A 57,671-nucleotide genomic window follows, 5' to 3' on the forward strand; every position below is an offset into this window, starting at 1 on the left:
TTCACTCGCCGCCTTGCTATTGCGGGTGACAATGGCACAGGGGATCTGTTGCCGTTCGATAAAACTAAGCAGTACAGCCATGCCAGCCAAAGCTTTAGCGCTCTGGGCATCCTGGTTTTCATGTTCAATAATGATCTGGTTAGCCTTGTCTTGCAGATCTTTACAGCCCAGTGACTCCACATGTTTTAATACATCGATATCATCAGGGCAGCCGATTTGTTGTCGAATAAGGCTGAAATCTAAGCTAGATTCTACAAGGGTACCGTCGAGATCAAAGATAATGCCTTGGATCATTTGCTGCATGCTCCTAATTTACTGAAATGAAATTGAGTGTAAAGAGATATCAAATTGGCCTTGCTGTTTGTCCGCAATTAAAATGCCGACTTTTTCAACCTTTGCCAAGTTTAATGCGGGACCATTGTGAACTGTTCGTCCTCTAAAGCCAATTCTAAAGTCATCGACCTTAAAAACATGCTCACTTATTTGATCTTTCTGGGTAGTAAATTCGGCAATATACGCTTCACCATATTGTAAGTCAGCCGTCTTAAAGCGCAGTTGATAACGCTTACCATCACCTTTAACAATTAACTTACACACGCTTGCCTGTTCAAGTTCCGTTAATAAGACGAACTCAACTGAAGCAAATCCGCCGTTATTGTCTAATGAGACTAAGCCGGAAAAATCAACGGACTGTTTCGACTTACTCACATGGCTAGATGATAACCCACCCATTACAGTGTCATTGTTAATGTTAATAGACTTAATATGATGGCTATCGGCAAATTGTAATTCCACCTTAGTTTTCCCTATGGCTAATTGACTTGCAAAACATCCTAGTACGAATATCAATATAGTTAATAACTTGAACATTGAATATGCCCCATTATAAAAAAACGGCTTATCCGGGTTAAAGATAAGCCGTAAAGGGTTTACGGAGATTAAATGGGTATAACAAATTACATTACGGTGAAGTCATCTAAAAGGATCACTCCAAATGGTGCACCGCCACCAATATTATCAACTGCGGCAACGCCATAAACACCAGAGGCATCTAATGTTACTTCTAATGGACCAATAGCAACATCTTTAGTATTAGCTACAGTGACACTAATAGTGTAAGTACCTGGAACAACACTGATGCTGCCTGATGATGCTTTAAATGGAACATCTTCTAGGGCTGGAGTCGCTTCACTAATGTCTGCCGATGCGGTCAGGTAAATATCGACCTCAGGTGCAGAATAGGCTGCGTGGGTTACTGTGAGTTTAGCTTCAGTTGCCACTCGACGTGTTGAGTCCATTAATACCAATGGTTCAATAGCGTTGTTGGTTAACGAGCCAATCGCTAAAGTGCTATAGCTCATGCCTAAGGCTAAATCTACAGCTGCATTATCTATTACCACTACAGCGTTATCAGCATCAGCGGCAACTGTTACTGTATGCGCGCCTTCGGGTACATTCAAGTAACCCGCTATCTCACCAAACGCTAACATATCAACAGCGGGTGTTGTTGCGCCATCTAAAAATACATCAACGGCAGGTGCATCCGCTACAGCATGTACGACACGCAGATCTGCACCACTGTTAACATCATTAAGTATTGCTTGGCCTTCAGTTAACGCAACATGCAATGCAACAGGAGATGAACCTGACCAGGTATTTGGGATCGCGCTGATAAAGTAATCTTGCATATCGCCTAAGGCAACTGTGCCTGAGTCATATGCGACATCTTTCATGCCAGCCGCTGTGATTCTAATTTGATAGTCACCTGCTGCTACTTCAAGCTGTGGGCTGGCGTCCATGTAATTAGCTGATAGGGTTGGCGATACATTGCTAATATCTGCATCAGGAGCTGTTACATAAACATCAACTAAACCTACAGAAGGTGTAGCATGAAGCACCTGTACCCGAGCATAACCAGTGGCAATATCGGCCATTGGGTTTTGAATTAGTTTTACTGCAAGGCTGCCATCAGCAACTTTGCCTAATGCAACTGCTGTGTATTCGATCATATCTGCTGCAACTAATTCTGCTTCTAATACTGTTGTTGTCGTGCCGTCAGCAAGAATTGCGTCAACATCAATGTTATAGGTAGCAGAGGTCACTTCAAGTAAACCACTGGACATAGCGTAGTCGACACCTGCAAGTAACTCAGCACCATTTGCAGTGACATTAACCTTAGGTGCGTCGCTACCGGCATGGATTACACGCACATGTGATGTGGCAACTGGCTCTGGTGGTGTGACTTCGACGACGTCGTTATCATCATCAGAACAAGCTGTTAGTCCAACAAGTGACACGCACAACGCAAAGGGATAAATCCGTTTCATTTTGTAATTCCTCATAGGGTTAGATGACGAATTTTCTATACGGGGTGATTTTTTTATTGGTTCACAAAAAAATAACAATTAAGGCGATTTAATTTGCTTTATTTATTTAAGTTTATGATTTTTAATTTAATATTATATATGTTTTTTTAAGTTATTGAGACATTCAGGGTTTACGCCTATGATGTTTGTCATTATGGAACTAAAGAACTCAACTAATTTGTTATCTTCCCCTGCTGCCTTAATTCAATATAGTGTCGCATCGATAAATCTATTTAACTTTATTGCGCCACCTAATGCCTACTATGATTTTGAAAATATTTACTCCACTGAGCAATGGCGTAAAAAATGCGCCTGGATCAGTGATTTTATTCAACAAAACCAACCAGACATTATTGGTTTTCAAGAGGTTTTTAGCCCCGATGCTTTAAAAGCTTTATGCCAGCAATTAGGCTATGACTACTTTGCAGTATTAGATGAGCCAGAAGTGCAAAGTGACTATGTTTATCGTCATCCGGTAGTGGCATTAGCATCACGTTATCCAATTACTGAGATGGCCAATGTTGAGGCTGATCAGGCAGCTTGTCAGGCATTAGGCCTGTCACAATTTAATTTTAGCCGCTTGCCATTGCGTGCCACGGTAGAGTTGCCGCAGTTTGGCCCCTGTGATTGTTATGTTATCCATTTAAAATCTAAGCGAAGTGGCTTTGATAAGGATGACCTAGCTGATAGCGGTGCTTCGGGCGCCGCCGATTTTATATCAAGACAAGTGTTAGGGCGTTGGGCGTCAAGTATTCAGCGTGGCAATGAAGCGACATTTCTGTGCCATCAGATGTTGATCCGCAAACATCAAAAACACACGCCTTTTGTGTTGATGGGGGATTTTAACGATAAATTACACAGTGATTTACTTGCCGCATTTCATCAAAATTTACGCGTGTATCGTAATGATATTGACGATAAAAAACTTGCCGGTTTGAGCGAGCAACAATTACTCGCTGAGCTGAATCAATTTCGAATTTACGACAGTTATGAATTATTTAAAGCGACGACTAAATCAAATGCTAGCTTAGCGTTAGATGAATTTGAATCAGTAAAAGATACTGATATTCAGCTGCCGATATCACGCCCAGCAACTCATTATTACGGCAGTGAAGGCTCAGTTTTAGATTATATTTTGGTGTCGAGTGAGTTTGATCCTAAACAATTGAAAAATTTAGCCCACATTGAGCAATACCAAACATTTGATCGTCATTTAGTGCGACCGGATTATGAACGCGACAGCGACAGTACAGATCATGCTCCTGTAATGATGACCTTTAGCTTACGTTAGTGGCTTAGTACAAAATGAAAATGGCCAGCAAAATTGCTGGCCATTTTCATTGATAAGCTTTGTTATTAACAAGATTGGGTTACTGAGGTTTGACTAATTGCTTAATATTGATGCAACGATACTCATTTTGACGGGTCTCTAATAAGGCGCGGCGGGTCAGTTTTGATAAGCCTGTTTCAGTATTAAGCACTTGATCTATCATAGTAATGTTATCAATTGAGCAGGCACGTGGAATTAACGCCTGAGTATAACTGCGCATAAATACCGGGCCTTTTTTATCTAACTCAATTAAATTCGCTAATCGCTGCTCTGCCGTAGCAGCACTGAGTAAATTTTGCTCGGCAGGATACAAGTTAAACATGGCTACCCGCAGTTTAGAAAACGGCATGGCTTGGCTATGTTCAATGGTATTTAGCCATTGGCGCTTAAGGTGTGCTTGTGGGCGAATAACCTCAGCAGCAAGGGCGGCCTTTTCACCTGAATCAGATGTGTCGGTCATTTTTTCACGTTGGAGTAATGCATAGGCGTTACCGTAATCAAAGCGATTAAGTTGTCTAATGATATCCCAACGTAAATCTTGATCTAACACCAATCCTTTTACTTTAGTGGTACCGGTTAACAGTTGCTGTAAGTGCTTTAACGGATCTGACTGGGTTGATAAGCTAACATATGCGGAGAACCAACGACGTTGGAAGTCACTATTTTTATGATGCTCCATTGTCATGCGTAAGCTCATCTGACTTAGTGCTCGGCTGACTTTATCCGCATACTGTTTATTGGCGGGAGCCATTAAATCGAGCATTTCTTTGGCGCGCAGTAAGTTACTGATCACTTGACCTAAAATGGTATAATCTTGCTCAAGTGGCGCATTAATTAATGCTACATTAATGAAATCATTTAACGGGGCCTGACCATCTAAAACACTGTCCCACATGCTTTGCCATAACATTGAACGCAATAGAGGATCGTGCACTTTATTGAGTGCTTGTTTGGCAGTATTCATCGAGCGTTGGTCTAAATCAACTTTTACAAAGCCCCAGTCATCTAGGTTTGGATAGACTAAATCAGGACAATATGCGCCTACTAATTCGCTGACGTTAGTGCGTGCACCTTTGTAGGTGACCACAGCGGTTTGATGTTCTTCAACGCCATGTTGGCGTTGATAAAATAAGCCAATTTTAACTTTTTGTTCGCGTAATGTTGGAAACTCATCGCTTACGGCGCGCTGAACCAGTTGGAAGTCGCTAATCATGCCGTTGGCACAGGTGTATTCAGCTTTAATACTGTTAACGCCTGCTTTGTATAACCATTCTTGAGTCCACTGACTTAGATCACGGTTACTGGCTTTAGCTAGGCTACCGATAAAGTCATCTAGTTGGGCATTTTGATAACTGAATTCGGTAAGGTACTGCTTAACCCCTTGGCGGAAGGTTTCTTTACCGAGTAAATGACTTAATTGATTTAACGTTGATGCGCCTTTTTGGTAGGTAATCGCATCGATATTATCAAAGGCATTTTGAGTTGTGGCTACAGGCACTTCAATCGGGTGGGTGGTAACTAGTGAATCTAACTCATAAGCGCGTTGCTTGCCTGATGCATAAAAGGTACGCCAGGCATGGGTGAATTCAGTCGCTTCAGCTGTGGCAAGTGTGCCCATAAAGGCTGCAAAACTTTCATTTAACCATAATCCGTTCCACCATTTCATGGTGACTAAATCACCAAACCATTGGTGTGCCATTTCATGCATGATAACGCCTGCGAGGCGCTCTTTTTGCGAGGCGGTCATTTTAGCGTTAAATAAGAATCTATCTTCTGAAAAGGTTATTGCTGCGGCATTTTCCATTGCGCCATATAAAAAGTCAGGCACTAGAACTTGATCGTATTTTTTGAATGGGTAAGGGATGCCAAAGTAGCGGTCAAAAAAGTACAACCCTTGTTTGGTATAGGTAAACCAGTCTTGTGGAGTGACTTGTTCTGTGACCGACTGACGGGAGAACAACCGCATTGGATACGGTCCACTGTTGTCTTGCCACATATGATATGGGCCAGCATGCAGTGAAAAGTTATAAGGGCTTAACTTAGGTGATGCGGGAAATACCCATACATTATCATTACCTTGTGCGCTAATGCTGCTTTCGCGCATTGCACTTATCACTTGCCAATCTTTAGGGGCATGAACGTTAAGCTGGAAACTGGCTTTTAAATCGGGTTGGTCAAATACGGCGAACATCTGCTGGGCTGCAGCCGGTTCAAAATGCGAGTACAAATAGACTTTGCCATCTACCGGGTCAACAAAGCGATGTAACCCCTCACCATTAGTGCTGTGTTCGCGAGTAAACTCAATGGCAATAGTATTTTGTCCTGATTGCAGCAGCGACGGGCTTAAAGTGATATAGCTGCCATTGTATTTAGGGTAGATTTTTGAACCATTAACTATCATAGAGATGATATTCGCTTGGTTTAAATCTAAGGTCAGGTTTTTTGCTGTGCCATTTAATTCGAAATTAACAGTGGATATGGCGCGAAATTGACTTTGTTCACTTAGGAAAAAGGTCAGCTGATAGTCAACATTGCTGATCACCCGAGCGCGTTCACTGGCTTGATACTCACTAATAAAAGGCGTGCCGTCCCGAAGACTGGCGGTTGTTGACGATGTATTCATACAGCCAGTTATTGCCGTGGCTGATACACAAATACCGAGTAGTTTTACTATAAAGGCGTGTCGCAATTTCACTTAATGGTTTTCCTAACGTTGCACAGCAAAAGTTGTTGCAGATATAAGAAAGCCGACATGAATGTCGGCTTTAATAATATATAAATTAAATTTTACATACCTAAGAAAGACTTAGACTTAGTTTTACGAATTTCTTTTTCATCAGACCATTCAATTAAACCTGTTTCCAAGTCCATTAAACGCATGGTCATTTTGTAGTACACATCTTTGGTGCTGCCATCTTGCTTAACTATGCTAGATAAGTTGCCATAAAGCATAAATTGCGCACCAATTTGGCGACCAAACTTAATCGCTGTAGTTGGGTCAACCATACCCGCATTGTTTTGATAATCGAGCTGTTTGCGAACGGCATCTACCTTGGTCATGTCAATAAAACGAAACTTACCAGATCGAAGTAACTTGTTACTGATGGTGTCGGTAACTGACTCAGTATCGATATGTTCAGAGGTTTTGTTTTTAATTTTGTCGACAAAAATAATTGGACGATTATTTTGAGTCATCACCACAACCGGTGGGAAGGTCATCATGCTATCAACCATTTTAGCCGCAATAGCTTGTAAATCAGTAGAGCCGAAGTTTTCGTTAACGGTTTCGACTTCTGTAGCGTCGCCATATTCCACTTTGGATTGACAAGCGGCTAGCCCCAACACTGCGGCAAGAACAAATATTAGTTTCATTGGTTTCATAATCAATTCCATAAGTTGGTGGTGCAATTACAGGATTATCGAATAAAAACGGGTACGATTACCAGTATCTATAACCCAAATTAATGTAGTTTTATCTGATTTAATCTCAATTTTAGTCTTTTGTGTATTATCTAGGCTAATTTCATATTCGCCTGGGTCAACATATTGCCGAGCAATTTGCGCGTGATTAGGCAGGGTTAACCAGCTTCTGCGATCAGCTTGTTCTGTAATAACATTAAAAATTTGCATTGCAATCACGCCAGCATCAATTTGGTCGTTACGGCGCTTACTTTCACTGCGTACGCTTTGTGCCATTTCAGCTTTAGCATAAACCCTTAGCGCCTGTCTCACCAATGCTGCGGGCAAGTCTTCTTTTAACGCATTAATTGCCAGCGCGTCGATATTGGCTATGGTTTCAGCTTTAAGGGCGCTGCCAAGCCCCTGAATAGAGACCGGCGCGCTATTATTCATCGCAGGTTGATATGTCGCCAGTGACACGGTTTGCCAGTTACCATCGATGGTAAAGGGGACTGTCAGACTTTGCTTTTCAGGCACAAAACCACGCTCAATTAAAAACACCACTTGGCCTTGTTTTGGGGTGGCTAAAACTGCATCGCCCCAACGGCGTGAAAAGTCGTCATATTGTGGCATCGAAAGTTGCTTAGCCAGCCTAACTAAATCCTGTTGTAAGTATTTATTATTAGGTGATATTTGAGCGGCTTTACGGTAATCAATATAGGCGTCGTTGGGCTCACCGAGTAATTCGTAAAGCAAACCTGTGGTGTAATAACTGTATGCATTTAAAAATGAGCTGGTTACTGTTCCGGCTGATTGGCCTAACTTGTTTACTTCAGCGTCTATTGTGCCGTTTGCCATCGCCTGGACTGATTTTTGTGACTTTTGGTAGCGAGCTTGCTCACTGCTTTGCAATTCATTACTGCGTCTTAATTCTACCATTGCGCCCTGTGAATCACCTGAAAACAGGTAGTTTAAGGCTTGGTACTGGTGCAGCATAATCCGCTCATAGCCAGGGCCGCGATAGGGAATAGCATTATCGTTTAATAATAAACTACTGGCTTTGGAGCCCATGTCAGTGACGCTGATTTTAGCTTTATCATCAAAGGCTTTATAAGCTTCCATCGCTTGTTGGTAATAGTGTTTACTTTGTTCAAAACTGCCATTGATTTGCGCTAAACGTCCAGATTCCTGTGCATATAGTAAGCCGTCATTAGAGTCGATTTCATTAGCAATATCATCAAGGTCAAGTGATGGGCTAGGGCTGTTGATTTGTTGTTTGTAAGGGATTATTTGTGATGGATAATTAATGAATATACTGTTGAACGCACAGCCTGATAGAGTCAAACACATCAAGATACTGATAATGGTTGAACGTGGTATCAAGAAAGCATTCAGTTTCATTCATTATCCTTACTGTTAAGTGACCCATTGAAAATTTTAAACGCTAACGTAGATTTAAATATACGCATTTTGCTTAGTTTGTTCGCTTATTAGGCTTCGCTCAAGTAAGGTAATGCCTTGAAGATGGTCAAATTCATGCTGAAAAATGCGCGCAATAAACCCAGTTAAATTTTGAGTCACCAAATTACCATTTAGTTGTTGATATTGCACTTTAATATCCGCATGACGCCAAATATTAATTCGCTGCCCTGGTATAGATAGACAACCTTCATCGGCAGATTCCATTAACTCAGAGGCGGCCAATATAGTCGGGTTAATTACCACAATAGGGGTCATAGTTGGCGCGGTGGGATAACGTTCATTAGGCCTGGAGGCCATAATAAACATCGCCACAGTGCTAAAAACCTGTGGTGCGGCAATGCCTACTCCGTTTGCAGCCGTCATGGTTGCCAGCATATTGGCGGCTAATAATTGAATAGACTGATCAAATAGGGTCACTTTTTCAGCTGTTAAGGTTAAAATATTTTCCCCCGTAACAGCTATTGGCAACAAAATAGCATCAGGCATAAACATCCTTTGCAGATAATATTCGTTAATGTGAGTCAGTATTAGATTTAGCGTTCCAGCTAATTAACCGCATTAGTAATGCGGCGGTGGTGTTTCATCTGCGTGACTGGCCATATTACTGGGTTCAATCGCATGTAATTTATTAACCATTAGCATAATTTGATGTTGCTGGCGCGACACAATATCATTTAACTTAATCACTTCTTGATTCAATTCTTCCAAAGTAATTTCTTGAAACGCCATCTTAGTTTCTAAATCATCAATTTTGGTTAACAACTGTTCCATTCAAACCTCGACAATAACATTTATAAATCCCAGGCTTCTAATAAACCTTGGCTGCTAACACTCATCACTTTGCCAGTACTGGGCTGGGTGACAGAGTATACTACAGCGCCTCTATTTTGGCTGTTTTTAGTCACCTCAACTTGCCATCTTTGCTGGCGTTCACCAGAGTTGACTTGCCATAAAAATATTTCTTTAGACGGAGTACCGGTTAGCAGCTGAGTATTTTGGTTAACAAAGCGTGCGCTAGACACATTCATTTGGCGACGTTCAATTAACAGTGCACTGATTTTTTTGCCTGAGTTTGATTGCCAAATTGCTGCATTGCCAGTGATATCACCGGCAAAGCTTAGGGTGCCATCACCACTGAGTAAAACTTTAGTAATTCTTGAATCTAATTGCCATTGCTGTAAAGGCTGGCCTGTTTGTGCTTGCCATAAAAGGATTTGTCCATCATTGCCACCACTTAAGGCAACTAATCCATCATCAGAAATAGACACGCTATTCACTTTTTCCTGATGCCCTAAAAACTGGATTAATCCCTGATTATCAGGTTGAAGCGACATGACAGAGCCATCAGCCAAACCGATTAACGCATGACCATTGTTAGCAATAGCGACACTTTGAGCGTAAGCAGGTAATGTCCACCAGCCGACAGAGTGGCCATTATCGATATTCCATATTGCTACAGAGTCACTGGATAAGGTGGCGGCGTAGGCATTGTTAGTTGAAATGGCAGTGTCAAATACATTGCTGCTATTACTTGCACCATGTACCCATTGATACTTGATTGCTTTATCAGCGAGAGACCAGAACTGTACGCCATTATTGGCGGTACTGATTAATGCATATTGACCATCTTGGGATAAGGTGGCGTGGTAACTCGCATCTGAAGTGAGTACCACGGTATTATCTGCCTTAGGTTGGCAAGCAATGAGTGAAATAGAGCAAAAAATCAGCAGTAAAACGCGTAACATGAACTTGCTCCTTAAAAATTTGTCCATAAGGACTCAACCCAATGGTATATCAGAAATAGTTAGTATAAAGTGGCTCACTAACATTAGCCTAATTGTCTCATTACAGACAATGATGTGCTTATTGTAACCACTTAAGGATGCTGAGGAAGCTTTAATGAAATCAATTTATAAATTATCGTTAGTTGCATTAGCCGTTGTTGGTCTAACTGCATGTAACCAGGAAGAAGCTGTAGCGAAAAAAGTTGAGCTTACAACTGAAGCTCAAAAAGAAGCTTACAGTGTAGGTGCATCTATCGGTAAGTACATGTCTGGCCATATCAAAGAACAAGAAGAGCTTGGCTTTGCTGTTGATCGTACTTTGATCATCCAAGGTTTCAGCGATGGTTTAGTTGATACTACGGACTTGACCGAAGAAGAAATGCAAACGGTTTTACAAGGTCTAGACAAAAAATTAAATGACAAGCGTTTAGAGCAAGCTGAAACCTTAGCGGCTAAAGCGATTGAAGAAGGCCAGAAGTTTCTAAGTGACAACAAAGCTAAAGAAGGCGTTGTAACGACAGAATCTGGATTACAGTATGAAGTATTAACTGCAGGTGAAGGCGATAAGCCTGCTGCTGAAGATACAGTAGAAGTGCATTATCGTGGCACATTAACCGACGGTACTGAGTTTGATAGCTCATACACTCGTGGCGAGCCTGCAAAATTCCCGCTTAACCGCGTAATTCCAGGTTGGACCGAAGGCGTTCAGTTAATGTCTGTTGGTGCAAAATACAAGTTTGTTATTCCAGCTGAATTAGCTTATGGCGATCGTGATACTGGTACTATTCCAGCTAACTCGACATTAGTGTTTGAAGTTGAATTAATTTCAATTGAAAAGGCACCTGCTGAAGCGGCTGCAAAATAACTTATTAGCTAATCGTTAATAATTAACATCAAAAATGGGCGCTAATTAGCGCCCATTTTTTATGTATTTTAAATAGGTATATTTACGCAGTATTTCATGATTGAGATAGCGTATTAAATCCATTTTAGGCGATAAAACAAGTACATTTGCATCGCGATTAAGGCTATTAATCCACCACAAAATGCGGCAAATGCCCAACTTGATTCTGCTCCTGGAATGCCGCCGATATTCACCCCGAGCAAACCGGTTAAAAACCCCAGTGGTAAAAAGATCGCAGAAATAAGTGATAAGAAATACAAACGTTGATTGAGCTGCTCGGCTTGTCGTGATTGAAGCTCCTCTTGAGTGAAGCTGGCACGATCGCGTATGGCATCTAAGTCTTCTATCACTCTTATCAGGTTATCCTGAGTTTCCCGCAAACGAATTTTATCTTGCTGGTCAAGTAGTAGGCTGTTTTCATGCAGGATTTTTCCTAATGCTTCACGTTGTGGTGCAAGGTATCTTCTTAACACTACGGTTTGGCGGCGTAACTCAGCAATATCTATGCGTAATGATTTATTGGTGTCTGTGACAACTCGCTCTTCTAATTCATCCATCAGTTCTTCAAGTTTGTTAATGTAACCCACTTGGCGCAGCGTAAGGTGATCGACAACTGATAAAATAAACCCGGCACTATCAACAGGCCCTTTGGCTAACTGAATACTGTCAGCCACTTCTGTAATTGATTGTAATTGGCGCTCACAAGTAGAAATAATCCGATGTTCTTCAATATAAATACGTATTGAAACCATGTCCTCAGGATCTGAGTTAGGGTTGAGGTTCACTCCACGTAATGTTAATAAAATACCATTAGCTGAATGAACTACCCTAGGGCGAGTGTCAGACGCCAGTAAGGTATCTCTTTCGGCTTTTTCTAAGTTTTGATTGTTCAACCAATGACGGGCATCGGTTGATTTATATTTTAAATGCACCCAAAGCAAACCATCTTCGGGCTTCCAACTGGCTAACTGCTCTTCTGATAGCGTTTGACCTGCATTTGGGCCAGTTAGCAGTAAACGATAAATAAATCCTTTGTGCATAAGGCATTTCCTTAACGAATTGTATTTGAAAATCAATTCTGATGAATTAGGGCTACTTTACGATATATACTGGCAGCGCCCAATAGGTATCGTACTGTCATTTACAGCAAAATATCATTTATGGTTTAAAATAGGTTATAGCAAATTGAGTTATGGCCAATAATTATTAAAAGCCTGAGCATAATTAAGAGTATAAAATGGAATTCGAATTTCGACGTAATCGTCTAGATGACACTGTATTTGCCAGCTTCAGCATGGATCATGAAGTGTTTGGTCGCTGGTTTGCCGAAGAGTTAGGCGCTGATGTGACACGTGCTCAGCAAGTGCTGACTCACATTGCCCAATTAATCGCTGGGGTTAACACCCAATGGCGGGACATTGGTAATGATTTAACCCTTGAGGCCGACATTGAGCAGGTCCGTATTTTTGTTAACGCGATTGATTTTGACGAAGAGCATAATCTTGAGGACGGTATGGCATTGTATAATGCTGAATCAGAGGGGTATTGTGGCCTAGAAGACTTTGAAAAAGCGCTTAAAAGCTGGTTGGTATTTATTCAAGAATAAATTTTTCAGATTTAATTGGTGTTTGCTGCAGATAGGTTACAAGGTGCAAATGTTATTTAAGCGCGCTTTTCAAGCGCGCCTTTTCAACGGATAAAGCATTAGATTGTACAAAAGCATCAGCCATCGCCTTTGTATTGATTTTAGTTATCGTGAATTAATCATAAATCAAAGTATTACAGTAGCTTATTGGTTTAGGTACCTTACCGCCATCTCTGTACGTGATTTAGCATTTGCTTTGCGCAATAAGTTTTTAACATGCACTTTTACAGTGCCTTCGCTGATATGTAAATCTTCTGAAATCACTCTATTACTTTTGCCTTCGGCCAATTCCTGTAAAATTTGCAGTTCTCGTGGGGTAAGGCTTTCAATCCATCCATTATCATCCGGTGCGGTCTTCAATTCGTATAGATAGGCCTCAACTTCAGCGCTGATCACGCGGTGGCCTGACATGGCCTTTTTAAGCTGCTCTAACAGTAACTCTGGCTCAGTGTCTTTTAATAAATATCCATCAGCACCAGCACGAAGTAGACGAATAACATCTTGTTTCGCATCTGACACCGTTAGAATTACAATGCGAGCGGTTACCCCTTCCTGACGCATGGCATTTAAGGTATCTAAACCCGACATGCCCTTCATGTTTAAGTCTAGCAATATAATGTCCGGCTCATTAGCGCTTAATGCAGTTAACGCATCTAAGCCGGTACCGACTTCACCGAATAGAGTAAAATCTCCATCAGAGGTAATGAGTTGGCAAATACCACGACGAAGTAAGGGGTGATCGTCTACAACGAGTACTGAATATGGCTTACCCATTTAAAGGCTCCTGCTGTGGTGGAAAACTAAGTGTTACTGTGGTGCCGCCAGTAGTGTTAGCACTAAAGGACAGTTGGCCATTTAATTTGCTGGCACGCTCATGCATTATACCAATGCCAAAGTGTTGATCACGCTCTTTTAAATGTGACACACCCATGCCGTCATCTGAAATAGTGATGTTAATTATTGCTGATGATGTTAAGTGACAATCTATCACGATATGTTTTGCTTTGGCGTGTTTAATTGCATTTAACGTGGCCTCACGAGTTAAATGTAAAATATGAATATGTTGTTTTGCTTCAAGTAAATGCGCTGACAATGCATATTGTAAACTCAACTGAATATCTGTTTGGGGCCTTAGCTGATCAAGCATCACTTCTAAGGCGTGGTTTAAATTAGGCTCTTTAATGGTTAAGCGAAAAGTCGATAATAATTCTCGCAGTTGGGCATAGGCAAAGCTGACGCCATCGTTAATTTCAGTTATTTGAAGCTCTACTGCTTCATTACGGCAATTATCAGGTAATTTTTTACGTAACAAGCTGACCTGGATTTTTAAAAATGACAATAACTGCCCTAAAGAATCATGTAACTCACGGGCAATAACAGCGCGCTCTTCCATTAGCGCGAGTTGTTGCCTTTGCTCAGTCGCATTATGGATGGTAATTGATCGTGCTAGCATCACCGCAAAATTAATAAATAAGGGTGTATTGAGCTTATGTGTGGAAATGACTTCTAAATAGCCCTGGCGGGTTTGCTCTAATTGTAGCGGAAAACACACGCTATTTTGAGGTGTCGAAGGCCAACCTTTACTGGCCTCAATAACGTCTTGAGATTGGTCTTCATGTTCAATGACTAATCTTAAAAAGTCTAATTTTTCATATGTTTGAAGTTGATCTAACGCTGACTTTAGTGCTTTGTAGTCAAGCCGGTCTGAATGCAACATAATCAAGTTATCATATAAGAAATAGAGTTCATTGTTGGCACGTGTTAGCGCTAAGGTCTTATCAGATACCTGTTGTTCAAGATCTTGATATAAATTTGATAATTCTGAGGCCGTTTTTTTCAGTGCATTACTTAATGCCGTTAGCTCTATGTAATCCGTTTTAGGCATATCGACATCGAAATTACCTTGTGAAATAGTAATTGCACTATCCATTAATAATTGCAGCGGTTTTACCACTCGCCTGCGGGTAAACATAACGGCAATAGCGGCAACGATTAACATTAATGTCAACCCAATAACTTGACTCAGGACCAGTAACCTCAATTTATCGGCGGAAAAACGTTCGATTTCTAATACCAGAGTATCGACGGTATCAACAAAATCGGTTAACGCTTCACTATAAAGCTTGGTTTCACCAGTTTCTGCATAGGTTCTCATTAACTGCCATTTATCTATCACTAGTAAGTACTGTTTTGATAAGGTTTTTGGGCTGTACCATGCGAGGGAATTTTGCAGTTCATTTGAGTTGAGAGTGTTTTCAAACTCTTCAATTTTGGCGTTGACTTGGTCATTTTCTGTGTTGGCAGATAGCAATAGTCGATAACTTTGCATACGTAATGAACCTGAGGCGTTAATTGCACGTGCATCACCAATGCTGAATGATAAATTAATAATTGAGTACACAGCTAAACTTGAAGAAAGTAAGATTAGCACTAACATTACTCCCAGTATCGTAGAGGTTAAACTACCGCGTTTTAACATTTTCGATCCATTTTATGACGTTTTTCAGCTGAATTAGTGTGACATGTTTATCTACTTAAAACACCACTGAAACACAGGTAAAAAGAGAGTTCTACATTAGCTAGCGCTTTAATACATTAACAGAATTAAAAAAATGTGAGATACAACACGTTCACATATTGATCTGGCGCATACTTCTATCTCTATACCCCGAAAGGGGTATTCTTAATTAAGGCTTAAATAGCTAATTTTGACCTTGGAAAGATCGTGGTTATAAATTAATTATAAAGTAACACGGAGTGAAGGTGATGAAGATGAACATAACAAATACTGTATTAAGTGCAGTCATTGCGACCAGCTTTTTAGCTGCTGGTGCAATAGCAAGTGATAAGACTGAACCCCGCAGTGAAGTATATAAAGATAAGTATTCTGCTCAGTATGAGTCTTGGCATGATACCAGCGAAAGTAAAGAAATTGTTGATATGTTGGAAGAGGTACCTAGCTTAGTGGTTTTATGGGCAGGTTACGGTTTCGCAAAAGATTATAATGCGCCACGCGGTCACCATTATGCGGTTACTGACGTCACTAACACATTACGTACTGGCGCCCCTAAAAATGCTGAAGACGGCCCAATGCCGATGGCATGTTGGAGTTGTAAAAGTCCTGATGTTCCCCGTGTAATCGAAGAGCAAGGCGAAGATGGCTATTTCGCGGGCAAATGGGCTAAAGGCGGACCTGAAATTGTTAACACAATCGGTTGTAGTGACTGTCATGAAAAAGGATCGCCTAAATTACGCATCTCTCGTCCATATGTCGATCGTGCATTAGGTGCAATTGGCACACCTTTTGATAAAGCGTCACGTAAAGATAAGCAATCTATGGTTTGTGCGCAGTGCCATGTTGAGTACTACTTCGAGAAAACCGCTGATAAACCTGGTTTTGTGAAGTTCCCGTGGGATATGGGAACTACTGTTGAGCAAATGGAAGTTTACTACGACAATATGGAGTTCTCTGATTGGACCCATGCTGTATCTCGAACTCCTATGCTTAAAGCACAGCATCCAGGTTATGAAACTTGGAAAGCAGGTGTGCACGGTAAAAACAACGTAACCTGTACAGATTGTCATATGCCTAAAGTGGCTAAAGCAAATGGTAAAGGTAAGTTTACCGATCACAAAGTGGGTAATCCGTTCGACCGTTTTGATGAAACCTGTGCTACCTGCCATAGCCAAAGCAAAGAGTTCATGGTTAATTTAACTAATGAACGCAAGCAAAAAGTAGGTGAACTTAAAGCCAGTGCTGAAGCACAATTAGTTAAAGCTCACTTTGAAGCAAAAGCGGCTTGGGATGCGGGTGCAACTGAAGCTGAAATGAAGCCTATCCTTATGGATATCCGTCATTCACAGTGGCGTTGGGACTATGCAACTGCATCACATGGTGTTGCGGCTCACGCAGCTGATGAAGCGTTACGTATTTTAGGCACCGCGGTTGATAAAGCGGCTAATGCACGTATTAAGCTTGCTCACCTATTGGCGGCTAAAGGTGTTAAGCAACCCATTGCTTATCCTGACACGTCGACTAAAGCAAAAGCGCAAGCAGCATTAGGTATGGACATGAAAACAATGAATGCAGAAAAAGAAGCATTCAAGAAAAATCTAGTGCCTAAATGGCAAGAAGAAGCAAAAAAACGCGAAGCGACTTATAAGTAAGTTGTTAAGCTTACTCAAGGCAACTTTGAAGAGTTAACTTGAATTAGCTAAATGCTTTAGTAAAGCCCTCGAAAGAGGGCTTTTTTTATGCGGTTTATCACTTGGCTAACACTAATCTTTTCTTCGCTCATTTCATCGTAGAGCTGCACCAATATTAAGCGGCCTAGTTTTTAGTGCACCATTATGGTGCTAAATTGTCGCTATTTCTATTGAAAATTTACTCTATTTCTATTTAAAACATTAACTTAAAAAACTGGCCTGATGATTGAATCTGTTTTATCAACAAATATATAACAAATTCATATTTTATTAATTTTTGGAGGTCGGGATGAAACTCGTCAGCGCAATCATCAAACCATTTAAATTGGATGATGTCCGTGAAGCAATAGCTGGTATGGGCATTGAGGGTATGACAGTTACTGAGGTGAAAGGTTTTGGTCGTCAAAAAGGTCACACTGAGCTTTATCGTGGTGCTGAATATCAAGTGGATTTTTTACCTAAAGTAAAATTAGAAATAGCCACTAAAGAAGAAAACCTAGATATGTTAATTGAGGCTATTACCACTGCAGCGCATACCGGCAAAATTGGTGACGGTAAGATTTTTGTAACTAATTTAGAACAAGCCGTGCGTATTCGTACCGGTGAAGTTGATAACGAAGCATTATAAGGGGCAATGATAATGGAAGAATTAGCAAAATTAGGACTAACTGTTAGCGAGTTACGCTTTGCATTAGATACCTTCTATTTTTTGATCTCTGGTGCATTAGTGATGTGGATGGCAGCAGGGTTTGCCATGTTAGAAGCTGGCTTAGTTCGTTCAAAAAATACCACTGAAATTTTAACTAAAAACGTATGTTTATATGCAATCGCTTGTGTAACCTACTTACTTGTTGGATATAACATCATGTATGTCGACAATACTGAAGGCGGTATTATTCCTTCGTTTGGAGCATTAATTGGTTCGCAAGCTGCTGATGCTGACCACGCACTAGAGTCTGACTTTTTCTTTCAAGTTGTATTTGTTGCTACCGCGATGTCGATTGTATCGGGTGCGGTTGCAGAACGCATGAAGTTATGGGCTTTCCTGGCATTTTCAGTGTTTATGACGACGATTATTTATCCTGTTGAAGGCTATTGGACTTGGGGCGGTGGATTTTTATCAGAAGCTGGTTTTGTTGATTTTGCGGGCAGTGGCATAGTACACATGGCGGGTGCAGCAGCGGCTGTTGCTGGTGTATTATTACTGGGTGCTCGTAAAGGTAAATACGGTCCTAACGGCCAGGTTAATCCAATTCCAGGCTCTAATTTACCAATGGCAACCTTAGGGATGTTTATTCTGTGGATGGGTTGGTTTGGCTTTAACGGTGGTTCACAGTTATTAGTGTCTGATGCTGAAAATGCTTCAGCCGTGGCTAAGGTTTTCGTTAACACTAACTCCGCCGCTGCATTCGGTGCTATAGCCGCCTTGATTGTGTGTAAAGTGGTGTGGGGTAAAGCTGATTTAACTATGATATTAAACGGTGCTTTAGCAGGTCTTGTGGCAATTACGGCAGATCCATTATCTCCTTCACTTGTTATGGCTGGTGTCATTGGCTTAGTTGCTGGTGGTGTGGTTATTTTCTCAATTATTGGTTTTGACCGTATCAAAATTGACGATCCAGTGGGCGCAATCTCAGTTCATGGAGTAGCAGGTTTATTAGGACTAATGCTAGTGCCATTATCAAATGCTGATGCAAGCTTTGGGTCGCAGTTATTCGGTGCAGTAGTTATCTTTGGCTGGGTATTCTCAGCGTCACTTTTAGTTTGGTTTGTTCTCAAGGTGACTATGGGTATTCGTGTTAGTGAAGAGGAAGAGTATGTCGGTATGGATGCATCTGACTGTGGTATTGACGCTTATCCTGAGTTTGTTAGCGTAAAAAACGGTAGCTAATTTTACAAGTGTCGAAATATTTAAGCAGAGTCCTTTAGGGCTCTGTTTTTTTATGTGCTAGATTTATTGTTTATGACATCATTTGAGACGGCCTATGAATACCTTCAATCACTTTATGACTTTTACGGTAATCGCGATAAGTTCTATGGTCAGTTATTCACTTAGTGCAGGGCAAGTTGTAGTAAGAAAGTCATCTGAACAATTTGATGCTTTTGCCGTTCGCGATCAAATTGCTAAAGAGTTCGAATGGCAAGAGGCACTCAGAATGCAGCAGCAAATTGAAATTTTACAGGCCCTGCCAGTGGGCTGTATTCCATTTGCTTTGCCGTATCGATATTTTAGCTGTAATGGCTTTGCTTATCGTCCGTATGACTATCAAAATAAAGAGTTATTTATTAAAATAGATCCGCCTAAGAATCCAGCACAACCTAAATAGTACTCTGTTAATCTGAGTTGAACTGGTGGATGCCCGTTGTTAAATTCACGTCTTTTTGGCTGAAAAGGGTTTACTTGACTAAACTTACCTTATTCGTATTTCGATTAAGAGGGTTGGGTTATGTGGTCTATTACCTTTCAAAAGTACGTCAATCCTATTACTGGCTTACATCAACTTAAGCAAAGAGTGTTACCTATATTGGTAATGTTTGCACTTTTTGGGCCACTGTCTGGCTGTCAGTCCACGTCTGTTTCAGTAGAGCCCATTGATGTGGAATCACTATTCCATGACGAGCTATTTACCACAACTGAGATCATCTCACCTGAGCAAATTTATAGCTTACCTTTGTCTTATGTCGCCCAAATAAAGCAAGTTTATTCAAGAGACAATGCCACTCAACATCGAAAAATGCCTATTCACCAGTGGCTGGCCCAATATATTGGAGCGCAAAATGGTGGCTTTGAATACCGAGACCATTACACACGCCCTGCCAGTGAAACGGCCATTAATCGGCAGGGCAACTGTATGTCGCTGGTGGTATTATCAGCCGCATTAGCGGATGTTTTTAATATACCTGTAGAATTTCAAGATATTGATGTTGAGCCTGTTTGGGATAGGCGAGGTGGATTTTATCTTGTAAATGGCCATGTGAATTTATTCTTAGACGCCACTACTGATGCTAATACAGTTTCATTTCGTGACAGCAAGATATTAGTTGATTTTCTACCCGAAAGGGCTGTGCGTGGTTTTGGTCAAAAACGAGTCAATAAGCAAACCTTGACCGCAATGTATTACAACAATATTGCCGCAGAAGCATTGGTGGAGCAACAGTATGACTTAGCTTATGCCTTGATTAAACAAGCGATTAGAATGGATCCTAGGTTTGTAGCCAGTATCAATACACTCGCAGTGATATATCGACATAAGGGCGACGATAAAAAAGCTGAACAAGCATATCAAGCTGCGTTGTCGGTCGATAATCAAGACATGACGACTTTATTTAATTTAGCCTTGATTCTGGGTGAGCAAGATAGGTTAGATGAATGGGCGGCTGTACATAAAATTTTGGAGTTACAGAGAATCAACAACCCATTTTATTATTATGATATGGCGCAGCAAGCCTATTTTGAGCAGCATTACCAAGAGGCGGTGGTGTGGTATAAAAGAGCACTTGAAAAGGCAGATTATCGGCATGAGTTCTACTTCGGTCTATCAAAGACCTATTGGGCAACGGGTGAGCGAGGTTTAGCGCAAAAGAATATGCAAAAAGCATTGGCATTAACGGGGGATATCGATGATAAACGTCGATATCAAAATAAGCTGCAGGCAATGAAAAGTTGGTAAGAATATAACTTGAGCATAAAAGTCGTGCTCAAGTTGTATTGAGCCGCTTTAGACCCGGATGTTAGTGTTCAACATACTGAGTGTTATATTTACCTTGCTCTGCATCAAGTAATATTTGCTGGTACAGATTACTCTGTTTTAGTAGGGATATTGCCTCATCAACTAAAATGGCAGTTTGTTGATCATGACAAGCAATATAGCGAGGTGCGGAGTCGAACAGGATTACCTGAGTAACTTCGTAAGGGTGTTTGATTTTGTGTTGAACTTTACGACGGTAATAATCAAAAATACGCTGCTCTAAAATAACCATTTGCGTATGCTCGCCAAATAACATTAGCACCTGACTTTGTTGACTAGCAATTTCAGTATAATCTTGGTGTTGTTTTGATACTTCGATAAATTCATCCCCCAAATATTGACTGGCATTTTGGAAACTGATCAAAGAGTATTTTTTGAGATCGCTAATGGTGTCGATTTTGAGTTTGTTCTTGGTTAAATAAAACAGGCTATTTTGATATTCGATTAAACTTTGAGTCAGAAATAAGCCATCATCAGTAGCTGGTGCATTAATAATACAATCGATTTGTTTCGTTTTTACTAATCTCAATGCCCGTAAGTTAGTTGCGTAAGTAATACTCCCTAACTTAAGGTGGCTCATCTGTAATGCTGAAGCTAATAAGTGATATTGTAGCCCGCCTTTTTGATCGACAAAAAAGTAAGGCTCAATACTGCTACTGGTTGTAAAAGTAATTGGTATATTGTTTGATCTAGGTTCAGCCGCATCGACACCAGCCAAGCTAACATCAGTAAGGTCTTCACCAGTATAGGTCAATTCAGTTGAGCAAAGTGTGGGAGAAATTTGCATGAGAGTACACAGACAGATTAATGATCCCAAATGGCTTAGTTTACTGTGCGGTTTAAGGGCGCGACTTAGTAATCTCAAATTATTTCACCTTATAAAACTGCATCGTTACCTGTAAAGTTTATTGAGTAACTATTATTCAGATGTGACTGGAGTATAACAAGCTCATTATGATCCTGCAGAAGATATTTTATGGTGTTATTTTTTGATGAGATTAACAAATCTAAAAATGAGATGAAGTAAATTATATCTTTAATATAAACAATGGTATAAAAACAATATGTTTATATTTGAATAGTTTATTGATTTGTTGATGGATAGTGGGTAAATTTTAATGTCATGTTTATGTAAATACCATTCATTTGGGACAATTTTTTGCAAAACGATTGAAATTTAGCCTGCAAGCCGGAGTTGTATTATATGTATTATCAAAATGATGATGTGCGCATCAATGAAGTCAAAGAGTTACTTCCCCCTATAGCCATTTTAGAGCGATTTCCGGCATCTGAAAATGCATCTGAAACGGTATTTATTGCGCGCAATAGTATTCATAATATCTTGGCTAGAAAAGATGACCGCTTACTCGTGGTGATAGGGCCCTGTTCAATTCATGACACTAAAGCTGCACTTGAATACGGCCAACGTTTAGCTATTATGCGCGAAAAATATGCCGATGAACTTGAAGTGGTTATGCGAGTGTATTTTGAAAAACCACGGACAACCGTTGGTTGGAAAGGGCTCATTAATGACCCTTTTATGGATAACAGCTTTAAATTAAATGATGGACTGCGCACTGCACGTAAACTGCTGGTTGACTTAAATGATCTTGGTATTCCCACTGCTGGTGAATATTTAGATATGATTACCCCGCAATATGTGGCTGATATGATGTGTTGGGGCGCTATTGGCGCACGTACCACAGAATCTCAAGTTCACCGTGAGCTGGCATCAGGATTGTCATGCCCAGTCGGTTTTAAAAATGGTACTGATGGCACCATAAAAGTGGCCATAGATGCGATTGGAGCAGCTAATGCCCCGCATCATTTTCTATCTGTTACCAAGTTTGGTCATTCTGCTATTGTATCTACCAAAGGAAATCCTGATTGTCACATCATTTTACGCGGAGGTAAAAAGCCTAACTACAGTGCAGAAGATGTCAGTAAAATCCAATCACAACTTATCTCGTCTCAATTAGCTGACAATATTATGATCGACTTTAGCCATGCCAATAGTGCTAAGGATTATAAACGTCAGATGCTAGTTGCTGAAGATGTAGCAGCTCAGATTGCTGCAGGTAATCATGGTATTTTTGGTGTGATGGTTGAAAGCCATCTAGTTGAAGGACGCCAGGATATCGTTGATGGCAAAGTTGCATGTTACGGCCAAAGTGTCACCGACGCATGTATAGGTTGGCAAGATACCGAAGCGCTTTTAGCCACGCTTAGCAACAGCGTAATAAAACGAAGAGGCTAAAAAGAGATTTAATTTAAGGCTTAATAAATATGGCGCCTTACGCGCCTTATTTTTTAATGCTTTGTGTTAAATACTCATTTGCTTTGGCAAGTGTTCCAAATGCTAAAATGAGATTGTTACGCCCTTTGTCTTGTAATTCAGGGTTATTTGACTCTATCATCATCCAAACCCATGTTTGAATTAACTGTAGTGGAGGGTATTTTATATTCTCACTGTCTAGCATAAAGCTTCCTACCAATCATATTCAATTAACGATTACGCCATTAGCTTATGGTGCTAATTCTTTTGGGTAACCTAGTACGGTTAAAGAGTAACAAATTCTGATCTTAGAAATAACTCTTATTCGAGTCAAAAACCGCTAAAAGGCAATTTATTTTCAATTAACTAGTATTTTTGGAGTGCTTTAATTTAATTTAGTAGGTTAAAAGTACTGCTTTAATCGATTTAATAGTGTCATGCTGCTTTCGTTTGAGATTGTTTCTGAATATTTTAAATTATGCAGATTATTCTTATATGACGAATTTTGCATTTGTTAACATCATTGCTGTGAGTGCGGTGTTACCATGCCCACAGAGGAAATCGACTCTATCTCAATATTTATCGCCCTTGATTAATTGGAGCTATTTATGCGGCCATCCGCTTATTTTGAAGGACCTGTAGGGAAACTTAATTGGACAGTATTAGGTATGCTTTGGCCTTATTTATTAGAATTTAAGGGGCGTATTTTTTTAGCTATGACCTGCTTGGTTGTGGCGAAGTTGGCCAGCGTGGGTTTACCGTTTATTTTAAAAGAGTTAGTCGATACGCTTGATAGTAATACTTCAGCTGCAAATGTCATTGTCGCCGCTCCAATCGTATTAGTGCTCGCATATGGTGCAATCAGATTCCTCAACGTGGTGATCGGTGAAATTCGTGACACGCTTTTTGGCCGAGTAACAGAAAGAGCCATGCGGCGATTAGGTTTGGCTGTATTTGAACATTTGCATCGATTAGATTTAGATTTTCATTTAGATCGTAGAACCGGTGGTTTATCCAGGGATATTGAACGCGGTACAAGCGGTGTAAGCTTTTTAATGCGTTTTATGGTATTTAATATTGTACCGACCTTGCTGGAAATCACCTTAGTGATTGGTATTTTTTTCTATCAATACGGGATTAGCTTTGCGTTAATCACACTTGTTTCTGTAGTGGCTTATATTGGCTATTCGGTTATGGCGACTGAGTGGCGTACTGAATTTGTACGAGAAGCCGCTAGGGCAGATTCTTTATCTAACACCCGTGCTATTGATAGTTTATTGAATTATGAAACAGTTAAATATTTCAATAATGAAGCCCATGAGGCCGCGCGTTATGACTCTGCTCTTTCAGAGTGGGAAGTGGCAAAGCGAAACAACCGTTTATCATTATTTGCCCTAAATGCTGGACAGGCGTCGATTATAGCGATTGCGATGACAGCCATGATGTGGCTTGCTGCTGTCGAGGTGACTGAAAAAACCATGACAATTGGTGATTTTGTACTGATTAATGCCTTTATGATGCAGCTATTTATTCCACTTAATTTTTTAGGCTTTGTTTACAGAGAGATCAGAGGTGCACTGGCCAATATTGAACGTATGTTTGATATTTTGGATAAACAACCTACCGTAGTTGATAGGGAGCACGCCAGTGATCAACCCCCAGAGCTCGGTAAGATTAAGTTTGAGAATGTCAGTTTTCAATATGATGAAAGGCAAATATTAAATAATGTTAGTTTTGAAGTTCCTCTAGGTAAAAAAGTAGCTGTGGTTGGTGACAGTGGGGCCGGTAAATCGACCTTGATTAAATTACTGTTCCGCTTTTACGATGTTAATAATGGCCGTATTACCATAAATGATGTTGATATTCGCGATATGACTCAACAAGCATTAAGGCGCGCTATTGCGATTGTTCCTCAGGATACAGTGTTATTTAATGATTCTTTATTTGAAAATATTCGCTATGGTAGACCCAATGCAACCCAAGTTGAAATAGAGCAAGCCGCTGAACTCGCTCATTTGAGTGAGTTTATTAATGTGCTCCCTAAGCAATGGCAAACCAAAGTTGGTGAGCGTGGATTAAAGTTATCTGGTGGGGAAAAACAACGGGTCTCTATCGCACGCGCAGTATTAAAATCTGCGCCCTTTTTAGTATTCGATGAAGCAACATCATCTTTGGATAGCCGCTCTGAGAAAGCCATTTTAAACGCTCTACGTGATGCAGCTAAAGGACATACAAGTCTAGTGGTAGCACATCGTTTATCAACAATTATCGATGCTGATATGATAGTCGTACTAAGCAAAGGGCAAATAGTTGAAACAGGCACCCACGCGGAATTGATCAATAACAAAGGCTTGTATGCACACTTATGGACTATTCAGAATGAACAAACTTAAACAACCTCTTTCCGTGATGTAAACCTTATTAAACATTGGCTTATATTTGTTTTTGTGTTGCATTAACTTACGGCAAACCAGCTATTTAGGTGATAATTTGCCTTGTGTTCAAAACAATTAACAAGTTTGCTATGAAATAGGTTAAACGTGTTAGATTTAGCAAATTGAACGTATTTCATAACTCGAGTGAGGTTAAGTTGAATTGTTAACCTGTTGCAAGAAACAAGGTATAACTAGTGTTTATTAATAGTGTTTGAGTATAATTAACTCAACTATTTAACAGGATTATGGGTTGTTTATTAAAAAGCCGCACACTAGATTTGGATGGTTTGACAGCATGTCTCAAGTGCTTTTTTTTAAATGCTAGTGTTCAAATGCTTATAACATATGGAGGTGGCTGATGCAGAATATTCTTTTAATCGCAGCCCTAGAAGGTACTCAACACCAGGTGAGTACAGATTGGTTTGCTATTGTTGCTATGTTAAAAGCGCGTGAATTATCAGATGATGAAATTAACCGTGTTTATAATGAATTGTGTGCAGGATTAAGAGTGACAACACGTGGGGTAACATTAGCGAAGCAGTCTATTAATGAAATGGACAAGAAAATTATTAAGCAATCTGAAAATAAGGATTTGCTGATATAGGTTTGTATTTAGAGAAGCTCGACTTAAGGCTTTAGTTGTTGAGTGAGTGCTGAAATATTTAGTAGTTACCAATAGTGCTTAGGAGTTATCAATAGAGCTATTTTTTTTGCCAACCAATACAAACCAGTTTTATTAAGGTATCGGGCTCTGTTAATGGAACAAGCCTAATAATTTTACCTTGTTCAAAACACACCATCTCGCCTTCAATTTCAGTTAGACGATCGCAATTTTTACAGCTGTAACTTGCTGTTTTTCCTTTTATTGCAGTTTGAACGTTCTTTAAATTCAAGATTGTATCCTTTAAAGCATTTTTATCGACTTTTAGTCACTATCTGGTAGTCGCTCTCAGCTAGTCACTATAGGTGATGCATCTTACACTTTACCTCTGTAATGTGATCTATGCATCACCTTCTAGTCTAACTGATAATCAAAAAGCTTTAAAGTAATACTTTGGGACTGTATTCGAATAGCTTAATTAATCAGATGCTTATAATGTTTATCTAGAGAAACGGAAACACCACTAGAAATTACAATGTGTGCATGTTTTCGCGTCAATTGTCTCGCATCGTTAACACCGCAGGAGTGAGCTATCATTGTTAAATCATAATGTAAGAAATGATTGTAGTTGGCTACACGAGTCGATTTATCTTTGGGGTCGAGTCCTCGCTGTAATCGCTTATCGTGGGTGGTGATACCTGTCGGACAAGTATCTTTATTGCATTGTAGTGATTGAATACAGCCCAACGCAAACATGTTACCTCTGGCTGATGCGATAAAATCTGCACCTGTAGCGAGTGCCCATGCAACATAAGATGGCATGACTAACTTTCCAGTCGCAATAATTTTTATCCGCTGACGTAGCCCTTTTTGAATAAGTAAGTCGACTAACCTTGGCAGACTTTCTCGCAGTGGTAAGCCAACATTGTCCATTAGAGCTTGAGGCGCGGCACCTGTTCCACCATCTGCGCTGTCTAAGGTGAAAAAGTCTGGTGCATGCTCAAACCCCCTTAGAGCAATTTCTTCACACATATCTTCAATCCAGGTGATATCGCCTATAACCGCTTTGATACCAGTTGGTTTTCCTGTTGCATTTCTCACTTGGGCAACCATGTCTAAAATATCTGCTACACAGGTAATTTCAATATGACCGTTAGGGCTGATAGAGTCCTCTCCAATGGGAATCCCCCTAATATTAGCTATTTCTTCGGTGACTTTTAGGCCTGGAAGTATACCGCCTTTACCTGGTTTAGCACCTTGGCTGAGTTTAATTTCAAACATTTTAACTTGTGGGTTAGCTGCTACTTGTTTCAATTTTTCGTTATCAAGGTGACCTTCTGCATTACGTACGCCATATTTTGCGGTGCCAATTTGAAATACTAAGTCACAATTACCTTTAAGATGATGTGGGCTTAATCCCCCTTCTCCAGTATTTAACCAGCAGCCTGCTTTTGCTGCACCGTGGGATAATGCGGTTATTGCAGGTCTTGATAATGCACCAAAGCTCATGGCTGAAATGTGGCAAATTTTGTCTGTGGTATAGGGCACATCACATTGCTCGCCAACCGTTACTGTGGCTGGTGCAACATGAATGTGATCACTGATAGGAAATGCTGAGTTGAGAAATAAAATACTGCCCTGCTTGTCTAAGGGCTGAGTTGAGCCAAAAGCAATGGTGCGCTCTACGTTTTTTGCTGCTCGATATACCCAGCTGCGTTCAGCGCGATTAAAAGGTAACTCTTCGCGGTCGTTAGCAAAAAAGTATTGTCTAAAAAACTCACCTTGTTTCTCAAATAAATAACGAAATCGACCAATAACGGGATAATTATGCCTAATAGCTTGTTTTGTTTGAAGCTTATCAGCGATGTACATATACATTACACCAATGATAACGGCCCAAAATAGCATTAGAAACAGGCCTGCAAACAGATCTATCCCCCATAAAATCCACGGTTGCAATTGCATGTATTATCCTTAAATTAAGCGAGTTAAATTTATCTCAACAGATTGATTAGTCAATATAGTTGAAGATTACCTACTACCGTTGAAACTTATACTGAGTATCAAGAACAAGATCAATCTAGCTGAAATAACGAGTTTATGACTAGTCAAAACAACTAAATGAATAGTTTAAAGCTTAACAATATTCATTCGATGTAGTAATCGAAACGTTAATCTATGCCGTTAAATAAAGTATCTGATGCTAATGTTGAGTGTAAGGGTGTTTTTTAAAAATATCACTTTAGGTTAATTTTTATTCGTCGATAAAGAGATATAGATTTCAAAAATGGAGCAGGCTTCATGGAAATTAAACCCAATAGAAATATGACCCAGTTTACATCATTGTCAAAAAATACAGAGAAAGATAAACAGGCTGTTGATAACGTCAGTAATCAGGGTGTGCAGTCAGAGGTTAAGCAAGCCAATATGTCTGTTAGTCAAATTACTAAGCGATTAATGAATGGACAAATTCTGGCGGCACAGGAGAAAGTGACGTTATCTTCCGGAGATCAATCACTGGCATTGTTATATCGCAGTGCCATTGATGCCATAGATGCTGAGCTTGATTTAGTCTTGGGTGAAAATAAACCCTCCAAATCAATCGAGGTTGAAGTTGATTACTCGCCTACAGCCACAGCAGATCGGATAGTACAATTTGCCACAGGTTTTTTTGGCTTATATCAGCAACAAAACCCCGAAGATGATTTCGAGACTCAGCTTAATAGCTTTATGGATAAGATATCTAAGGCGATAGATGACGGCTTTGGACAAGCCAAAGCCATATTGTCAGGTTTGAAAGTGCTTCAAGGCGATATTGTCGCTGGTGTGGATAGTACCTATGAGCATATTCAAAGTGGATTAGCTAAGTTTAAGTTAGACATGTTACCTTCTACTAAAGACGCAAAAGAATAAGGGTGTGTTATGTGGGTAACTGGTGAAGTAATTGAGCGAATTGATTGGAATGAAAAGCTTTTTTCCTTAAAGATTAAAGCGCCTGTTGAACCTTATATCGCAGGGCAGTTTATTAAGTTAAGCCAAATCCGAGATGAAAAACGTATTGCTAGGGCTTATTCAGTGGTTAACCCACCAGGCAGCGATTATGTCGAAATATTAGCTGTAGCTGTTGAAAATGGTCAATTGTCACCCGATCTGCAATCACTTAACCCCGGTGACACAATTGAAGTGACACCCAAGGCGACCGGATTCATGACCCTAGATGAAATTCCCCATGGCGCACTGCAAGGTAAGCATTTGTGGTTGATTTCTACTGGCACCGCTGTTGGCCCCTTTATTTCAATGTTGTTAACTGACGAGCCTTGGCAGCGATTTGAAAAAGTTGTTTTGGTCTATGGTGTCCGCTTAGCCTCGGACTTAGCGTATTTAGAATCTATTAAGCAGCTACAGGCAAAATATTCCCAACAATTTCACTTTATTCCTATTGTTACCCGTGAATCCTACGAAGATGCGTTAATGTGCCGCATTCCCGATGCGATTAATAATGGTCTGTTACAACAAAAAGCGTCATTAACGATTAATGCAGAAGACTCTCAAGTGATGATTTGTGGTAATCCTGGGATGATTTCTGATGCACAAACCGCACTATTAGAATTAGGGTTAACTAAAAACCTAAGAAGGGCTCCCGGGCAAATAACAGTAGAGAAGTACTGGTAATAAGCCACAGTGTTATATGCTTGCAGTACTGAGCGAGATCTAAGTCAACATCAATACAAATTTAATAAAATGCGCTTGCTCCTTTTGTGCTGATCATTTACCCTTGTCGCGATTGATAACTATTATCATTGTTAGTTGCTTTTGGCAGTTTAAGTCAACCAAGGAGAATGTGGAAATGAAAATGGTACAAGGCACTGCGATTTTAGGGTTAGCATGTTTAGCCAGTTCTGTAATGGCGGATGAGGCGTTAACTGTATATTCATATCGACAAGCCTTTTTGGTTGAACCTATCCTAGAGCAGTTTACTCAAAGTACTGGTATTCAGGTCAATGTTGTATTTGCTAAAGATGGTATTGCAGAACGGATTGAACGTGAAGGCCGTTTGTCTCCAGTTGATGTTGTATTAACCTCTGACTTTTCTCGTTTAATGGAATTAGTTGAAAAAGATCTTGTCTCTCCAGTTAATAATGATGTGATTAATAGCAATATTCCTGAGGTTTATCGTTCACCTAAGAATGATTGGTATGCACTAACTATGCGCGTACGTAATGTGTACTCTTCAAAAGAGCGCACAGGCAAGATTGATATCGATTATGAAGACCTAGCTAAACCGGAATACAAAGGTAAAATTTGTACTCGTAGTGGTAAGCACCCATACAATGTAGCTTTGGTTGCCTCTATGTTCGCACATCATGGCGAAGCAGAAACTAAAACCTGGCTTACAGGCGTTAAAGCTAACTTAGCGCGCAAACCCCAGGGTAATGATCGCGACCAAGTGTTAGCGGTTAAAGAGGGGATGTGTGATGTTGCTATTGGTAATAGTTATTACTATGGCAATATGATGATGGACGAGAATCAAAAAAGCTGGGCTGAAGCCGTTGAGATAAACTTCCCTAATCAGGCTAACAGAGGTGCACACATCAACGTATCTGGTATGGCGCTAGCTAAGTTTGCGCCAAGCAAAGATAATGCAATAAAATTAATGGAGTTTTTAACCTCTAATGTTGCTCAGCAAGCCTATGCAGAGGTTAACATGGAATATCCGGTTAAAGCTGATGTGAAGCCATCAAAACTTGTGGCATCATGGGGCGAATTTAAAGCAGATTCACTTCCTATTTATAAATTGGCTGAAAATCATCAAGCGGCAGTGAAGCTACTAGATGAAGTAAAATTCGACCTTTAATATCAATATTGATATTACGCCAGTTTTTGCATTGTCACTCAATACGGTGTCGAGGATTACACCGTATTGATTTAACTGGATAGTTGTTATGATTTTAGGTTTATCCAGAAGCTGGTCGCTTACTGGTTACTTAATAGCGGCGGTGATCACACTGCCGCTTATTGCATTAATAGTGCAAGCCACATTTCCCGATGAAGCTGTTTTTAAGCATCTGTTTGAGACTGTACTTCCAACCTATATTGCTAACAGCTTATTGCTAATGCTACTGGTGGGTATTGGCTCGTTAGTCATTGCCGTACCTGCAGCATGGTTTGTTGCCCGCTGTGATTTTCCAGGGCGTCGATATTTTCAATGGTTATTGCTATTACCTTTGGCTATGCCAGCCTATATAGTCGCCTATGTTTATACTGATATGCTGGACTATGCAGGTCCTGTACAACGTGTCTTAAGAGATTTGTTTCAGTGGAGTTCTCCACACGATTATTATTTTCCTGCTATTCGTAGTCTAGGTGGTGCAGCGATCATGTTATCGTTAGTGCTGTTCCCTTATATCTATTTATTGGCTCGTACTGCTTTTATGGAGCAGTCTTCTAGTTTATTACATGCATCGCGCATTATGGGGTCTAGCCCTTGGCGTAGCTTTTGGCGGGTAGCTTTACCTATGTCACGTCCAGCGTTGGCGGTAGGTGTGGCACTGGTTGCAATGGAAACCGCTGCCGACTACGCCACCGTAAGCTATTTTGCTGTGCCAACATTAACCACGGCGGTATATGACACTTGGCTGGGCTATGGCAGTTTAACTGCGGCAGCCAAATTGTCAGCGATTATGCTGTTAGTGATTTTTACTATGGTCGGTGTTGAGCGGTTTGCCCGGCGCAAGCAAGAATTATTTCAAAAGCAATCAGCACTTAGCGATAGTGATAGGTATCAACTAAAAGGAATTAAATCTTTTGCAGCTTGGGCGTACTGCAGTGGATTATTACTGTTTGCATTTTTATTACCCTTTATAATTTTGAGCGCTTATGCCATCGATTATTTTGACCAAAGTTGGGATGCTCGTTTTTGGCAATATAGCTGGAATAGTTTGTACATAGCGGTACTCGTTAGCTTAATATGTTTATTATTAGCTTTAATATTGATGTTCGTACGTCGAGTGAGTCCTAGGCAATCAGACTCTCTACCATCACGCTTAAGTAGCACTGGTTACGCCTTACCTGGCACAGTTTTAGCTATTGGTGTGCTAGTACCTTTGACCTATTTAGATTTTGCGGTTAATGATATTTATGACTGGTTTGGCGCTCGCGGCCCTGGTTTGTTTTTTACGGGTAGTGTTTTTGCGATTGTATTTGCATTCACGGTGCGTTTTTTAGCGATAGCAATTGGTAGCCTTGAGAGCAGTTATAAGCGCATATCACCATCGTTAGATATGGCCAGTATTACTATGGGCCAAAAGCCTATACAGCTACTAATGCGTGTTCATTTGCCATTATTGCGCAAGGGCTTATTGGCTGGTGCGCTACTGGTGTTCATTGAAAGTATGAAAGAGTTGCCCGCAGCGCTATTATTAAGGCCAATTGGCTTTGAAAATCTAGCGACCTATGTATTCCAATTTGTGTCTGATGAAAAGCTCGAGCATGGCGCTCTGGCAGCTATTGTAATTGTATTTGTTGGACTTATTCCGTTGATTTATCTTAACCGTTCATTGGAGCATACTCGCTAATATGTCGACTCTCACCATCGAAAATGTCTTCAGTGATTACCAAGGACAAGTGATTTTAAACGGGCTTAATCTTACCCTGCAACAAGGTGAAATAGTCGCCTTGCTGGGTCCCAGTGGCTGTGGGAAAACCACCTTACTTCGCGCTATTGCAGGTTTGCAGCCGATTAGTCAGGGCACAATTCAAATCAATGGCAATACCCTTACCGGTGATGGAATATTTATACCTAGTGAGCTGCGTGGGGTAGGGATGATTTTTCAAGATTATGCCTTGTTTCCTCACCTCAATGTGGCCGATAACATTCTTTTCGGCGTCAAAGGTTTGAATAAAATTGAGCGTCAAGCGCGTTTAGATGAAATGCTAGAGCTAGTTAAGCTAAACGGCTTAGGCCAACGTTACCCCCATGAGTTGTCTGGCGGGCAGCAACAACGTGTATCTATTGCACGCGCACTGGCCTATGAACCCCAGTTACTCTTGCTTGATGAACCTTTTTCTAACATTGATGCTCAAGTGCGTAATGAAATGATGCTTGAAATAAGAAGCATTTTGAAACTGCGTAATGTCAGCGCTGTATTTGTCACCCATAGCAAAGATGAAGCATTTGTATTTGCTGATAAATTAGCCCTATTTAAGCAGGGTGCTATTATTCAACACGGCTTGGCTGAAGATCTTTATGCGTACCCTACTGACCGTTACGTTGCTGAGTTTTTAGGTTCTGGTAATTATTTACCAATACGAGTGACAAATAGTCAGCAAGTATCATCACCCATTGGTTTACTGCAAAGTAGTGCAGCTATAAATTATCCTGTAGATTATCAAGGGCACTTATTACTTAGACCGCAACAAGTTGAACTGGTTGCTGATGATAATGGCGTCGCCACTATCATAGATAGAAGGTTTTTAGGAACGGTTTGTCATTATTGGGTCAAAGTTGAAGAGCATTGTTTGGAAGTAAAAAGCCAAATATTACAGTTATCGCCAGGGCAAAAAGTTAATTTATTTGCACCAACGCACCCCTTGGTTATTTTTTGATTTGTGTTATTGAAAAATTATTTTATGATGATTATAAGAGTTTCAATTGATTGAACACTGAATTAAATCGTTCAGTTTAAGTCTTCCTTTCCGATAACAATCTAGGTGGTTTGTTTCAATATGGATAATCAGGTTATGCCGCGCGAGCAATTAGGGATATGTGCTGAAGGTAATTTACATAGTATTTATTTGATGTTTAATGCCAATGACGGCGTTGAAGATAAACTGCGTCCTTCGATTGCTAATGTAGCGCAATATATCTATGAGCTAACAGATCAATATGCTGATAGTGCCTTTAATGGCTTTGTTGGTATTGGGGCTAATTTTTGGGATACATATTATCCGCAGGCCCGCCCCGCACTGTTAAAACCTTTCCCAGCAATGAATGAGGGGAATCGTGATGCACCGGCTATCGAATATGATTTATTTGTTCATATTCGCTGTGATCGTTTCGATATTTTGCACCTGGTAGCCAATGAAATTAACCAAATGTTTGAAGATTTGGTTGAGCTGGTTGATGAGGAGCGCGGTTTCCGTTTTATGGATAGCCGAGATTTAACTGGCTTTGTTGATGGTACTGAAAATCCTAAAGGTCGTCATCGTCAACAGGTTGCTTTGGTGGCAGAGGAAGATCCTGAATTTAAGTCAGGTAGCTATATCCATGTACAGAAATTTGCTCACAATTTAAGTAAGTGGCAACGTTTGCCTGTTAAGAAGCAAGAAGATATTTTCGGCCGGACTAAACAAGATGATATTGAATATGAATCTGCCGATAAGCCGTTAACCAGCCATACCAAACGGGTTAATTTAAAAGATGCTGATGGCAATACTATGGAAATTTTACGTCAAAGTATGCCATACGGCTCAGTTAAAGAGCAGGGACTTATGTTTATCTCTAGCTGCAAGACACCTGATAACTTTGAGCAAATGCTACGTAGCATGATTTATGGTGATGGGCATGGTAACCATGACCATTTAATGCTGTTTACTAAAGCATTAACCGGGTCATCTTTTTTTGCACCTTCACTGGATTTTCTCACCCAGTGGGAAGAAGAGTAATGTCTACGGTAGATGAGTAGCAGCTGTCATTAATAATGATTATTAGCCGTCGCTGTTAACAAAAATACCCAATAAAAAAGCAATGCCAAAGCATTGCTTTTTTATTAGGTATTTAGTGGCAAGCATTGATATTTCGGGATTCAATGATAGCCAATAGCTGCTTTTTAGTATAACTAAGCAGTTACTCAGTGAAGTTAAACAGAGACTTAACCGTTTCAAGCGTATCATCAATTGTTTTGATGCTTGAAGGGCTAATAAAGATAGTATCGTCACCGGCAATAGTGCCTAGAATACCCTCAGGTTTGCCTATTGAGTCTAATAACCGGGCAATTAACTGGGCGGCACCAGGGCTGGTACGTACCACTATCATTGCTTGGTTATGGTCAACATCAAGTACCAAATTCTTCAGCGGGCTGCCTGCAGTTGGCACGCCTAATTCAGCAGGTAAGCAATAAACCATTTCTTGTTTGGCATTACGGGTTCTTACTGCGCCAAATTTGCTCAGCATTCGCGATACTTTAGATTGGTTAATATTGCCAAATCCTTCAGCCTGAAGCGCATTAACGATTTCACTTTGGCTGCCAAAGCGTTCTTCTTTTAAGATTGCTTTAAATGTTCTGACCAGATCATCCTGATTTTTATTGGTTGGCATATTGTATTTTCTTCTTATAGTTGTTATTCAAAAAAACGCTACATTTTGAATAGAAATGAATCTTGAGTCAAGAAAAATCCATTTTTTGTGAATATAAATTCAATTTAAAGCACTGTGTGAAGTGTAGTAAATAGTTTACTTAGTCACAAGTTGGGAAGGTTAAGCTATTTGTTTAATTTGCTTAGCACCATAATGGTTTGGCCGCTTTTATTGACTAAACGTAACTTATTTTGATTAAGCTTGGCGCTATAAACTAAAGGCAGTGCTTGCATCACTCTTTGTTCTTGTACCATAAGTGCTTCGATACAAGCTTTGCGAGTTGAGCCCGCGGGTGAAAGCGTCAGCAAATCATTTTTAAGTGAATATTGACCCATAAACGGATTACAACTAGTGTTGCCTGTTAACTGACCGTTGTCAGAAAAAACTAATTTTGCAGGACTGTAATCAATAGTTGGTTCTGACAGCACGGATTCAATATGCCACTGGCCAACAAGTGTTGTGGTGTTATCAATATCTGAATAACTTTGGCATGCGCTTAATGAAAAAATAACTGCTGCGGCGCCTAAAAAATGCTTTATCATGTTTACTGTATTTGCCTAAATTGCTTCAATTGAAGCTATTCTACTTGATACTGTGTCAAAGTGATAACACGTCATCGGCCTATTAGTGAGAAATCGATATGATTAAATGGTTAAAAGGGCTTCATTACTTAGGGTCATTACTGTTATTTGCTGGCAGCTATTTACTGATTTTTACCGAATCTAGCCAGCGTGCTCAGGGAATGTTGATGGTGGCGAGCATTATTGGCCTAGGTTTAACAATGATGACGCCCTATCCTGTAGCATTAGTCATCGAATGGGCTAAAAAACAAGATACTGCTTTAGCTAAGCCTCCGTCAGTTGAAAGTGATAAAGCTGAAGCACCTAAATCTGAAAATTCCCCATCCGACAAGCCGCAGGAAAAAGAGTGATTCTATATCGCAAAGCCAATCTCGCGGATGTCTCGCAGTTAGTCGAGCTAGAACGCACCCATGTTAATGCTGAGCTAGGCCAGTTTGATCCCAGTCTTCAAGGGCAGGCTTTAACGGCTGCGCAAGTGACTTTATTAATCAATCAACATTGGATCATGCTGGCGCTAGATAACCAGCAGATTGTCGGTTACGTTATTGCTGCTAAATGGGACTTCTTTGCTAAACAAGCACTGTACCAAAAAATAATTCAAAAGCTGCCGCAATTAGACATTGAACGTGATGGTGTTAAATTAGCGCTTACTCAAACCAATAGTTGTCAATATGGACCAATATGGATAGCTGAACAGTATCGTGGCCAAGGCATTTTTGCTCACTTAGTTAATCATATTGCCGAGGCGGTGAGCAGCAAGGTTAGATATTTAGTTGCCTATATTGCTGAAGATAATAGCCGTTCCTTCAGTGCCCATACTCAATATGCCGATATGCAAGTTGTCGATTTCTTTAGTTTTCAACAGCGTGATTTTTACTTGTTAGTTCGAGTGATTTATTGAGATAAAAATGCTGAATATACCGCCTAAATTTGATGAGTTGTTTGCGCCTTATCTTGGATTGCGTTTGAGTGCATTCGATAACGCCAAATTAGTTGTCGCTGTGCTAGCGCAACATCAATATAAATATCATGCCGCTGAGATAATATTAATCACCAATAACACGGTTCACTCGACACCGCGTTATGCCATTAAGTGGTTAGGGTTAAGTGATAATCAAGAAAGTGATGGCTGTGATAATGAATGTCATGAGATGGATTATTGCTGGATAGATTGTGGCAAGATAAATCAATATGAAGTAGGATTTAGCCTAATTGATCCCATAGATGTACAAGGCAGCAATATTCAAGTCGTGAACACAATCACTGTACCGATTATGACCATGCAGCAAATCGGTTTTATGTGCGTCGAAAGCGCTCATTTTGATCACTGCTGATTGCCGATTACATTAGCGCTCCATTTTTGCGACGTTTAGATTTAACGGTTCTTGGAATGCAGACAATAAAAAACCGCCTTAACGGCGGTTTTTTAATTTAGGCTAACAGTATTGATTATAAACCTGCATCAGCACGTAAAATTTCAGCTTTATCAGTTGCTTCCCACGGGAACTCACTGCGGCCAAAGTGGCCATAAGCCGCAGTCTTTTGGTAGATAGGGCGAGCCAAATCTAACATTGCAGTTAAGCCATATGGACGTAACTCGAAATGTTGACGCACTAACTTGATCAGTAGCTCTTCTGATACTTTACCTGTGCCAAATGTTTCAATGCTAATTGAAGTCGGCTCTGCAACACCAATTGCATAAGACACTTGTAACTCACAGCGATCAGCTAACCCAGCAGCGACGATGTTTTTAGCCACATAACGCGCAGCATAAGCCGCACTACGGTCAACTTTTGATGGATCTTTACCCGAAAAAGCGCCGCCACCATGACGAGCCATGCCGCCATAGGTATCTACGATGATTTTACGACCGGTTAAACCACAATCGCCAACAGGACCACCAATAACAAAACGACCAGTAGGGTTAATAAAGTATTTAGTATCTTTAGTTAACCAGTGTGAAGGCAATACTGGTTTGATGATGGTTTCCATCACAGCTTCAATTAAATCAGCCTGTTTAACTTCTTCTTTATGTTGGGTTGATAACACAACCGCATCAATACCGACAATTTTGCCATCGTTATAAGCAAAGGTAATTTGGCTTTTTGCATCAGGACGTAACCAAGGTAAGGTGCCGTCTTTACGTACTTCTGATTGGCGTTTAACTAATTTGTGCGCATAAGTAATAGGTGCAGGCATTAACACATCAGTTTCGTTACTCGCATAACCAAACATTAATCCTTGGTCGCCAGCACCTTGCTCAGCAGGATCGCTTCGGTCAACACCTTGGTTAATATCAGGAGATTGCTTACCAATTGCATTCAAAACTGCACAGGAATCAGCGTCAAAACCCATATCAGAATGAGTATAACCAATGTCACGCACGGTTTTACGAGCAATTTCTTCGATATCAACCCAAGCAGAAGTGGTCACTTCGCCACCCACTAATACCATGCCTGTTTTGACATAGGTTTCACACGCAACACGAGCTTTTGGGTCTTGCTCAAGTATTGCGTCTAATACCGCATCAGAAATCTGATCGGCGATTTTATCTGGATGACCTTCTGAAACTGATTCAGAAGTGAACAAGTGCTTTGCCATAGTCGGAAATCTCATCGTTTGCTGATAAAAAATATAAATTTATATACGTCTAGACGTCTATTCTAGTCGAAATTGATTTTGATAACACCCCACTATACGAATTAAAGCGTAGAATTGTGCAATGTTTCATGAAAATGTTAAACAGCAAGATAAGCTGTTTGCTATTCTGTGTAATTAACGTGATGAAATTTAAGGTTTAAGTGACATTTTAATCGTGAGGTTTTAACGTAACTGTATACATAATTAGACAATATAAACCCAATAAATAAATTACCTGAACCAATAATGTCCGCTTTGATGGAAGCTTAATGCCACTATTTAAGCTGCTATATTAAGCCAGTTTATGGCAATTATTGCGCTTTATTAGCCAATCTGAAGTTTGAATTGATACACACGAAAAATATTAATTTGCGTCGCGCCGCCTAGTAGGGGAAAATATGTCTCCACAATTGCCCGCTAGACCTCATTAAACAAGCAGGAGAGAGCATGTCATCTCGTAAAGAACTCGCAAACGCAATTCGTGCGTTAAGTATGGATGCCGTTCAAAAAGCCAATTCTGGACACCCAGGCGCACCAATGGGTATGGCAGATATTGCTGAAGTATTATGGAATGATTTCCTAAAGCATAATCCAACCAACCCTAACTGGGCTGACCGTGACCGCTTTATTTTATCTAATGGCCATGGCTCAATGCTTATTTACTCTCTATTACATCTTTCGGGTTATGAGCTTCCAATTGAAGAGCTTAAAAATTTCCGTCAGTTGCACTCTAAAACGCCTGGTCACCCTGAATATGGTTATACCCCTGGTGTTGAAACCACCACGGGTCCATTAGGTGCAGGTATCAGTAATGCCGTTGGTATGGCGATTGCTGAAAAAACCTTAGCAGCACAGTTTAACCGTGATGGCCACGATATCGTTGATCACTTCACTTACTGTTTCTTAGGCGACGGTTGTTTAATGGAAGGCATTTCACATGAAGCCTGTTCATTAGCTGGCACATTAGGTTTAGGTAAACTAATTACATTCTGGGATGACAACGGTATTTCTATCGATGGTCACGTTGAAGGTTGGTTTACTGACGATACGCCTAAGCGTTTTGAAGCATACGGTTGGCATGTTATTGCTGATGTTGACGGTCATAATCCTGATGCAATCCGCGCCGCAATTGAACAAGCTAAGTCTGTAACTGATAAGCCTACAATGATCTGTTGTAAAACAATTATTGGTTTTGGTTCACCAAATAAATCGGGTAGCCATGATTGTCACGGCGCACCATTAGGTGATGCAGAAATTGCAGCGGCTCGCGAATTCTTAAACTGGCCACATGCTCCTTTTGACATTCCATCAGATGTTTATGCTGGTTGGGATGCTAAGCATAAAGGTGTGGCTAATGAGTCATTATGGAATGACAAATTTGCTGAATACAAAGTGGCTCACCCAGCGTTAGCGGCTGAGTTTGAACGTCGTGTCTTAAACGGTGATTTACCGGCAGACTTTGAAGCAAAAGCACAAGCATTCATTCAAGAATGCCAAGATAAAGCTGAAGGCATTGCTAGCCGTAAAGCATCACAAAATTCAATTGGTTTCTTTGGTGCTATGTTACCTGAATTATTAGGTGGCAGTGCTGACTTAGCTGGCTCAAACCTTACGCTATGGTCAGGTTCAAAAGGCATTCAAGACGATGCAGCTGGTAACTATATCTATTACGGTGTGCGTGAGTTTGGTATGAGCGGCATTATGAATGGCGCCTCATTACACGGTGGCTTCATCAATTACGGCGCAACTTTCATGATGTTTATGGAATACGCACGTAATGCGGTACGTATGTCTGCGTTAATGGGTATTCAGAACATTTTCGTTTATACCCATGACTCAATTGGCCAAGGTGAAGATGGTCCAACTCACCAACCTGTTGAGCAATTAGCTAACTTACGTATGACACCTAACATGACAGTATGGCGTCCATGTGATGCTGCTGAAACAGCAGTATCTTGGAAGTCTGCAATTGAAACTCGCAAATCGCCAACGTCTTTAATCTTTAGCCGTCAAGGTCTTAAGGCTCAAGCGCGTAGCGCTGAGCAATTAGCCAATGTCGCTAAAGGTGGTTATGTGCTGCTTGATTGTGAAGGCGCTGCGGACGTTATCTTAATTGCTACCGGTTCAGAAGTGCAGTTAGCGGTTGATTCTGCTGCAGCATTAACTGTCGATGGCATCAAAGTACGCGTAGTGTCTATGCCGTCGACCAATGTGTTTGACAAGCAAGATGCAGCTTACAAAGAGTCTGTATTACCTCGATCTGTGACTAAACGCGTAGCAATTGAAGCGGCTCATGTTGATTTCTGGCATAAGTATGTTGGCTTTGATGGCGATGTTGTCGGCATGACAACCTTCGGCGAGTCAGCACCGGGTGGCGACTTATTGAAGCACTTTGGCTTCACCGTTGATAATGTGGTTAGCAAAGTCAAAGCACTGGCTTAAAAACATGATCCACGATTGACTCAAATTAGCGCTTATATGTTAAGTGCTTAATTGTGTATAATATGGCGGCCGACACTTTATGTGTTGGCCGTTTTTTATTTTTCTGCCTTAATAATCTCTCTCTTTATGCTGGGAATGGAATGATTCGAGTTGCAATAAATGGTTATGGTCGTATTGGTCGCTCCATTCTGAGGGCGTTATATGAATCAGGGAAGCGTGACCAAATTCAAATAGTTGCGATTAACGAACTCGCAAAACCCGACGCTATTCGTCATCTTACCCAATACGATACAACCCATGGTCGTTTTAAACATCAGGTCAGCTTAAAAGACAATCATCTTATTATTGGTGATGATGCCATTCTATTGCTTAATCAGTCTGACCCAAGTCAACTACCTTGGGCTGAACTGGATATCGATATTGTTTATGAAGCGACGGGTAGCTTAAATGATCGTCAAGAATGTGAAGTGCATATTCAAGCAGGTGCTAAACAAGTCCTTATTTCTCATCCTTCTTCTCCCGATGTTGATGGCACTATAGTCTATGGGGTGAATCATGATTTACTGCGCCCTGAGCATACAGTCGTGTCCAATGCATCCTGTACAACCAATTGTATTGTGCCGGTTATCGATGTGTTAGATAGGCATTTTACGGTTAAAAGTGGCGCAATTACCACGATCCATTCGGCGATGAATGACCAGCAAGTGATTGATGCATATCATGATGATTTACGTCGCACCCGCGCCGCCAGTCAATCAATTATTCCAGTGGATACCAAGTTAGCACGCGGTATTGAGCGTATATTGCCCCACATGAAAGATATGTTTGAGGCCATTTCAGTGCGCGTGCCAACAATCAATGTTACAGCGATTGATTTGTCCGTTACCCTTGAGAAAAAAGTCGATATAGCCCAAATTAATCAGGTGTTAGCCTTGGCCTCAAATGGCAGTTTTAATGGTATTTTGGGATATACAGAAGAGCCATTAGTGTCATGTGATTTTAACCATGACCCGCGGTCGAGTATTGTTGATGGCACCCAAACCCGTGTCAGCGCCGGGCATTTGGTAAAATTACTCTTATGGTGTGACAACGAGTGGGGTTTTGCTAATCGCATGCTCGACACAAGCTTGGCGATGATCCAAGCTAGGCAGTCAAAAAAATAATCCTGATGATTTATGTTAAAAATAACTAAATAACTAAATAACTAAATCAAAGTACTTAAATGATTTTTTAACCGTGGATCATGCATCGGCGGTGAACAACAGTTTTGTTTTTTAATTTTTACATTTATAAGGAAAGGCTAATTATGGCTATTATCAATATGGTTGATTTAGATCTGCAAAATAAGCGCGTGCTTATTCGTGAAGATTTAAACGTACCCGTTAAAGACGGTGTTGTAACAAGTGACGCACGCTTGCGTGCTGCATTACCAACAATCAAACTGGCACTTGAAAAAGGCGCTGCTGTGATGGTGATGTCTCACCTTGGTCGTCCAACTGAAGGCGAATTCAATGCTGAGTTTTCGATGCAACCTGTTGTCGATTATTTAGTTAACGCACTGGATTGCCCAGTTCGTTTAGCTGATGACTACCTTAACGGTGTTGACGCTAAAGCGGGTGAAGTGGTTGTGTTTGAAAACGTGCGTTTTAACGTTGGCGAAGGCAAAAACGATCAAGCACTCGCGAAGCAAATGGCAGCATTATGTGATGTGTACGTTATGGATGCTTTTGGCACCGCACATCGCGCCCAGGCATCAACCCATGGTGTTGGTCTGTTTGCTCCTATCGCTTGTGCTGGCCCATTATTGGCCCAAGAGTTAGATGCTTTAGCTAAAGCAATGGATAACCCAGCACGTCCGTTAGTGGCCATTGTAGGTGGCTCTAAAGTCTCTACTAAGTTAACTGTGCTAGAAAGCTTGTCCGGTATTGTTGATCAGCTCGTAGTGGGTGGCGGTATTGCCAATACCTTTATTGCTGCAGCGGGTCACAATGTAGGCAAATCATTATATGAGGCAGACTTACTTGATGAAGCTAAGCGTTTAGTCGCTAATGCCAAGAGTCGCGGTGCTGACATTCCTGTCCCTACAGATGTTGTTGTTGCCAGCCAATTCAGCCCAACGGCTGAAGCGACACTAAAGTCTGTGAGCGATGTGAGTGACACCGACATGATTTTTGATATCGGCCCAGATAGTGCAGAAGCTTTGGCAAAGATTATTGAACAAGCTGGCACGATTGTGTGGAATGGTCCTGTTGGCGTATTTGAGTTTGACCAATTTGGTAAAGGCACTGAGCGTATCGCCCAGGCCATTGCAAATTCAAAAGCCTTCTCTATTGCTGGCGGTGGTGACACCTTAGCGGCAGTGGATAAATACAATATTGCAGATAAAGTTTCATACATTTCGACCGGCGGCGGTGCTTTTTTAGAGTTTTTAGAAGGCAAAAAGCTTCCTGCTGTAGAAATGCTTGAACAACGCGGCGCAGAATAAGCGTTAAGCGATAAAAATAATAATTATTATAAAAAACCGTTCCTTAAGTTAACAGACCTAACAATTGTTAGCTTAAGGAATATAAAAATCCATCCAAAAAATAGCGACCTAGGTGAGTAATCACCCTATAATTGGAGAACAAAAATGGCTCTTATCTCTCTACGACAAATGCTAGACCATGCGGCTGAACATGGTTATGGCGTACCTGCTTTTAACGTAAACAACCTTGAGCAAATGCGTGCAATTATGCAAGCGGCTGAAGCAACAGACAGCCCTGTTATTGTGCAAGCCTCTGCGGGTGCGCGTAAATATGCTCGTCCACAGTTTTTAAAGTATCTAATGGCTGCAGCGCTTGAGCAATATCCAGATATTCCAGTGTGTATTCACCAAGATCACGGTACCGATCCTGATATTTGTCAGCGTTCTATTCAATTAGGTATGTCGTCAGTTATGATGGACGGCTCGTTAATGGCCGATGGTAAAACACCAGCTTCATATGAATATAACGTGGATGTGACTCGTCGCACTGTTGCTTTCGCACACGCATGTGGTGTGTCTGTTGAAGGCGAAATTGGTTGTTTAGGCAGTTTAGAAACAGGCGAAGCTGGCGAAGAAGATGGTATCGGCGCTGCAGGTATTCTGACTATGGACCAAATGCTAACAACCCCAGAGGAAGCGGCACGTTTTGTGGCTGATACCCATGTAGATGCGCTAGCTATCGCTATTGGTACTAGCCATGGTGCTTACAAGTTTAGTCGTAAGCCTACAGGTGATGTTTTACGAATAGATCGCATTAAAGAAATCCATGCCCGTATTCCTAATACTCACCTAGTAATGCATGGTTCATCTTCAGTACCACAAGAGTGGTTAAAGATTATCAATCAGTATGGCGGTCAGATCCCTGAAACTTACGGTGTGCCTTTAGAGGAAATCGTTGAAGGGATTAAGCATGGCGTACGTAAAGTGAATATTGATACCGATTTGCGTTTAGCATCTACTGGTGCAGTTCGTAAATTCTTAGCTGAAAATCCAGCAGAATTTGATCCACGTAAATTCTTAAAAGCATCAATGGAAGCTATGGCAGACATTTGTACTACGCGCTATGAAGCGTTTGGTTGTGCTGGTATGGCATCTAAAATTAAGCCTAAGTCGTTACAGGCTATGTATAAAGCTTATCAATCTGGCGAGTTAGACCCAAAAATAGTCTAATTTATAGCCGCGTTAAAGCCCGTCAGACTTAGGTTTCGGCGGGCTTTTTGTTTGATAGCATTTATAGTTTTTTGTTAGTTGGTGCATTTTCGTCATACTGTAATTGTAATCTGTTAATCCGAGTCGAATTTAAATATCGACCTACTCTCTTGTTCATTATTAATCACAAACATTAGTGAAACCGCAATTATGCAAACCGCGACAGATAAACCGTTATCATTATTTAGCTTAACCTGGCCATTATTTATTGATTTTGCACTGCACTTTTTAACCGCAGCGTTAAACACATTTATGATAAGTCATGTTTCATATCAAGGTGTTGCAGCCTTGTCTGTTGGCAATATGGTGTTTCAACTAGCCATTACCTTATTTAGCTTTGTCAGTATTGGTGCAAGTGTGGTGATAACCCAATATCTTGGTGCTAAAAATAAAGCTGCTGCCCGTGATGTTGTTTACTCGGCTATCGGTTTTAACCTAGGTGTGGGAGTGGTTGCGGCGTTTGGCGTTGTTGCAGGTGCCAGCTCTATTCTTTATTTAATGAATTTACCTGAGCACTTACTTGCAGACGGTAAGTTATATTTACAAATTGTCGGCTTATGTTTAATTCCTGAAGCTATGGCGATGTGTATTGCTGGAGCAATGCGCGCCCATGGTCATACTTTGCAAGCTATGTGGGTAACATTAGCGATTAATATCATCACATTTATCGGTAATTTACTCTTACTCTATGGCTGGTTTGGCTTACCTGAAATGGGCGTGGCCGGTGTGGCAATTAGCACTGTCACGGGGCGTATTATCGGTGTATGCATCATGTTGGTTCTTTTTGTACGTTATACCGGAATTCGCCTGCATGTCCCTTCAATTATTAAACCAAAATGGACAATGCTTAAAAAAGTGTTTCACATTGGTTTGCCCGCAGCGGGAGAGAATTTGTCCTGGATGTTGCAGTTTTTAGTGGTGACCTCATTTGTTGGTTTGATGGGCGATAAAGCATTAGCCGCACAGTCGTTATACTTTCAAATCTGTATGTTTATTTTGTTGTTTGGATTATCCATAGGTATTGGTAATGAAATCATTATCGGTCACTTAGTGGGAGCTAAAGCTATTAAGGCTGCTGAAAAACAAATGTATCGTGCTTTGAAGTTGGGGTTAATAGTCACCACTTCAGTGGCCGCATTAGCCGCTATTTGGGGCCAAGATCTTGTGGCATTGTTTACCGATGAAACCGATGTGCTGCAATTAGTGGCACCGTTATTTATTCTCACCCTGTTTATGGAGCCTGGACGCACATTTAATTTAGTGGTGATTAATGCATTACGCGCCAGTGGTGATGCCAAATTTCCGTTTTTTGTTGGTGTTTTCTCTATGTGGTGTATTGCGGTTCCTGGGGCATATTGGCTCGGTATTCATTTAGAGTATGGCTTAGTTGGCATATGGGCCGCTTTGGCGGTTGATGAGTGGGTGCGTGGATTAGCCATGTTATGGCGCTGGCGCAGTGGACGCTGGCAATCAAAAAGTCTAGTACTAGAGCATGATTAATCAGTATTTAGTAAGGCATACCGTTCAGTCAGTTTTTCAATTTTATTATCAAAGTGTTAATATGCGTCCGATTTTGAGAGGATTAACGTACAGAAAAGGATCTAATAATATGAGAAAAATGCTTTTAGCTGCTGCAATAACATTTGCAATACCATTCACAGCTCAAGCTGGTGCTGATTTTGTTGAAGGTGATGACACATTTGGTGGGGAAGCTGAATTAGGGGCAACCTTAACGACAGGCAACACAGATACATCTTCTTTTAAAGCACGTTTAGATTTGAAGCATGAGCTAGATAATTGGGAAAACCAATACTTATTCGAGGGGCTTTATAAAGAAGATACCGGTGATGTCACTGCAAAACGTTATTTTGTCGGTGCTCAAGGTAACTATCAAATTAATGAGCGTAGCTATATTTTCGCTAACACCAATTATGAAGTCGATCCTTTTACTGGTTATGATTTTACCTCAACAACCTCTTCAGGTTATGGTCATCGCCTTATTGATACTGCAGATACATCTCTACAAGCTGAAATTGGTCCCGGTTATATTTATCAAGGTTTAGATGAAGAAACGGCACTGGCTGAAGGCTATGATTCTGAAGACAGCGTTGTTGCTCACGCCGTGTTAAATTATCAAACTAAAATCAGTGATTCATCTAAATTCCAACAACGTTTTGTTGCCGACTGGGGTGAAAAATTAGATGCGCGCTCAGAAACATCATTAACCGCAAACATTGTTGGCGCACTAGCAATGAAGTTCGCCGTTATTGTGCGTTATAATAGCGATCCGCTTGAAGGTAAAGAAAGCACTGATACAGAAACTAATATGACCTTGTTATATGCCTTTTAATCTTTCTGTTTGAGTGTTTTTACCTCAATATAGCTGGTATTTACCAGCTATATTTTTGCACTCTAGCTTGAATTTAAAGTATTTCTCTTGATTTCACTGCTATCCCCGTTTTATAAAATCGATATTATTACTTTAATATGTTCGATTCGCGCTCAGGTTCACGATTTTAATCGCTAGTTAGGTGCACAATATGGCAAATAATGTTGAATGACTTCGACGTTGTAAAGGCATTCACATGCTAGGTAAGCACTTAACATGTGAGGCTAGATCACCTTTTAGAACCTAGCGAGAGTAAGGCATGCAAATCGGGAGTTGTTGGTTTGATCGGCCCAATAAATTATTCGTTGATCCCTCAAGAGACCTCAGCTGGCCTTTAAATGATCAAGAATTTTGGGTGCTTGAACAGCTAGTTCTGCATCGAGGCCAGGTCGTTCCAATAAGTCAGCTCGCATCATCGTCTATGACCCACGTAAGTGTCTCAAAAACGATTGAATCATTAGTCCATTTTTTAGGTAAAGACCAAGCTTGCTTACTCGAATACATTCCAGGACAAGGAGCCGTACTGTATAAAAGGAATGTGGTTCGTGCATCTAGTTTATTAGGTTTGCCCTATAAAACCATGCCCTATAGGTTATATTTTTTGATGCTAATATTGATCATCATTGTATGTGTTTATCTATATTTCAGTTTTTCACCTCCTGTCAGTATCATGGCGAAGATTTGAGCTTTATAGCTAATTTATTCCCCAAATATCTTTTAAAAGATGGTTTATTGTATGTAAACTATGCAACTTAAACGATGAGATTTAAATTATTGTATCTAACAAATTAGTGACTTAATTTTCAGACTGTTACACTTTAATCTTGGTTGTAACTGATTAAATTAAATTAAGATTGTAAGAGATTTAACTAATCTATAGTAAGATTATTAGCATCGAATATGCGAGTAGAGTGGATCAGTGGCAAAGGTAAAAGTTAAACAAGAAGAAGCGCTTTCGGTTAAATTTAGCCATCAAATGGGCACAGGCGTTCAACGAACTTTTGATTTGTACTTTTTTTTACCTAATGAAATGTCGATCGGTAGTAATACCTTAAATGAGGAGGAATATTATCATAGCGGTATAGTTGGCCGACGCTCATATTACTCCAAAGGGCTGCATTTACCGCTAGTCCAATCTCGTTTTGCCAGTTTGAATAAACGTACTTTGGAAGAGTTTCGTTTATATCTTAATCTATTTGCTTATCAATTTGCTGTTGCGATTGAAACCGATGCTAAAGAGTTACGTCAAAAGTCAGAGGCAAATGAATTTTATCCCGTTTTAAATGATTTGTGCGAACTCGTCGCGCAGTTACTAAAAAAATTCCGCCGTAATGAACCCAGTGAAGAAAAATGGAAGTCATACTTTGAGCACGCCGATAATTATTTGTCCTGGTTTTGTGAGCAACAATTACTCAAAACTTTAGCGTCTCGACCTCGTAGTGCTGAATATAATGACATTACAGAGAAAGTTATTTTACTGTGTCGCAGTGAAAATCAATATCGTGAAGTAGAAAAACGTTATAACTCGACTCAAACTAAGCAAGATGCAAATCGTATTTCTAATAAAATGTTACTGCTTCGTCGGCTTATTCAGCAAGGGGTAGTATTAAAAGAAGAATTAAAGCCTTTAGGGATCGGGTTAAAGAAGTTTGTGACTGGATTAGCCACAGGGTTAGTTATGCTTGTTGTGTCAGCGCTTATTTTTAAGGCTCAAGGATTCTTCAATGGTCTGACGATGACCTTATTACTGACTTTGGCAGTGATATATGGTTTTCGTGAGATATTTAAAGAAGATATTCGCAATGCCATGTGGCGCCTTATTCAGCGCGGACGACCGCGTTGGAGTCGAATATTGCGTGATACCACTACGCAAGCAATCGTTGCTAAGCAGTTAGTTTGGTTGGAGTTTATTCGCCCGCAAGATATTCCAAAACATGTCGCCGAAATTATGAAACAACGTCATAGCCAAAATAAGGTCGACACGACAACATTGCACTACCGTATTGCGACTAAAGTCACCAATAAACCCTTTGAGGCAGGATATTCGCAAATTCAAGAGCAAGTAAATTTCAGCTTAATTCCCTTTGCTAGATACCTTGAGCGCGGTAACGCAAAAATTTACCATGAATCAGAGGGGAAGGTGAGTCATGCATCTGTAGAGCGCCGTTATCAACTCAATTTAGTAGCGGTGCTCAAAGATGGCAAAGAAGCGCCTGAGTACGCTCGCTTTAAAGTGACCATGAACCGCTCAAGTATTATTGAAATAACTGAAAGCAAATTACCTGACAATGTGAATCCATTTAGTATTGAACAGGAATAGTGTGCTTATTCCAGAGGTGAATTGCTTTCATAATCAAAGGTCCGGGTAAAGGCTTGGCAAATATTTTGGTCACCTGATTGCTTAGCGCGCTTTAATGCCACATCTGCATTGATGAGGTATTGCTCAAGGCTTTGAGGAGCACAATAGCCTGCGATACCAATATTTATACCTTCATCTAAGTGTTTTGTTGCGAGCTTTTTAAGCATCTCAATAGCAAATAAATGGGTTCGGGTGGCATCAGTGTGCGGTAAAAATAGCACTAACTTACCCAATTGCCAGTGAGCTAATTGATAGTTTGCTGGTAAGTCTATCAACATTTGAACCTCAATATCTTGCTGGCGCTTTTCAAGCTGACTGATGTCGCCCATGTTACTAAAAATACCTTCTGGATTGATATCCATGACCAGTAAGCTTGAGCTGGCTTTAATGTTTTCACTGGTATTGTTGAAGTAGTTTTCTAAATCAACTAACCGCATCACCATACTGCTTTTTGGGGTGATCATATTTTGATTGATGACAGGACCCGTGGCATTGGTTTCGACAGTAAAGATAAGGTATTCAATATCCCCTTCAAGAGACATATGGCCCATGACGGTGATTTTTAAGTTTTCAATAAAACGGCTTTGATCAAATGGCGTAACATGACCTTGCCACTCACCTTGCAGGGTCACCTGGGTAAGAATATTACTCCAAATATCACTAATTTCGCTGCCCAGCAGCGTCTTAATATCAACCTGGTGTTCGCCGCGCAGCTGCATTAAATTATCAAAGCTATGGTTGCAGTTAATTACTTTTCCCTCAGCGTTAGTTAATGTGGTTGCTATTGCGTTTTCGCTGAGCAATTGATTGAGGAAAGCCTGTTGACGACTAGCAACTAATTCACTGATGTCATTAAATACCACAATCCAGTAATGTTCCTTTTGCGATAGCGCTTGACGGTGTATGTGGATATTAACCTGATGGTTATCATCTTCTAAACTGACACAGCCAGACCAATACTGGTCGGTACGTAAAATTGTTTTCAGCGCTTCAAATTTGTCGTCAGAAAGATTGATCACTCGCTGTAAACTGCGATCGGTTAAGGTGTTTAGTTGATAATTTAATGAGTTTGCAGCACTGTTGTTAATTCCCAGAATTCGGCCACTATCATTGACGATAGCGTAACTTAACTCGGTATTAAATAATCCATTCGACAAGCGAATACTATTATTTCTGGCCTTATTTTCCATTAAATAACGCTGGCGAAAAACAATTACTCCTATGCCCAATAACCCAATCACAATGCTGGCAACGATAAGTACCATTTTCCAGGGATCAAAACGTGCAGCGATATCCTGGTGACGAATATAAGATAAAAAGAAATATTCTTTTTTTGATTCACTTTGCCCGGTAAGCTCCACCTTCAAGTAAACAAATGTAGAGTCTTTACTATGAAATTGGCCGAAATTGTTCATCGCCATAGATTGCCACAGCTCAGGGTTGGTTTGTTTTAAACTTGCTCCTAAGGTATCAGGCATATTATTTAATGGACTAGGCTGATTTGCGCCAGCATATAAAAAACTCTGACTATCTAATAACAATAACGGCGAGTTAGGATTAAAAAAAGCCGGTTTTATGGTATCTAATAATCGGGTAACAGAGTTAAATGTGACTAGATAACCATTGATAGATTGATCAAGGTTTTCTAACCATGCAAGTTGATATATATAGGGTTCGAGTTTGCCATCAATCGGGGTAAATGCCATATCAGAGGAGTATATTTCAGCACCTCCCATGGTGCTTTTCCCTTTCAATAATTTGGGGGGTAGGGTTAGGTTTTCTAAATTACTTGATGTGGAAAATTTAAGTTTTCCTTGTGGGTCATACAATGCCAGGCCAAGTAATTCAGGAATGTTTTGTGTTAGAGAGTTCCAGCTTTGAAAAAGTTTTTGTTTTTGTTCTTCATTCGGGCTAGAAAGGTATTGACGAAGCAACTCCCCATTAGCAAATGTTTGGGTTCTAAATTGTAAAAACCCCATTTTGTCAGTGGCGAGTGAGGCTACTGTTTGTAATTCGCTATATCGTTGGCCAGCCCAGTCTTCCTGTAGTCTGCGCTCACCCATATCAATGATGGTACTACTGATAATAATCAGCCCAATCAGCAATAAAATAACCTGACTAAAAAGTGATAAAATTTGGGTGCGAGACCAATGAATATCTTGGACTGAAGCAATGAGGGATGTAATACCTGAAATTGTTGTTTTTCTTTTAAACATTGCGCCAACTTTGTCTGTATAAGTAGCCAAACTACACTAAAGTGAAGTGGACGCTAATATTAGCATGAATTAGTTAATTAAATCATGCTAACCCACGATATCAAGTTGGCGTTCGGTAAAGTGACAATTAGCATCAAACGCAATTGTTCGGCACTTATCAATATCAACGCCTGCTAGCCCGTTTATTGCGCTGACCGATACTGATTGGATATATTGTGGGGCTAAGGTGATAAATTCACGCACAGCACTATAAGCGTGTGTTAATTTGGGTTGGCAATGTTCAATATAGGCTTGCTCTGTGTCTGCATTGAGTGATATCGACATCGCATCAATACACGTGGCCAGTTCAGGTAAAATATTGCGACGATGAAATAGGTTACCTAATCCGTCGGTATTAAGTCTGACTTGGGCGCCACGACTTTGCAATTCTTTAGCAACTGTCAGCAGGGTGTCTAAATTCAGTGTCGGTTCTCCATATCCGCAGAACACATATTCTTCAAACTTATCTACCTGTCCCAATAATGGCAATATATCGTCAGCAGTAATGGTTTTGCTTAAGGTTAAATCATATTGAGCTACTTGCTTACTACCATTATGTTTAGGGCAAAATTTGCAACGTAAGGTGCAACGACTGGTTAAATTGATATAGCGACTGTGGCGAATATCATAAACCAAGGTGTTGTGAGTCGTCGTATGGTCTGTAGGCTGAGTTTGCGACATTGCATGCTGAAGTTGTGGATGTTGGTTTATGTTAACTCATACATTGATGAATGAATGTTGGACAGATCTCAGATTAGACAAACAAAAACAGCGCTTATTTAGCGCTGTTTTTGTTTGAAAACTATAACGATTCATAATCGATACTGGCCACAGATTAATAATAATCGGCATCTGTAGTTTTAGGTCGCCACCACCATAAATAGAAGCGTTTCAGCAGACGTTTAATGTCATCCAAAATAATATACAGAACGGGCACTAAAATTAGCGTCACCACGGTGGAAAACAAAATACCAAAAGCTAATGAGGTTGCCATAGGAATAACAATTTTAGCTTGTAAGCTTTTTTCCATGATAATTGGAACAAGGCCAACAAAGGTAGTTAACGAGGTAAGAATAATTGCTCTGAATCGATAACAGCCTGAGTCGATTGCTGATTGCATAATCGACTTGCCTTCTTCGCGGGATTTATTCACAAAATCCACTAGGATTAACGAATCATTGACTACCACACCAGCCAACGCCACGATGCCACATAAACTCAATACACTCATTGATAATCCCAGCATGTAATGGCCGACTAACGCGCCAATCATCCCAAAGGGGATGACTGACATGATGATTAAAGGTTGAGTATATGATTTAAGTGGAATAGCCATTAAGGCATAAATAGTGAACATGGCGAAGAAAAAGCCCTGTATTAAGCCCAACATGGCATTTTGCTCATCCAGACTGCTGCCATCTAATGAGGCCGATACATGGGGGTATTTTGCTGATAAGTAGGGAATAAATTCAGACTGTACCTCATCAACAACTTTACTAGGCTCTACTTTGTTGGTATTTGCATTAGCGCTAATGGTAATTGCACGGCGACCATCTACACGGGTAATAGATGCATAAGAGTCGCCTAACTCTATTGCGGCTACACTTGAAAATGGTACCGTTTGGCCGTTACTGGTGCGGATCATCATATTTTCAAGATGCCCCACGGTGCGTCGCTGCTCCAGTGGGTAGCGGATCATCACTTTAACTTCTTCTTTATTACGCAAAATACGTTGTGCTTCGTAACCATAAAAGCCGTAACGCACTTGGCGCGCTAAGTCAGACAGAGTTAAGCCCTGTGCCTGTGCTTCTGGCAGAATATTAAGACGAATTTCCTGGCTGCCCGACGAAAAGTTGTCTGAAATATCATATACACCTTCATAGGTTGCCAGCTTATCTTTAATTTCTTTAGAGGCTAGGGCCAGTTGATCTAAATCGGTTGAGGTTAATCTAAAGGATAAATCTCCGCCTGTCTCATTAGTGCTGGCATTAATATTGAGTTTTTTAACGGACAGTAATTCAGGTAACTGTTTGCGCCACTCTTCGGCAATAGATACGCCATCAACGTCCCTGTCTTCACCTTTAGTTAACTCAGTAAAAATAAACGCTGAAGTACGTGAGCTTAATGACACAAAACTGTGTTTAACTACACCTGTGCCATATTCCTGCTCCATAACATCATTCATTCGATATAAAGCATCTTCTACCTGCTGGACCGTGGCTAAGGTATTGAGTTCAGAGCTACCTTCATCCATTTCTAGTTGAACTTGAATAAAGTCTGATGGAATATCAGGAAAAAATACCCAACGCACTTTCCCGCTAGCAACCAAAGCGATAGAGAGAATTAATACCCCAACAAAGACTGCAACAACATTATAGCGTTGCCTAATGCAGGCTTCTAAAAAGTGTCGATATTTATGGTGAATAAAGAATTGTAGCTTGTCATTTAAGCCAACTTTAAAACGCGAAAATACATTAGTCGGCGCGGTTTTCTTTTTGACTTTCATGTGTGCCAAATGTGCTGGCAAGATGAATTTTGATTCAATGAGTGAGAAGGCTAAACACAAAATAACAATCATGCCGATAGACTTCCAAATAATCCCCATTGGACCTGATACCAAAATCATTGGCGTGAAAGCGGCAATGGTGGTCAGTACCCCAAAGGTGGCAGGCATAGCAACTTTGTGCACACCTGTTATCACGTTGTGTAAAGAATGACCGTTTTCTTCAACTTCACTGTAGGCACTTTCACCTATCACAATGGCATCATCGACGACAATCCCCAGTACCAAGATAAAAGCAAATAAGGTCAACATGTTAATCGACATGCCAACCGCTGGCATTAACAACATTGCCCCTAAAAAGCACACTGGTAACCCCATCATCACCCAAAAAGCTAATTTAAGGTCAAGAAACAGGGCAAGAATAATAAATACCAACAGTGCACCGTAAAACATGTTAGATAACATCATGTTTAAGCGGCCTTGAAGATAGTGAGTTAAGTCCCCCCAAGTATCTACTTGTATATTAGCGGGCAGGGTGCTTTGACGCTCGGCTATGTAGGCTTTTACCTGTGTAGATATCGCTAACGCGTCTTGATCATCAATACTGGTGACTTCAATAATTGCCGCTGGCTTGCCATTAAAACGGGTGTATTCTAATCTTTCTTCAAAGCCATCTTTAATATTCGCCACTTGAGGTAGCATAATACGGCTGCCGTCGGTGCGGGTAAGTACCACAATTTTAGCAAAGTCTTCGCCAGTATAGGCTTGGCCTTTGGTGCGCAATAATATGTCACCATCTTGAGCACGAATAGAGCCGCCGGGTAGATCAATAGAGGCATTTTGGACCGCTTGCGCCACTTGGCTAAAACTTAAACCATATTCGCGTAGCTTATCTTCAGACACTTCAATGCCAATTTCGTAATCTCTTACACCAGTTAGCTTAGCTCGTGTTACGCCGGGTAAATCGGTGAGGTCTTCACGAATTGATTTAGCCATCTCCTTCATGTCATGTGCTGACATGTCGCCATAAACCGACACCCAAATTACATTGTTTTCAGGCTTTATTTGAAAAATATTAGGCTTTTCAATGTTATCAGGAAAGGTGGCAATAGCATCAATACGCAGCTTAGCTTCATCAAGCACTTGCTGAACATCGAAACCATCCTCAACTTCAATGGTGACAGACCCTATACTATCGCTAGCCACCGAGGTGGTTTTTTTAATCCCAGAAATATCTTGAATGGCTTCCTCAATTTTGATGTTGATCCCTTCTTCAATTTCTTGCGGGGCTGCACCTGGGTAGGCCACAGTGATATTGATAAGATTAAGTGAAAAGCTGGGGAAAATTTCTTTATTAATTATTACGGCACTGAATAATCCACCGATAATCAGTACTAGCATGAGTAAGTTTGCTGCAACGTTATTGCGAGCAAACCAAGATATGATTCCTGAATGGCTCTGCATCACAGCTCTCCTGCAGGGGTTAGCTCATCATCAGATACATCATCTGTGGGGGTTAACTTATCGTCCTCACCTAATATTTTTACTTTTTGACCATTAGATAGGTTGGCGACATTGGTCATTGAGATGCGCTCTCCATCGGTAAAGCTGTCTTTAATATAGACACTGTCAATGTCGGTTCTGACTAGGTTAACACTGCGCATCTCAATGATATTATCATCACTGACAATGGCGACTTGGTCATTGCGTAATACATGACGTGGAAGCTGCACAATACCGCTTACGCTGCGACCTTTAATGACTGCGGTGACAAAGCTGCCGTATTTCAATGGTAACTGTTTATTATTTCTGGACTTTATAAGATAAGGGTCAATGACTTCAGCAACGAGGTAAACCATACGGTTTTGTTCATCGATGACATTTTCGCTGCGGATAATATTGCCATACCAGGTCATGTTTTGACCTGCTAGAGAAGCGCTTAAGGTGACTTCTGTGTCTGGATTGTCAATTGACTCTAAATACGCCAAGTCATTATTGGTCAGCGGTAAACGAATCTCTGCGGTACTGGTATCGTATAGCTCGCCTAAATTAGTGCCTAACGTGACGTATTGGCCTAGGTCGACATGACGCGCTTTAATGATGCCGTCAAACGGTGCGCGAATAATGGTACGTTCAAGATTACGTTGCGCACGGGCCAGTGCAGCTTTAGACGACTTTACATTTGCTTGTTCTTTTTTAAGCTGCGGGATACGTAAGCCTAATTCTGGGGCAACGCCGTTATCGAAATCTTTAAATTCTATTTTAGCCACTTGGCCACGGGCCATTTCTTCGTTTAGCATTGCAGTAGCCTGTGCCACATTGGCTTCTGCTTGCATCAAGTCAGCTTCATAATCAGAAGGTTCAATTAACGCTAATTGATCGCCTTTTTTAACTATGCCGCCCGCAACAAACTCGGCAGATATATTTTGTAGTCGCCCTTGTACTTCTGTTACGAGCTGAGTTTTATATTTGGGATTAACCACACCATAGGAAGGTAGGTTTAATGAAACCGTTTGTTGCTTTACTGTCATCACATCAATAATAGTGAGAATTTCTGCTTCGTCTTTTTGTTCAGGAGCTTCCTGGGTTTGCATTAGTAGCTGTGCAAAGCCAATTGCCACGATCAAGATAAAAAGGGGGGTCAGTCTTCTTAAAATAGTTTTCATTCTTTTTGCGTATCCATGCTGAAATGATGCTGATGAATGTATTTTGTACAATGTGCGGTGTTTTTAGGCAATATTTGTACATTTTTTTATTCTTATCAGTAATCTGTCTAAATTAGCAGATTTTATGATTCAGCTAAACTGGTTTATGTAAATTAGCTGTAGCAGGATGTTGCGGTTGTTAACATCTTGGGGCGATTTGATAAATAAATTAGCATGTGCGGACGATGAATTTTTTAAATATCAACCTAAATATAATACAGGCAATAAAAAAACGAACCTGTTTAGGTTCGTTTTTATTTATATTTAAATATTACAGTAAGCAGATTACCTACCAATATTAATTATTTTTTCTTTTTTGACTTCTTAGAGAATTTTTTAGGGTCCTTGGCATTAGCTTTTTTCTTACCCGGCACTTTAGCTTCTTTATGTTTAGGACGAAGCTCTTCAATGACACGGCGTTTTAACGTTTGCTCAATGTAGCGCTCAATTTTACCGACAATTCGTACATCATGTGCTTCCATTAATGAAATAGCAGTACCTTTAGCGCCAGCGCGCCCTGTGCGACCAATACG

At 40.5% G+C, this 57,671-nt stretch carries 51 protein-coding genes (2 of these 51 cut by a window edge); 27 read left to right on the plus strand and 24 right to left on the minus strand.

Translation table 11 applies throughout. The annotated features are described in order from the left end of the window. From ACRWP9_RS05980 to ACRWP9_RS05990, 3 genes are all read right to left on the minus strand, one after another. Positions 1–294: the start of an HAD family hydrolase gene (locus ACRWP9_RS05980; RefSeq protein ID WP_226410975.1), read on the minus strand. The gene continues 303 nt to the left of window position 1, outside the view; only the first 294 of its 597 coding nucleotides appear in the window; its start codon is at positions 292–294; its stop codon lies beyond the left edge, outside the window. An 18-nt stretch (positions 295–312) separates the two neighbouring features. Further along, positions 313–795, minus strand: a complete 483-nt coding sequence (locus ACRWP9_RS05985; protein ID WP_434928360.1) for a CIA30 family protein — start codon at positions 793–795, stop codon at positions 313–315. Between the two features lie 161 nt (positions 796–956). Further along, entirely contained in the window at positions 957–2,327 is a 1,371-nt protein-coding gene (locus ACRWP9_RS05990; RefSeq protein ID WP_434928361.1) for a DUF4397 domain-containing protein, read from the minus strand. 178 nt (positions 2,328–2,505) lie between these two features. Here ACRWP9_RS05990 and ACRWP9_RS05995 point away from each other — a divergent pair, with 178 nt between their 5' ends. Further along, a complete protein-coding gene (locus ACRWP9_RS05995; RefSeq protein ID WP_434928362.1) occupies positions 2,506–3,657 on the plus strand; it encodes an endonuclease/exonuclease/phosphatase family protein in 1,152 nt (383 codons plus the stop codon). Between the two features lie 79 nt (positions 3,658–3,736). On the opposite strand, the gene pepN is transcribed toward ACRWP9_RS05995, so the two are convergent. The 6 genes from pepN to ACRWP9_RS06025 form a co-directional block, all read right to left on the minus strand. Further along, complete coding sequence (gene pepN / locus ACRWP9_RS06000; protein ID WP_434928943.1) at positions 3,737–6,319, minus strand: aminopeptidase N; 2,583 nt, start codon at positions 6,317–6,319, stop codon at positions 3,737–3,739. 164 nt (positions 6,320–6,483) lie between these two features. Further along, positions 6,484–7,077, minus strand: a complete 594-nt coding sequence (gene lpoB / locus ACRWP9_RS06005) for a penicillin-binding protein activator LpoB (RefSeq protein WP_226410971.1) — start codon at positions 7,075–7,077, stop codon at positions 6,484–6,486. Positions 7,078–7,104: 27 nt separating this feature from the next. Continuing rightward, complete coding sequence (locus ACRWP9_RS06010) at positions 7,105–8,496, minus strand: COG3014 family protein (protein ID WP_434928363.1); 1,392 nt, start codon at positions 8,494–8,496, stop codon at positions 7,105–7,107. 54 nt (positions 8,497–8,550) lie between these two features. Continuing rightward, positions 8,551–9,063, minus strand: a complete 513-nt coding sequence (gene def / locus ACRWP9_RS06015; protein WP_434928364.1) for a peptide deformylase — start codon at positions 9,061–9,063, stop codon at positions 8,551–8,553. Between the two features lie 72 nt (positions 9,064–9,135). Then, positions 9,136–9,348: a SlyX family protein gene (locus ACRWP9_RS06020; protein ID WP_226410968.1), complete on the minus strand. Its 213-nt coding sequence runs from the start codon at positions 9,346–9,348 to the stop codon at positions 9,136–9,138. A 20-nt stretch (positions 9,349–9,368) separates the two neighbouring features. Then, positions 9,369–10,322 (minus strand): WD40 repeat domain-containing protein, encoded by a 954-nt coding sequence (locus ACRWP9_RS06025; RefSeq protein WP_434928365.1) that lies wholly within the window; start codon positions 10,320–10,322, stop codon positions 9,369–9,371. A 154-nt stretch (positions 10,323–10,476) separates the two neighbouring features. On the opposite strand from ACRWP9_RS06025, the gene fkpA reads away from it, so the two are divergent. Further along, a complete protein-coding gene (fkpA, locus tag ACRWP9_RS06030) occupies positions 10,477–11,226 on the plus strand; it encodes an FKBP-type peptidyl-prolyl cis-trans isomerase (RefSeq protein ID WP_434928366.1) in 750 nt (249 codons plus the stop codon). 113 nt (positions 11,227–11,339) lie between these two features. On the opposite strand, the gene ACRWP9_RS06035 is transcribed toward fkpA, so the two are convergent. After that, positions 11,340–12,305, minus strand: coding sequence for a zinc transporter ZntB (locus ACRWP9_RS06035; protein ID WP_434928367.1), 966 nt, complete (start codon positions 12,303–12,305; stop codon positions 11,340–11,342). Positions 12,306–12,502: 197 nt separating this feature from the next. Between ACRWP9_RS06035 and ACRWP9_RS06040 the strand changes: the two genes are divergently transcribed. Further along, a complete protein-coding gene (locus ACRWP9_RS06040) occupies positions 12,503–12,871 on the plus strand; it encodes a YacL family protein (RefSeq protein ID WP_434928368.1) in 369 nt (122 codons plus the stop codon). Between the two features lie 183 nt (positions 12,872–13,054). On the opposite strand, the gene ACRWP9_RS06045 is transcribed toward ACRWP9_RS06040, so the two are convergent. Continuing rightward, positions 13,055–13,684: a response regulator gene (locus ACRWP9_RS06045; protein WP_226410963.1), complete on the minus strand. Its 630-nt coding sequence runs from the start codon at positions 13,682–13,684 to the stop codon at positions 13,055–13,057. Next, on the minus strand, positions 13,677–15,389 hold the full coding sequence (gene narQ / locus ACRWP9_RS06050) for a nitrate/nitrite two-component system sensor histidine kinase NarQ (RefSeq protein ID WP_434928369.1): 1,713 nt from the start codon (positions 15,387–15,389) through the stop codon (positions 13,677–13,679). Before narQ ends, ACRWP9_RS06045 begins: the two co-directional genes overlap by 8 nt. Positions 15,390–15,682: 293 nt before the next feature. On the opposite strand from narQ, the gene nrfA reads away from it, so the two are divergent. From nrfA to ACRWP9_RS06075, 5 genes are all read left to right on the plus strand, one after another. After that, positions 15,683–17,077, plus strand: a complete 1,395-nt coding sequence (nrfA, locus tag ACRWP9_RS06055) for an ammonia-forming nitrite reductase cytochrome c552 subunit (RefSeq protein ID WP_434928370.1) — start codon at positions 15,683–15,685, stop codon at positions 17,075–17,077. Between the two features lie 328 nt (positions 17,078–17,405). Further along, positions 17,406–17,744 carry a P-II family nitrogen regulator gene (locus ACRWP9_RS06060; protein ID WP_226410960.1) on the plus strand — a complete coding sequence of 113 codons (339 nt, stop codon included), beginning with the start codon at positions 17,406–17,408 and terminating at the stop codon, positions 17,742–17,744. 12 nt (positions 17,745–17,756) lie between these two features. Further along, on the plus strand, positions 17,757–19,007 hold the full coding sequence (locus tag ACRWP9_RS06065) for an ammonium transporter (RefSeq protein WP_434928371.1): 1,251 nt from the start codon (positions 17,757–17,759) through the stop codon (positions 19,005–19,007). A gap of 94 nt (positions 19,008–19,101) precedes the next feature. Further along, positions 19,102–19,443, plus strand: coding sequence for a hypothetical protein (locus ACRWP9_RS06070; protein WP_434928372.1), 342 nt, complete (start codon positions 19,102–19,104; stop codon positions 19,441–19,443). Positions 19,444–19,563: 120 nt separating this feature from the next. Continuing rightward, positions 19,564–20,787 carry a tetratricopeptide repeat protein gene (locus tag ACRWP9_RS06075; RefSeq protein ID WP_434928373.1) on the plus strand — a complete coding sequence of 408 codons (1,224 nt, stop codon included), beginning with the start codon at positions 19,564–19,566 and terminating at the stop codon, positions 20,785–20,787. Positions 20,788–20,848: 61 nt separating this feature from the next. On the opposite strand, the gene ACRWP9_RS06080 is transcribed toward ACRWP9_RS06075, so the two are convergent. Then, positions 20,849–21,652 (minus strand): substrate-binding periplasmic protein, encoded by an 804-nt coding sequence (locus tag ACRWP9_RS06080; RefSeq protein ID WP_434928374.1) that lies wholly within the window; start codon positions 21,650–21,652, stop codon positions 20,849–20,851. A gap of 417 nt (positions 21,653–22,069) precedes the next feature. Here ACRWP9_RS06080 and aroG point away from each other — a divergent pair, with 417 nt between their 5' ends. Continuing rightward, on the plus strand, positions 22,070–23,122 hold the full coding sequence (gene aroG / locus ACRWP9_RS06085) for a 3-deoxy-7-phosphoheptulonate synthase AroG (RefSeq protein WP_434928375.1): 1,053 nt from the start codon (positions 22,070–22,072) through the stop codon (positions 23,120–23,122). A gap of 46 nt (positions 23,123–23,168) precedes the next feature. On the opposite strand, the gene ACRWP9_RS06090 is transcribed toward aroG, so the two are convergent. Continuing rightward, positions 23,169–23,345 carry a hypothetical protein gene (locus ACRWP9_RS06090; protein WP_434928376.1) on the minus strand — a complete coding sequence of 59 codons (177 nt, stop codon included), beginning with the start codon at positions 23,343–23,345 and terminating at the stop codon, positions 23,169–23,171. 403 nt (positions 23,346–23,748) lie between these two features. On the opposite strand from ACRWP9_RS06090, the gene ACRWP9_RS06095 reads away from it, so the two are divergent. Beyond that, complete coding sequence (locus tag ACRWP9_RS06095; RefSeq protein WP_434928377.1) at positions 23,749–25,533, plus strand: ABCB family ABC transporter ATP-binding protein/permease; 1,785 nt, start codon at positions 23,749–23,751, stop codon at positions 25,531–25,533. Positions 25,534–25,933: 400 nt separating this feature from the next. Further along, entirely contained in the window at positions 25,934–26,179 is a 246-nt protein-coding gene (locus tag ACRWP9_RS06100) for a hypothetical protein (RefSeq protein WP_226410952.1), read from the plus strand. A gap of 97 nt (positions 26,180–26,276) precedes the next feature. Here ACRWP9_RS06100 and ACRWP9_RS06105 read toward each other — a convergent pair whose 3' ends face one another. Together ACRWP9_RS06105 and ACRWP9_RS06110 are read right to left on the minus strand one after the other, a co-directional pair. Next, on the minus strand, positions 26,277–26,468 hold the full coding sequence (locus ACRWP9_RS06105; RefSeq protein WP_434928378.1) for a hypothetical protein: 192 nt from the start codon (positions 26,466–26,468) through the stop codon (positions 26,277–26,279). Positions 26,469–26,650: 182 nt separating this feature from the next. After that, positions 26,651–28,141: an FMN-binding glutamate synthase family protein gene (locus ACRWP9_RS06110; RefSeq protein WP_434928379.1), complete on the minus strand. Its 1,491-nt coding sequence runs from the start codon at positions 28,139–28,141 to the stop codon at positions 26,651–26,653. A gap of 336 nt (positions 28,142–28,477) precedes the next feature. Between ACRWP9_RS06110 and ACRWP9_RS06115 the strand changes: the two genes are divergently transcribed. The 6 genes from ACRWP9_RS06115 (at position 28,478) to ACRWP9_RS06140 (ending at position 34,840) form a co-directional block, all read left to right on the plus strand. Then, positions 28,478–29,089, plus strand: coding sequence for a DUF5610 domain-containing protein (locus tag ACRWP9_RS06115; protein WP_434928380.1), 612 nt, complete (start codon positions 28,478–28,480; stop codon positions 29,087–29,089). A 9-nt stretch (positions 29,090–29,098) separates the two neighbouring features. Continuing rightward, a complete protein-coding gene (locus ACRWP9_RS06120; protein WP_226410948.1) occupies positions 29,099–29,848 on the plus strand; it encodes a ferredoxin--NADP reductase in 750 nt (249 codons plus the stop codon). 175 nt (positions 29,849–30,023) lie between these two features. After that, a complete protein-coding gene (locus ACRWP9_RS06125; protein WP_434928381.1) occupies positions 30,024–31,031 on the plus strand; it encodes a Fe(3+) ABC transporter substrate-binding protein in 1,008 nt (335 codons plus the stop codon). Between the two features lie 88 nt (positions 31,032–31,119). Then, a complete protein-coding gene (locus ACRWP9_RS06130; protein WP_434928382.1) occupies positions 31,120–32,751 on the plus strand; it encodes an ABC transporter permease in 1,632 nt (543 codons plus the stop codon). Position 32,752: 1 nt separating this feature from the next. Then, complete coding sequence (locus ACRWP9_RS06135; RefSeq protein WP_434928383.1) at positions 32,753–33,781, plus strand: ABC transporter ATP-binding protein; 1,029 nt, start codon at positions 32,753–32,755, stop codon at positions 33,779–33,781. 120 nt (positions 33,782–33,901) lie between these two features. Further along, entirely contained in the window at positions 33,902–34,840 is a 939-nt protein-coding gene (locus ACRWP9_RS06140; RefSeq protein ID WP_434928384.1) for a Dyp-type peroxidase, read from the plus strand. Positions 34,841–35,021: 181 nt separating this feature from the next. On the opposite strand, the gene argR is transcribed toward ACRWP9_RS06140, so the two are convergent. Together argR and ACRWP9_RS06150 are read right to left on the minus strand one after the other, a co-directional pair. Further along, positions 35,022–35,492, minus strand: a complete 471-nt coding sequence (gene argR / locus ACRWP9_RS06145; RefSeq protein ID WP_226410943.1) for a transcriptional regulator ArgR — start codon at positions 35,490–35,492, stop codon at positions 35,022–35,024. 164 nt (positions 35,493–35,656) lie between these two features. Further along, positions 35,657–36,073: an META domain-containing protein gene (locus tag ACRWP9_RS06150; RefSeq protein WP_434928385.1), complete on the minus strand. Its 417-nt coding sequence runs from the start codon at positions 36,071–36,073 to the stop codon at positions 35,657–35,659. Between the two features lie 98 nt (positions 36,074–36,171). Here ACRWP9_RS06150 and ACRWP9_RS06155 point away from each other — a divergent pair, with 98 nt between their 5' ends. Genes ACRWP9_RS06155 through ACRWP9_RS06165 form a run of 3 tightly spaced genes read left to right on the plus strand, consistent with a single transcriptional unit; the run spans position 36,172 to position 37,446 of the window. Continuing rightward, the gene (locus tag ACRWP9_RS06155; protein ID WP_434928386.1) at positions 36,172–36,462 is read left to right on the plus strand and encodes a hypothetical protein; all 291 of its coding nucleotides are present in this window, start codon (positions 36,172–36,174) and stop codon (positions 36,460–36,462) included. Beyond that, entirely contained in the window at positions 36,459–37,013 is a 555-nt protein-coding gene (locus ACRWP9_RS06160) for a GNAT family N-acetyltransferase (protein ID WP_434928387.1), read from the plus strand. Before ACRWP9_RS06155 ends, ACRWP9_RS06160 begins: the two co-directional genes overlap by 4 nt. A 7-nt stretch (positions 37,014–37,020) precedes the next feature. Then, positions 37,021–37,446, plus strand: coding sequence for a hypothetical protein (locus ACRWP9_RS06165; protein ID WP_434928388.1), 426 nt, complete (start codon positions 37,021–37,023; stop codon positions 37,444–37,446). Between the two features lie 115 nt (positions 37,447–37,561). Here the strand turns inward: ACRWP9_RS06165 and metK are convergent, their stop codons facing one another. Continuing rightward, positions 37,562–38,713, minus strand: coding sequence for a methionine adenosyltransferase (gene metK / locus ACRWP9_RS06170; RefSeq protein ID WP_434928389.1), 1,152 nt, complete (start codon positions 38,711–38,713; stop codon positions 37,562–37,564). 486 nt (positions 38,714–39,199) lie between these two features. Here metK and tkt point away from each other — a divergent pair, with 486 nt between their 5' ends. From tkt to ACRWP9_RS06205, 7 genes are all read left to right on the plus strand, one after another. After that, entirely contained in the window at positions 39,200–41,194 is a 1,995-nt protein-coding gene (gene tkt / locus ACRWP9_RS06175; protein WP_434928390.1) for a transketolase, read from the plus strand. Positions 41,195–41,334: 140 nt separating this feature from the next. Then, on the plus strand, positions 41,335–42,357 hold the full coding sequence (gene epd, locus ACRWP9_RS06180; RefSeq protein ID WP_434928391.1) for an erythrose-4-phosphate dehydrogenase: 1,023 nt from the start codon (positions 41,335–41,337) through the stop codon (positions 42,355–42,357). A 143-nt stretch (positions 42,358–42,500) separates the two neighbouring features. Continuing rightward, complete coding sequence (locus ACRWP9_RS06185) at positions 42,501–43,679, plus strand: phosphoglycerate kinase (RefSeq protein ID WP_434928392.1); 1,179 nt, start codon at positions 42,501–42,503, stop codon at positions 43,677–43,679. A 144-nt stretch (positions 43,680–43,823) separates the two neighbouring features. Continuing rightward, positions 43,824–44,888 (plus strand): class II fructose-bisphosphate aldolase, encoded by a 1,065-nt coding sequence (fba, locus tag ACRWP9_RS06190; RefSeq protein ID WP_226410935.1) that lies wholly within the window; start codon positions 43,824–43,826, stop codon positions 44,886–44,888. A 189-nt stretch (positions 44,889–45,077) separates the two neighbouring features. Beyond that, a complete protein-coding gene (locus ACRWP9_RS06195; RefSeq protein WP_434928393.1) occupies positions 45,078–46,427 on the plus strand; it encodes an MATE family efflux transporter in 1,350 nt (449 codons plus the stop codon). A 109-nt stretch (positions 46,428–46,536) separates the two neighbouring features. After that, the gene (locus tag ACRWP9_RS06200) at positions 46,537–47,277 is read left to right on the plus strand and encodes a DUF481 domain-containing protein (protein WP_434928394.1); all 741 of its coding nucleotides are present in this window, start codon (positions 46,537–46,539) and stop codon (positions 47,275–47,277) included. 958 nt (positions 47,278–48,235) lie between these two features. Next, on the plus strand, positions 48,236–49,636 hold the full coding sequence (locus ACRWP9_RS06205; protein ID WP_434928395.1) for a hypothetical protein: 1,401 nt from the start codon (positions 48,236–48,238) through the stop codon (positions 49,634–49,636). A gap of 5 nt (positions 49,637–49,641) precedes the next feature. Here ACRWP9_RS06205 and ACRWP9_RS06210 read toward each other — a convergent pair whose 3' ends face one another. From ACRWP9_RS06210 to srmB, 5 genes are all read right to left on the minus strand, one after another. Further along, positions 49,642–51,891: a PAS domain-containing protein gene (locus tag ACRWP9_RS06210; RefSeq protein WP_434928396.1), complete on the minus strand. Its 2,250-nt coding sequence runs from the start codon at positions 51,889–51,891 to the stop codon at positions 49,642–49,644. Positions 51,892–51,978: 87 nt separating this feature from the next. Continuing rightward, a complete protein-coding gene (locus ACRWP9_RS06215; RefSeq protein WP_434928397.1) occupies positions 51,979–52,611 on the minus strand; it encodes a TatD family nuclease-associated radical SAM protein in 633 nt (210 codons plus the stop codon). Between the two features lie 154 nt (positions 52,612–52,765). Next, positions 52,766–55,897, minus strand: a complete 3,132-nt coding sequence (locus ACRWP9_RS06220) for an efflux RND transporter permease subunit (RefSeq protein WP_434928398.1) — start codon at positions 55,895–55,897, stop codon at positions 52,766–52,768. Further along, positions 55,897–57,099 (minus strand): efflux RND transporter periplasmic adaptor subunit, encoded by a 1,203-nt coding sequence (locus ACRWP9_RS06225; protein WP_434928399.1) that lies wholly within the window; start codon positions 57,097–57,099, stop codon positions 55,897–55,899. The genes ACRWP9_RS06220 and ACRWP9_RS06225 overlap by 1 nt, the downstream gene beginning before the upstream one ends. Before the next feature lie 341 nt (positions 57,100–57,440). Next, positions 57,441–57,671 carry the final stretch of an ATP-dependent RNA helicase SrmB gene (gene srmB, locus ACRWP9_RS06230; protein WP_226410928.1) on the minus strand. 993 nt of this gene lie beyond the right edge of the window, so only the last 231 of its 1,224 coding nucleotides appear in the window; its start codon lies off the right edge, out of view; the stop codon is at positions 57,441–57,443.

It is taken from the genome of Shewanella sp. HL-SH2, assembly GCF_051164935.1.
In the GTDB taxonomy this organism is placed as follows: Bacteria; Pseudomonadota; Gammaproteobacteria; order Enterobacterales; family Shewanellaceae; genus Shewanella; species Shewanella glacialimarina.

Coding starts and splice junctions, on each gene's coding strand:
- ACRWP9_RS06010 (WP_434928363.1), bottom strand. CDS start 8,496: ATGAAACTGAATGCTTTCTTGATACCACGTTCAACCATTATCAGTATC.
- ACRWP9_RS06155 (WP_434928386.1), top strand. CDS start 36,172: ATGATTAAATGGTTAAAAGGGCTTCATTACTTAGGGTCATTACTGTTA.
- fba (WP_226410935.1), top strand. CDS start 43,824: ATGGCTCTTATCTCTCTACGACAAATGCTAGACCATGCGGCTGAACAT.
- ACRWP9_RS06210 (WP_434928396.1), bottom strand. CDS start 51,891: ATGTTTAAAAGAAAAACAACAATTTCAGGTATTACATCCCTCATTGCT.
- ACRWP9_RS06120 (WP_226410948.1), top strand. CDS start 29,099: ATGTGGGTAACTGGTGAAGTAATTGAGCGAATTGATTGGAATGAAAAG.
- narQ (WP_434928369.1), bottom strand. CDS start 15,389: ATGTTAAAACGCGGTAGTTTAACCTCTACGATACTGGGAGTAATGTTA.
- aroG (WP_434928375.1), top strand. CDS start 22,070: ATGTATTATCAAAATGATGATGTGCGCATCAATGAAGTCAAAGAGTTA.
- metK (WP_434928389.1), bottom strand. CDS start 38,713: ATGGCAAAGCACTTGTTCACTTCTGAATCAGTTTCAGAAGGTCATCCA.
- ACRWP9_RS05990 (WP_434928361.1), bottom strand. CDS start 2,327: ATGAAACGGATTTATCCCTTTGCGTTGTGCGTGTCACTTGTTGGACTA.
- ACRWP9_RS06065 (WP_434928371.1), top strand. CDS start 17,757: ATGGAAGAATTAGCAAAATTAGGACTAACTGTTAGCGAGTTACGCTTT.
- ACRWP9_RS06100 (WP_226410952.1), top strand. CDS start 25,934: ATGCAGAATATTCTTTTAATCGCAGCCCTAGAAGGTACTCAACACCAG.
- ACRWP9_RS06060 (WP_226410960.1), top strand. CDS start 17,406: ATGAAACTCGTCAGCGCAATCATCAAACCATTTAAATTGGATGATGTC.
- ACRWP9_RS06225 (WP_434928399.1), bottom strand. CDS start 57,099: ATGAAAACTATTTTAAGAAGACTGACCCCCCTTTTTATCTTGATCGTG.
- def (WP_434928364.1), bottom strand. CDS start 9,063: ATGCCTGATGCTATTTTGTTGCCAATAGCTGTTACGGGGGAAAATATT.
- ACRWP9_RS06075 (WP_434928373.1), top strand. CDS start 19,564: ATGTGGTCTATTACCTTTCAAAAGTACGTCAATCCTATTACTGGCTTA.
- ACRWP9_RS06045 (WP_226410963.1), bottom strand. CDS start 13,684: ATGGGTAAGCCATATTCAGTACTCGTTGTAGACGATCACCCCTTACTT.
- ACRWP9_RS06195 (WP_434928393.1), top strand. CDS start 45,078: ATGCAAACCGCGACAGATAAACCGTTATCATTATTTAGCTTAACCTGG.
- ACRWP9_RS06070 (WP_434928372.1), top strand. CDS start 19,102: ATGAATACCTTCAATCACTTTATGACTTTTACGGTAATCGCGATAAGT.
- ACRWP9_RS06200 (WP_434928394.1), top strand. CDS start 46,537: ATGAGAAAAATGCTTTTAGCTGCTGCAATAACATTTGCAATACCATTC.
- fkpA (WP_434928366.1), top strand. CDS start 10,477: ATGAAATCAATTTATAAATTATCGTTAGTTGCATTAGCCGTTGTTGGT.
- epd (WP_434928391.1), top strand. CDS start 41,335: ATGATTCGAGTTGCAATAAATGGTTATGGTCGTATTGGTCGCTCCATT.
- argR (WP_226410943.1), bottom strand. CDS start 35,492: ATGCCAACCAATAAAAATCAGGATGATCTGGTCAGAACATTTAAAGCA.
- nrfA (WP_434928370.1), top strand. CDS start 15,683: ATGAACATAACAAATACTGTATTAAGTGCAGTCATTGCGACCAGCTTT.
- pepN (WP_434928943.1), bottom strand. CDS start 6,319: ATGAATACATCGTCAACAACCGCCAGTCTTCGGGACGGCACGCCTTTT.
- ACRWP9_RS06135 (WP_434928383.1), top strand. CDS start 32,753: ATGTCGACTCTCACCATCGAAAATGTCTTCAGTGATTACCAAGGACAA.
- ACRWP9_RS06150 (WP_434928385.1), bottom strand. CDS start 36,073: ATGATAAAGCATTTTTTAGGCGCCGCAGCAGTTATTTTTTCATTAAGC.
- ACRWP9_RS06140 (WP_434928384.1), top strand. CDS start 33,902: ATGGATAATCAGGTTATGCCGCGCGAGCAATTAGGGATATGTGCTGAA.
- ACRWP9_RS06040 (WP_434928368.1), top strand. CDS start 12,503: ATGGAATTCGAATTTCGACGTAATCGTCTAGATGACACTGTATTTGCC.
- ACRWP9_RS06110 (WP_434928379.1), bottom strand. CDS start 28,141: ATGCAATTGCAACCGTGGATTTTATGGGGGATAGATCTGTTTGCAGGC.
- tkt (WP_434928390.1), top strand. CDS start 39,200: ATGTCATCTCGTAAAGAACTCGCAAACGCAATTCGTGCGTTAAGTATG.
- ACRWP9_RS06215 (WP_434928397.1), bottom strand. CDS start 52,611: ATGTCGCAAACTCAGCCTACAGACCATACGACGACTCACAACACCTTG.
- ACRWP9_RS06080 (WP_434928374.1), bottom strand. CDS start 21,652: ATGCAAATTTCTCCCACACTTTGCTCAACTGAATTGACCTATACTGGT.
- ACRWP9_RS06185 (WP_434928392.1), top strand. CDS start 42,501: ATGGCTATTATCAATATGGTTGATTTAGATCTGCAAAATAAGCGCGTG.
- ACRWP9_RS06125 (WP_434928381.1), top strand. CDS start 30,024: ATGAAAATGGTACAAGGCACTGCGATTTTAGGGTTAGCATGTTTAGCC.
- ACRWP9_RS06035 (WP_434928367.1), bottom strand. CDS start 12,305: ATGCACAAAGGATTTATTTATCGTTTACTGCTAACTGGCCCAAATGCA.
- ACRWP9_RS06220 (WP_434928398.1), bottom strand. CDS start 55,897: ATGCAGAGCCATTCAGGAATCATATCTTGGTTTGCTCGCAATAACGTT.
- lpoB (WP_226410971.1), bottom strand. CDS start 7,077: ATGAAACCAATGAAACTAATATTTGTTCTTGCCGCAGTGTTGGGGCTA.
- ACRWP9_RS06095 (WP_434928377.1), top strand. CDS start 23,749: ATGCGGCCATCCGCTTATTTTGAAGGACCTGTAGGGAAACTTAATTGG.
- ACRWP9_RS06130 (WP_434928382.1), top strand. CDS start 31,120: ATGATTTTAGGTTTATCCAGAAGCTGGTCGCTTACTGGTTACTTAATA.
- ACRWP9_RS06020 (WP_226410968.1), bottom strand. CDS start 9,348: ATGGAACAGTTGTTAACCAAAATTGATGATTTAGAAACTAAGATGGCG.
- ACRWP9_RS06115 (WP_434928380.1), top strand. CDS start 28,478: ATGGAAATTAAACCCAATAGAAATATGACCCAGTTTACATCATTGTCA.
- ACRWP9_RS06025 (WP_434928365.1), bottom strand. CDS start 10,322: ATGTTACGCGTTTTACTGCTGATTTTTTGCTCTATTTCACTCATTGCT.
- ACRWP9_RS05995 (WP_434928362.1), top strand. CDS start 2,506: ATGATGTTTGTCATTATGGAACTAAAGAACTCAACTAATTTGTTATCT.
- ACRWP9_RS06090 (WP_434928376.1), bottom strand. CDS start 23,345: ATGCTAGACAGTGAGAATATAAAATACCCTCCACTACAGTTAATTCAA.
- ACRWP9_RS06165 (WP_434928388.1), top strand. CDS start 37,021: ATGCTGAATATACCGCCTAAATTTGATGAGTTGTTTGCGCCTTATCTT.